We start from the raw sequence: 46,663 nt of genomic DNA on the forward strand, positions 1-46,663 counted from the left end.
GCAGCCGACTGCAGCATGGCGTTGAAGATGCGGCTCTCGATGTAGACCGGGAGCAGCGCGTCGAGCACCGCGTCGGCGTCCGGCTCGAACTCGTAGAGCGGGAGCGGCTCGTCGTTCGACGGTGCCTCGACCCCCTCGACGACCTCGAGCGGGAGCAGCCGGACGACCTGCGGCTCCTGCGTGGCGAGGCTCAGGAAGCGGTTGAAGACGATGTGGATCTCGTCCACGCCGCCCTCGGCCGTGTCCTGCAGGAACTTCGCCACGACGGCGTCGCCGATCGACTTCGCGGTCGAGAACTCCGGCTGGTCGGTGTTGCCGACCCACTGCTGCTCCGACGCGCGCTCACGGAACGCGAAGTACCCGACGGACTTGCGCCCGACCAGGTAGAACACGACGTCCTTGCCCTCGCTGCGGAGCAGGGAGGCGAGCTCCTCGCCCTGCTTGAGGACGTTCGTGCTGAACGCACCGTTCAGGCCGCGGTCCGACGTGAACAGCACGACGGCTGCACGCGTCGACGACTCCGGCTCGGTGGTCAGCACGTGGTCGACGTTCGAGAACGTCGCCACGGCCGACACCGCACGCGTCACGGCCCGCGAGTACGGACCCGACGCGGCCATGCGGGCCTGCGCCTTCTGGATCCGCGACGCCGAGATCAACTCCATCGCGCGAGTGACCTTCTTCGTGGTCTTCGCGGACTTGATTCGCTGTCGGTAGACCCGGACCTGCGCTGCCATCTAGCGACGACCCTTGACGATCTGCTCCTGGTCGACGTCGTCGGCCGAAGCGGCCTCGAACTGCTCGGACCCGAGCGTCTTGCCGTCGCTCGTCTGGAAGCTCTTGGAGAACTCGTCGATCTGCTTGGTCATCTCGGCGACGGTGTCGTCGCTGAGCTGGTTCGTCTCACGGAGCGTCGTCAGGACGTCCGAGTTGCGACGCAGGTGGTCGAGCAGCTCCGACTCGAAGCGCAGGACGTCGGCCACGGGGACCTCGTCGAGCTTGCCGTTCGTGCCGGCCCAGATCGAGACGACCTGCTCCTCGACCGGGTACGGCGAGTACTGCGGCTGCTTGAGGAGCTCGGTCAGACGGGCACCGCGCTCCAGCTGGCGACGCGACGCCTGGTCGAGGTCGGACGCGAACATCGCGAAGGCCTCGAGCGAGCGGTACTGCGCGAGCTCGAGCTTGAGCGTGCCGGAGACCTTCTTGATCGACTTGACCTGCGCGTCACCACCGACGCGGGACACCGAGATGCCCACGTCGACGGCCGGACGCTGGTTCGCGTTGAACAGGTCCGACTGCAGGAAGATCTGGCCGTCGGTGATGGAGATGACGTTGGTCGGGATGTACGCCGAGACGTCGTTCGCCTTCGTCTCGATGATCGGGAGACCCGTCATCGAACCGGCGCCGAGCTCGTCGGACAGCTTCGCGCAACGCTCCAGCAGGCGGGAGTGCAGGTAGAAGACGTCACCCGGGTAGGCCTCGCGGCCCGGCGGACGACGCAGGAGGAGCGACACCGCACGGTAGGCCTCGGCCTGCTTCGACAGGTCGTCGAAGATGATCAGGACGTGCTTGCCCTGGTACATCCAGTGCTGGCCGATGGCCGAGCCGGTGTACGGGGCGAGGTACTTGAAGCCGGCCGGGTCGGAGGCCGGGGCGGCGACGATGGTGGTGTACTCCATCGCGCCGGCGTCCTCGAGCGCACCCTTGACGGAGGCGATCGTGGAGCCCTTCTGACCGATGGCGACGTAGATGCAGCGGACCTGCTTGTCCTCGTCGCCCGACTCCCAGTTGGCCTTCTGGTTGATGATCGTGTCGATCGCGATGGCCGTCTTGCCGGTCTGGCGGTCGCCGATGATCAGCTGACGCTGACCGCGGCCGACGGGGATCATCGCGTCGATGGCCTTGATGCCGGTCTGGAGCGGCTCGTGCACCGACTTGCGGGACATGACGCCGGGCGCCTGCAGCTCGAGGGCACGACGACCCTCGGCCGGGATCTCGCCGAGACCGTCGATCGGGGCGCCGAGCGGGTCGACGACGCGACCGAGGAAGCCGTCGCCGACGGGAGCCGAGAGGACCTCGCCCGTGCGGGTGACTTCCTGGCCCTCTTCGACACCGGCGAACTCGCCGAGCACGATGGCGCCGATCTCGTCCTCGTCGAGGTTCTGCGCGAGGCCGAGCGTGCCGTCCTCGAAGCGGATGAGCTCGTTCGCCATGACGCCGGGGAGGCCCTCGACGTGCGCGATGCCGTCGCCGGCGTCGATGACGTGCCCGACCTCGGCCGTGGAGGCCTTCGTCGGCTCGTAGTTCGAGACGAAGTCCTTCAGGGCATCACGGATCTCATCGGGGCTGATGGTGATGTCTGCCATGGGATTTTCCTTGTTGGTTTCCGGGGCCCTTCGGCTCCGAGAGGGTGACGCTGCCTGACTCGGCAGTTCCCGTTGTGGACTTGGGAGGAGCGGCTTCGACGGTACGCCTAGCCGGCGAGCTGGAGCCGGAGCTCCGAGAGCCGCGTGGACACGGTGCCGTCGATGACGTCGCCGCCGATCTGCACCCGGACCCCGCCGACGACCGAGGGGTCGACCACGTGGTTGATGCTGATGCCCTTGCCGTGCTGCTCCGCGAGGGCACGGGCGACGCGAGCCGCCTGACCGTCCGTGAGCGGCGTCGCGGTGATGACCGTCGCGACGAGCTTGCCGGCCTGCTCGGCCACGATGCGCGAGGCGTCGCGGACGAGTTCACCGATGCGACGACCACGCGGCTGCTGCACCAGGTGCGACAGGATCACGATGGTCTGCTCCGATGCCTTGCCGCCGAGCAGCCGCTCGACGAGGGCGCTCTTCTCCGACGGGCTGCCGAGCTTGGTGCCCAGCGCCAGCTCGAGGTCGGCGTCCGAACGGACGGCGGTCTCGAAGGAGAACAGTTCGGCTTCGATCGGCGTGCCGGACGCTGCCGTGGCGGCGACGGCGCGGATGCCCGCGTCCTCGATGCCGACGAGCAGGTCCTGGTGCGAGGACCAGCGCGAGCCGGCCACCGCGGTCAGGACCGCACGCGTCGCGGCCGACTGGCCGGCGAAGACGCGGTCGAGGACCACCTTCTTGCCGGCCGGGTCGGCCGTCGGGTCGGACAGCAGACCGAGCAGCTGCGGCGCACCGGCGATCGCACGCCCTGCGGCGAGGATCTCGGCACCGGCGGCGAGGTCGGCCGCACCGCCGAGGTCGGCGAGCACCGCCCTCGTCGACGCCAGTGCTTCCCTGGTGGCGCTGCGCATGCTCAGCGCTCCCCGGCCGACGATGCCGACGAACCCTGCGAGGCTTCGAGGTCAGCGAGGAACCGGTCCACGACCGCGGTCGACTTGGCGTCGTCCTTGAGCGACTCCCCGATCACGCCGGAGGCGAGGTCGAGGGCGAGGGTGCCCACCTCGGTCCGGAGCGACTGGAGCGCGCTCTGACGCTCGGCCTCGATCTGTGCCTGCGCGTTGGCGGTGATGCGTGCTGCATCGGCCTGCGCCTGCTCGCGGAGCTCGTTGCCGATCGCGTTCGCGTCGGAACGGGCCTGCTCACGGATGCGCGATGCCTCGGCACGGGCCTCGGCGAGCTGCTTGTTGTACTCGTCGAGCGCGGCAGCGGCCTGCTCCTGAGCAGCCTCCGCCTTCTTGATGCCACCCTCGATGGCCTCGGTGCGCTCGTCGAGCATCTTCGTGATCCGCGGGATGATGACCCGCCAGAAGACCAGCAGGATGACGACGAACGCCACCGCGGACCACACGATGTCGTACAGCGGCGGTACGAGGGGATTGTGCGTCTCCTCGGCCGCGATGATGAGTGCGTTCTGCATCGAGAGGCCTTAGTTGGTGAAGATGAAGTACGTCGCGATACCGATGAAGGCGAGGGCCTCGGTGAAGGCGATACCGATGTACATGAGGGTCGTCAGGCGGCCCTGGAGCTCCGGCTGGCGAGCGACGGACTCGATCGTCTTGCCGACGACGATGCCCACGCCGATGGCCGGGCCGATCGCCGCGAGGCCGTAGCCCACCGTCGCGATGTTGCCGGAGATTTCCGCGAGAACGGTCGTTGCGTCCACGTGTTTTCCTTTCAGGATGCGGCCCGGCGGATGCCGTGCCGTATTGGGGGTCAGTTCAGGTCGTTGGTCAGTGCTCGTCAGCCAGCGCGAGCTGGATGTACACAGCGGTCAGCAGCATGAAGACGTACGCCTGCAGCAGCGCGACCAGGATCTCGAAGAAACTGAACGCGATGCCGAACGCGAGCGTCCCGACTCCGAACGCCTTGAAACCGAGCGAGGCGTCGAAGAAGAAGAACTGCGTGGCAGCGAAGAAGAGGACGAGCAGCAGGTGGCCGACGACCATGTTCATCAGGAGTCGCAGGGTCAGCGTCACCGGACGGAGCACGAAGGTCGAGACGAGCTCGATCGGCGTCACGATGATGTACAGGTACCACGGGACCCCAGGCGGGAACAGCGAGTTCCGGAGGAAGGTGCCCGGGTGCTTGCGCAGACCCGCGTAGATGAACGCCACGTAGGCGACGATCGCGAGGATCATCGGGTACGCGATACGGCTGGTGCCCTGCAGGTTGAGCCCCGGGATCAGACCCGTGAGGTTCAGGAACAGCACGGAGAAGAAGATCGTGGCCAGCAGCGGGAGGAACCGCTTGCCGTCCTTCTCACCCAGGTTGTCGAAGGTGTTCCGGCGGACGACGTCGAACGCGTACTCGATGAGCGCCTGGCCGCGGCCGGGGACGAGCTTGAGCGAACGGGTCCCGATGATGCCGATCAGCAGCAGGACCGCGACGGCGATGAACCGGATGATGACGAGTCGGTCGATCTCGAAGGGCGTCCCGGCGAAGAAGATCGCATCCGGGAAGAACTCGTTGATCGACGGACCATGGAACTCGGCGGCCTTGCTGCTCCCCGCCGCAACGGTGTTACCCGCAGCGGTGAGGGACAGGGGAAGAGCGTGGGATAGCAGCGCTGTCTCCTGTGTCGGCGCGCGCACGCATGGCACGCGATGGTGGACGTTGTGGAGGCTCGTCCGCTCCGAGCAATGCTCCGGACGCGGACTCCGAGAAGCCTATCAGGTGCGAGAGGCTTCCCGGGCTCTCAGTTGCGGGGCGCGTCCTTCTCAGGAGACGCGGAGTCTCCGGGAAGGCTGACCCCGATCGGGATCCGGGCCTTCGCGACCGCGACCACGTCGATCACGAGCGAGCCGACGACCCCGACGATGATCGCGATCGCGAGCACCGGGAAGTCCACCCAGGCGCGGTCGCGCAGCAGGACGAGCACGACGATGAACACGACGAACTTGAGCAGCCACGTGCCCATCACGATCCCGAAGAAGGCGCCGGAGATCATCTGCCCCTTGGAGACGCGCAGCGCAACCAGCACGCTCACAGCGGTCAGTCCGAGGAACACGACGCTGAGGACGGCCCCGAGCAGGCCACCGGCGAGCCCGGGACCGCCGGCGACGAGCAGTCCGACGACTCCCCCGACGACGGCGAGACCGACGGCCAGGAGCGCGCCCCAGGTGATGATGCGGCGGAACACCGGCCGGACGTGGTCGAGCGCGTTCGGTGCGGTCACGAGTTGTCTCCTGGGATCGAGCGGTCGTTGGCGGCCCGGTCGAGCGGGTCGAGGCTGGCGTCCACCACGGCGGTGGACCGGGTGGCGACCTGTGCGGCGAACTCGGCGCGTTTGCGGCCGAGCGGGGCGAAGGTGGCGACGGCGCAGACGATGAAGCCGACGGCGACGAAGACGACCACCCAGTACCAGTCCACGAAGAGGAACAGCAGGCAGCCGATCGCCACGGTGGCCGTCCACGCGTAGAAGATGAGCACGGCGTGGAAGTGCGAGTGCCCCATGTCGAGCAGGCGGTGGTGCAGGTGCTTCCGGTCGGCCGAGAACGGGGACTTGCCCGCGCTGAGCCGACGCGTGACCGCGAGCCCGAAGTCGAGGATCGGCACGATGAGGATCGCGAACGGCAGCAGGATCGGGATGAACGCCGGCAGCAGCGCCTGGCGTGTCTGCACCGCAGCCGGGTCGATGTTGCCCGTGACCGAGACCGCGCTGGTGGCCATCAGGAAGCCCACGAGCAGGGCGCCGGCATCCCCCATGAAGAGCTTCGCGGGGTGCCAGTTGAGGATGAGGAAGCCGAAGCAGGCACCGACGAGCACGGCGGTGAGCAGTGACGGCAGGTTGAAGAAGAACTCCGTCTGCACGACCACGCGGTTGATGAAGAACGTGTAGAGGAAGAACACGCCGCCGGCGATGATCGCCACGCCGGCGACGAGCCCGTCGAGGCCGTCGATGAAGTTCACCGCGTTCATGACGAGCACCACCGCCAGCACGGTGAAGATCAGGCTCATGTAGGACGACCCGACCCCGAGCGTGTTCCCGATCGGCAGCGACACGATCGCCACGCCCTGCCAGGCGAGGATCCCCGCGGCGATGATCTGCCCGGCCAGCTTCGTCATCCAGTCGAGGTCCCAGATGTCGTCGGCGACACCGAGGACCACGATGATCGTCGCTCCCCCGAGCACCGCCAGCACACGACCCGGCTCGGAGAACACCAACCTGAAGTAGTCCGTGCCGGCGATCGACGGGAAGAGGAACCACGCCGCGAGCAGGGACACGATGACGCCGATGTACATCGCGATGCCGCCGAGCCGGGGCGTCGGCGTGCGGTGCACGTCCCGCTCGCGGACCTTCGGGTACCACTTGTACTTCAGCCCCAGCTTCCAGACGATCCAGCTGACGCAGAAGCTCACCACGGCCGCGATGGCCCCGGCGAGCAGGTAGTACTTCATCCGACGAGGTCGGCTCCGACGACCCTGGTGATCTCCTCGTCCGGGATCACACCGTGGCGGACGATCCGGAGCTTGCCGCCGTCGGAGAGTCCCGTGGCGTCGACGATCGTCGAACCGGTCGACTCCGCGAACCCCTCGTGCGGCTCGAGCGAGCCCCCGTCGAGGTACACCGCGACGCTGTCGCCGAGCATCGCCTCGGCCTGGTCGGCGTCCATCGCGGCCGGGTCCCCCGTCGTGTTCGCCGAGGACACCGCGAGCGGACCGACCTCCTGCAGGAGTTCGAGCGCGATCCGCGAGTCCGGCATCCGGAGCGCCACGGTGCCCCGCGTCTCGCCGAGGTCCCAGTCGAGGGACGGCTGAGCGCGGAGGATCACGGTGAGGCCGCCGGGCCAGAACTCGTCGACGAGGTCGCGCACCTGCTGCGGGATGTCGCTCGCGAGCGCGTCCAGGGTCGGCGGTCCGGGGATGAGCACCGGCGGCGGCGACTGCCGGGTGCGTCCCTTCGCGTCGAGCAGTCGCTGGACGGCGGCAGCGCTGAAGGCGTCCGCGGCCACGCCGTAGACGGTGTCGGTGGGGACCACGACGAGCTCTCCGCGCCCGAGTGCGGCACGTGCGAGCCGCATCCCGGTCAGGAGCCCGTCGGAGTCGGTGCAGTCGTATCGGGATGCCATGACTCGACGATGATAGTGCGACACAATGGGTGGCATCGTGAACGAGTCCCCTGCGCCCCGCCTCCTGTTCCTCTTCGACATGGACGAGGTCCTCGTCCGGTACGACTGGCAGGTGCGGATGGCCGCACTCGCCGAGTTCACCGGGCACGAGTTCGCGGAGCTCCGTCGTCGGTGGTGGGACTGCGGCAACGAGCAGCGCGCCGAGGCCGGCGGGTACGCCGACGGCGACGAGTACCTCGCCGCCTTCGCCGAGGCCATGGGCTGCGACGTCCCGGAGACCGAGTGGGCGCGGATCCGCGGCGCCGCGATGACCGAGCTGCCCGATCGGATCGAGGCGGTGCGCGTCGCGAGCGAGCACGGTCGCGTCGGCCTCCTGACGAACAACGGACCGCTGGCCGGCCGGTGGATCCACCGCTGGGCGCCGTCCCTCGCGCCCGTCTTCGGCGAGCACCTCGACACCACGAGCAACTTCGGGGCGCGCAAGCCCGAGCCGGAGGTCTACCGGCGCGCGCTCGAGCACCACGGCGTGCCCGCCGAGCGCACGTTCTTCGCGGACGACATGCCGATCAACGTCGAGGGCGCGCAGAGCGTCGGCATCCACGCGGTGCTCGTCGAGGAGCACACCGACCTGCGCGAAGCCGTCCTCGCCTTCGTCGCGGAGCAGCACGCCGCCGCGCCCGTCGCGGAGCAGCCGGACCGCAGCGCGAACGTCCCATCACCCGTGCGGTAGGAAGCGGAATCGCGCGTACCGGGCAGGAACGAACGACCAAGTACGCGCGGAACGGCCCACCATGCGCGGAACGGCACCGACTCACGGCGGCGGGCTGACCGGCGGAGGTGATCCGCGCCTCCAGGCCCGGACCGCTGCGCGATCTTTCCCATCACGCGTGCGGTAGGAAGCGGAATCGCGCGTACCGGGCAGGAACGAACGACCAGGTACGCGCGGAACGGCCCACCATGCGCGGAACGGCCCACAGGAGCACGCGCCCACACCGGGGCCAGGAGGCGCGGCTCGACCCCGCCTAGCGCGTCGCCGTGGTCGTGCGGTCGCGTCCCGTCAGGTCGACGTGCGTCTCCGGGGAACGGAACCCCCGGCGCGCCAGGACCTCGCGCACGCCGGCGCCCTGCGGCTCGGCGTGCTCGATGACGAGGACTCCCCCGGGGACGAGCAGGCGCCACGCGGTGTCGGCGAGGGCACGCACCGCGTCGAGCCCGTCCGGACCGCCGTAGAGCGCCACGGCCGGGTCGTGGTCGCGGACCTCGGGGTCGATCGGCACCGCGTCGTCGGGCACGTACGGCGGGTTCGACACGACGACGGACACCGTGCCGTCCAGCTCGGGCAGTGCGTCGGCGAGGTCACCCTCGACGAGGCGGACCGTCCCGCCGTGCGCGTCGATGTTGCGCCGCGTCCACGGGAACGCCTCGGGCGAGCGTTCGACCGCGTACACGACGGCGTTCGGCACCTCGGTGTCCATGGCGATGGCGATCGCGCCGCTGCCGGACCCGAGGTCGACGGCGATCGGCGACGGCACGGACACTGCGCGGAGTGCGTCGATGCCGAACTGCACGACGCCCTCGGTCTCGGGCCGCGGGACGAACACGCCGGGTCCGACGGCCAGGGTCAGCGCACGGAAGTACGCCTCGCCCGTGATGTGCTGGAGCGGCTCGCGGGTGGCGCGTCGGGCGACGGCGTGCCGGAAGCGCTCGACGTGCTCGGCGGCGATCGCACCGCCGGTCATCGCCCGGGCCTGCACGGCGCCGCGCGAGGTGTCGGTCGCCCAGGCGAGCAACAGTTCCGCGTCCACCTGCGGCGTCGGGACGCCGGCCGCGTCGAACGCCGCGGCCGCCTCGCGCAGGAGGCGGTCCGCGGCGAACGCGACGGGCGTGTCGGAGGCGGGTCGCGCCTCCAGGCCGTCCGAGGGGACGTCGCTCACGCGTCCTGGTCGCCGATGGCGGCCAGTCGTGCCTCTTCGTCCGCCTGGATGGCGGACTGGATGACGGGCTCGAGCGCACCGTTCATGACGCGGTCCAGGTCGTACGCCTTGTACCCGGTGCGGTGGTCCGCGATGCGGTTCTCCGGGAAGTTGTACGTGCGGATGCGCTCCGATCGGTCCATGCCGCGGATCTGCGACTTGCGCGCGTCCGAGGCGATGGCGTCGAGCTCCTCCTGCTGGCGCGCGAGGATGCGGGCACGCAGGACACGCATGCCGGCCTCGCGGTTCTGCAGCTGCGACTTCTCGTTCTGCATCGCCACCGTGATGCCCGTGGGCAGGTGGGTGATGCGGACCGCGGAGTCGGTCGTGTTGACGGACTGTCCCCCGGGCCCGGAGGACCGGTAGACGTCGATCTTGAGGTCGTTCTGGTTGATCTGGACCTCTTCGGGCTCGTCGACCTCGGGGAAGACGAGCACGCCGGTCGTCGAGGTGTGGATGCGCCCCTGCGACTCGGTCGCCGGCACACGCTGCACACGGTGCACGCCGCCCTCGTACTTGAGGTGCGCCCAGACGCCCTGGGACGGATCGGTCGCGTTCGACTTGATCGCGACCTGGACGTCCTTGTAGCCACCGAGGTCGGACTCGGTGCGCTCGAGCATCTCGATCTTCCAGCCCTTGGACTCGGCGTAGTGCGAGTACATGCGCAGGAGGTCGGCCGCGAAGAGCGCCGATTCCTCGCCGCCCTCGCCGCCCTTGATCTCCATGATCACGTCGCGCCCGTCGTCGGGGTCGCGCGGGATGAGCAGCCGGCGGAGACGCTCCTGGCGCTCCGACAGCTGCTCCTCGAGCGCCGGGACCTCGTCCGCGAACGCCTCGTCCTCACGCGCGAGCTCCTGGGCGGCGGCGAGGTCGTCCCCCGCCGCCTTCCAGGACTCGTACGCGGACTTGATCTGGTTGAGCTCGGCGTACCGCCGGTTCACCTTCTTCGCCCGGGCCGCATCGGCGTGGAGCGCGGGGTCCGACAGCTGCTGCGTCAGGTCCTCGTGTTCCGCCAGCAGCCCTGCCACCGACTCGAACACGCGTTACTCCTGGTGACCGTTGTGGTGCCCACCGGTCGTGGGGACCGACTTCTGCACCTGGACCAGGAACTCGACGTTCGACTGCGTCTCCTTGAGGTTCCGCAGCACGATCTCGAGGGCCTGCTGCGGGTCGAGCCCGGCGAGGGCACGGCGCAGGCGCCACGTGATCTTGACCTCGTCGGCGGAGAGCAGCTGCTCCTCGCGACGGGTGCCGGACGCGTTGACGTCGACGGCCGGGAAGATCCGCTTGTCGGCGAGGTGACGGTTGAGGCGGAGCTCCATGTTGCCGGTGCCCTTGAACTCCTCGAAGATCACCTCGTCCATCTTCGACCCGGTCTCGACGAGCGCCGTCGCGAGGATGGTCAGCGAGCCGCCGTCCTCGATGTTGCGCGCGGCGCCGAAGAAGCGCTTCGGCGGGTAGAGGGCGGACGAGTCGACGCCACCGGAGAGCACGCGACCGGAGGCCGGCGTCGCCAGGTTGTAGGCGCGGCCCAGACGGGTGATCGAGTCGAGGAGCAGGACCACGTCGTGACCCAGCTCGACGAGACGCTTCGCACGCTCGATGGCGAGCTCGGCGACCGTCGTGTGGTCTTCTGCCGGACGGTCGAAGGTCGAGGCGATGACCTCGCCCTTCACCGTGCGCTGCATGTCGGTGACCTCTTCGGGCCGCTCGTCCACGAGGACGACCATGAGGTGCGCCTCGGGGTTGTTCTTCGCGATCGCGTTGGCGATGGCCTGCAGCACGACCGTCTTGCCGGCCTTCGGCGGGGACACGATCAGACCGCGCTGGCCCTTGCCGATCGGCGACACGAGGTCGATGATCCGCGTGCTGAGCTTCGACGGCTCGGTCTCGAGGCGGAGACGCTCGTTCGGGTACAGCGGGGTGAGGTCCTGGAAGTCGACGCGCGCGGCGGCCTCGTCGGCGGTCTGCCCGTTGACCGAGTCGACCTTCACGAGCGCGTTGTACTTCTGGCGGCTCTGCTGTTCGTTGTCGCGCGGCTGCTTGATCGCACCGACGACCGCGTCGCCCTTGCGCAGGTGGTACTTCTTCACCTGGCCGAGGGAGACGTAGACGTCGTTCGGGCCCGGCAGGTAGCCGGTCGTGCGCACGAAGGCGTAGTTGTCGAGGACGTCGAGGATGCCCGCGATCGGGATGAGGACGTCGTCCTCGGTGATCTCCGGCTCGAACTCGTCGTTCTGCCCGCCGCGGCCGCGCTTGCGGTCACGCTGGCGACGGCTGCGGCCGCCCTCGGTCTCGTCGGCGTTCTGCTGGGCCTGCTGCTGCTTCTGCTGACCCTGCTGGCCCTGCTGCTTCTGCTGGCCGTTCTGCTGCTGGCCGTTCTGCTTCTGCTCGTTCTTGTCGTCCTGTTGGGCGTTCTTCTGCTCGCCCTGCTGGCCCTGGCCGTTCTGGCCGTTCTTCTGGGCCGCGTCGGTCTTCGGGGCGTTGTCGCGACCGTTCTGGTCGCCGCCCTGCTCGCCGTTCTCGGCGTTCTGGCCACGGCCACGACCGCGACCACGGCTGCGACGACCGCGGCGCGAGCCGCCCTCGCCCTGCTGGTCGTTCTGGTCGCCCGACTCGGTGCCGTGCGCGGACTGCTCCTGCTGGTCGCCCGCGGCGTCCGGCTGGGCCGGCTGCTCGGCCTGGTCCGGCGTCTGCTCGGTTCGCTCGGCCTGCTGGCCGTTCTGCTGGTCGCGCTGCCCGCGGCCACGACGCTGGCCGCCGGTCTGCGCGGCTTCCTGGGCGTCCTTCTCGGCGCGGACCTGGTCGAGCCCGGCGAGGAGGTCCTCGGTGCCGGTCTGACCGTGGTTGGTGTGCTCGGCGGCCGAGGTCGGCGCCGCGCTCACGGTGCCGCCGGACGAGGCACGGCGCGAACGGCGGGCCCGCGAGGACGCCGGCTGCTCGGCCGGGGCCTCGGTGGCTGCCGGTGCGTCGGCGACGGCCTCAGCGGCGGGTGCTGCGGGTGCCTCGGTCGGCTCCGGCAGCGTCGGCTGCTCGGCCACGGGGGCCTCGACCGCGGGTGCGGCCGGCTCGGCGGAAGCGTCGTCCGTCACGGGACGCTTGTCCTCGATCGAGGCGATGAGGTCACCCTTGCGGAGCTTCGAGAGCCCCGTGATGCCGAGGGAGGAGGCGATGCGCTGGAGTTCCGGGAGCCGGAGGGCGCGCAGATCGCTGGGGATCTCCACCTGGGTGGAGTCGTTGACGTTCGTCAAGGTCGGTGTTTCCTTTCGAACCGCAGAACGCGGAGAGTTTCCACCGTCCCGGATGCACGGGTATGCATCGACCGCCGTTCAGACGACGGACCGGGATTCGGTGATCAGAAAGAGATTGCCCCCGCGCACCGGACCCAGCATGGCGAGGAAGTTCCTGCTGCCTACGCGGGTTCGGCTTGGAGCGCCGAGTGCGGCACCACTGTAGCACCACCGAGGTCGACGGCCAGCATGAGCGCCCGCCAGTCGGATTCCCCGTGTCGCGACACGAGGTCGGCCGCGGTGAGTCGCTGCGCGGGGTCGCTGCCGAGGACCAGGAGGCTCGGGCCGGCTCCGGAGACGACCGCCGCCAGGCCGTGCTGCCGCAGCAGGCCGATGAGGGCGTCGGTCTCCGGCATGGCGCTGGCACGGTAGGCCTGGTGCAACCGGTCCTCGGTCGCCGCCAGGAGCAGCTCGGGGCTCTGGATGAGCGCGGCGACGAGCAGGGCGGAGCGGGACACGTTGAACGCGGCGTCCTCGTGCGGGACGCTCGCCGGCTGCAGGGAGCGCGCGAGCTTCGTCGAGAGCGTCGAGGTCGGCACGAAGACCACCGGCGAGACACCGCGGTGGACGAGCAGGCGCTTGTACGCCGGGCCCTCCGCCGTCATCCACGCGATGGTCAGCCCGCCGAAGAGCGCCGGCGCGACGTTGTCCGGGTGCCCCTCCATCTCGGTCGCGAGCGTGAGCAGGGTCGAGGCGTCGAGGTCGACGACGCCCTCGAGCAACCCGCGCGCGGCCATCAGCCCGGCGACGATCGCGGCCGCCGAGGACCCCATGCCGCGGCCGTGCGGGATGGCGTTCACCGCGTGCAGCTCGAGGCCGGGCTGCAGTGCGACGCCGGCGTGCTCGAGCCCGCGGCGCACGGCGCGGACGACGAGGTTCGTGTCGTCGGTGGCGACCTCACCCGCGCCGACACCGTCGACCGTGACGGTCGCGCCGGGCTCGGGCCGGACCCGGACGACGACCTCGTCGTAGAGCGACAGGGCGAGGCCGAGGGAGTCGAACCCCGGTCCGAGGTTCGCGGAGGTCGCCGGGACCCGTACGCGGACCGCCCGTCCGGCCGGTACAGCGATCTGGGCGGTCATGCCCTCCCCCGGTCCGGACGAGCGGTCGGGGCTCACTCGGCGCCGACCAGTCCGAGCACGTCGGCGACCGACTTGGTGTCGACCGGGACGCTCGTCGGGGTGACCTCGCCGCCGTCCTGCGTGCGGAGGGCCCACTGCGGGTCCTTGAGGCCGTGGCCGGTCACCGTGATGACGACCTTCGCGCCCTTCGGCACGACGCCGGCGTCGGCACGCTCGAGGAGCCCGGCGACGCCGATGGCCGAGGCGGGCTCGACGAAGACGCCGACCTCGGCGGAGAGGATGCGGTGCGCGGCGAGGATCGCCTCGTCGGTGATGGCACCGAAGTAGCCGTCGGTCTCGTCACGGGCCTCGAGCGCGAACTCCCACGAGGCCGGGTTGCCGATGCGGATCGCGGACGCGATGGTGTCCGGGTTGCGGACGACCTCGCCGCGGACGATCGGGGCCGAGCCCGCGGCCTGGAAGCCGAACATGCGCGGGAGCCTGGACGATCGACCGGCGGCCACGTCCTCGCGGTAGCCGCGGGAGTACGCCGTGTAGTTGCCCGCGTTGCCGACCGGCAGGAAGTGGAAGTCGGGCGCGTCACCGAGGACGTCGACGACCTCGAACGCGGCGGTCTTCTGCCCCTCGATGCGGTCGTTGTTGACCGAGTTCACCAGGTGCACCGGGTAGTTCGCGGCGAGGTCGCGCGCGATGTCGAGGCAGTCGTCGAAGTTGCCCTGCACCTGCAGCAGCTGGGCGTCGTGGGCGACGGCCTGGCTGAGCTTGCCCATGGCGATCTTGCCCTCGGGCACGAGCACCGCGGCGGTGATGCCGGCGTGCGTGGCGTACGCGGCGGCGGAGGCGCTGGTGTTGCCGGTCGAGGCGCAGATGACGGCCTTCGCACCACGCTCGACGGCCTTCGAGATCGCCATGGTCATGCCGCGGTCCTTGAACGACCCGGTCGGGTTCATGCCCTCGAACTTGACGTAGACCTCGGCCCCCGTGCGCTCGGACAGGCGGCGCGCCGGGATGAGCGGGGTCCCGCCCTCACCGAGCGTGACGACGGGCGTCGCCTCGGTGACGTCGAGACGGTCGGCGTACTCGCGCAGGACACCCTGCCACTGGTGGGCCATGAGGCTCCCCTTCTTGTCGGTTCTGGAGTTCGGTCGGGCGCGGCTCAGGCGCCGACGACGCGGAGGACGCTCGTGACCTCGGCGACGACGTCCTCGTTGCGGAGGGCGACCACCGTCGCGGCGAGGTCGGACTCGCGCGCCAGGTGCGTGCCGATGACGAGGGTCGCGGTCGCGTCGGACCCGGTGGCCACGGTCTGCTCGACGGTCTCGACGCTGACGCCGTGCTTCGCGAGGACGCCCGCGACGGTCGACAGCACACCCGGGGCGTCCGTGACGTGCAGCGTGATCTGGTAGCGCGTGCGGACGGTGCCGATCGGGAAGACCGGCAGCGCGGACTGGGTCGACTCGGCGATGCCGGGGCCACCGATGACGTGTCGGCGTGCGGCGGACACCAGGTCGCCGAGGACGGCCGAGGCGGTCTCGACCCCGCCGGCACCGGCGCCGTAGAACATCAGGTCACCGGCGGCCTCGGCCTCGACGAACACGGCGTTCTTCGCCCCGTGCACGCTCGCGAGCGGGTGCGACTCCGGCACGAGGGCCGGGTACACGCGGGCGCTGACGCCCTCGGTGCCCTGCTCGTCGGTCAGGCGCTCGGCCGTCGCGAGGATCTTCACGACGTACCCGGCCTTGCGCGCGGCCCGGACCTGCTCGATCGTCACCGAGGTGATGCCCTCGCGGTGGACGGCGGCGAGCGGCACCGAGGTGTGGAACGCGAGCGACGCCAGGATCGCGGCCTTCTGCGCGGCGTCGTAGCCCTCGATGTCGGCGGTCGGGTCGGCCTCGGCGTACCCGAGCTCGGTGGCGGTCGCGAGGGCGTCCTCGAACGTCGAGCCCTCGCGGTCCATCAGGTCGAGGATGAAGTTGGTCGTGCCGTTGACGATGCCCATGATGCGCTCGATGCGGTCACCGGCGAGGGAGTCGTGCAGCGGTCGGATGATCGGGATCGCGCCGGCGACGGCTGCCTCGTAGTAGAGCTGCGCGCCCACCTGCTCGGCGACCGCGAAGAGCTCCGGGCCGTGGGTCGCCAGGAGGGCCTTGTTACCCGTGACGACGTCGGCGCCGGACTGCAGCGCCTGGAGCACGAGCGTCCGTGCCGGCTCGATGCCGCCGATCAGCTCGACGACGATGTCCGCGCCGAGGATGAGCGACGCCGCGTCCGTCGTGAAGAGCTCCTTCGGCAGGTCGACGTCGCGCGGGGCGTCGAGGTCGCGCACCGCGATCCCGACGAGCTCCAAGCCGGCCCCGGCGCGCGAGGCGAGCTCGTCGCTGTGTTCGAGGAGCAGCCGCGCCACCTGGGAACCGACCGAGCCGGCTCCGAGCAGCGCGACGCGGACGTTGCGGTATTCGATCATCTGGTGCGGGTCCTGTTCGTGGGGAGTCGGGTCGTCCGAGGGGCTCAGGCCCCCGGGACCACCCCGGTGTCGCGGGCGAGGAGGTCGTCGATCGACTCGCCACGCACGAGGATACGGGGTACGCCGTCGGCGACCGCCACGACCGGCGGGCGTCCGACGTGGTTGTAGTTGCTCGCCAGGCTCCAGCAGTACGCACCGGTGGCGGCCACGGCGAGGATGTCCCCGCGGTGCACGTCACCGGGCAGGTACTCGTCGTTCACGACGATGTCGCCGGACTCGCAGTGCTTCCCGACCACCCGGGTGAGGACCGCGGGGGCGTCGGACATCCGGGCCAGCCGAGCCGTGTAGTCGGCGCCGTAGAGCGCGGGTCGGGCGTTGTCGCTCATGCCGCCGTCGACCGACACGTACGTCCGGGTGGCGGGCTCCTGCTCGTCGTCCGAGAGCGTCACGGGCTTGATGGTGCCGACGCGGTAGAGCGTGATGCCCGCGGGCCCGACGATGTACCGGCCGGGCTCGACCGCGATCTCGGGGACCGGGATGTCCCGCTCGGCGCAGGCCTCGGCCACGATGGTCGCGAGCGCGTCGGCGACGTCCTCCGGCTCGAACGCCGAGTCTGCCTCGGTGTAGTCGATGCCCCAGCCGCCGCCGAGGTTGAGCTCCGGCACCGGACCGGTCGCCACGAGCGTGGCGTGCACGTCCATCAGGCGCCGCGCAGCCTCGCGGAAGCCGGACTCGTCGAAGATCTGCGAGCCGATGTGCGAGTGCAGGCCGACGAAGGCGAGCGACGGCTCGGCGCGGACGGCCTCGGCAGCGGTGACGGCCTCGGTCAGGGGGATGCCGAACTTCTGGTCCTCGCGCGCGGTCGCCAGGTACTCGTGCGTCGACGCGTGCACCCCGCTGTTGATCCGGATGCGCACGCGCTGCACGACCCCGGCATCGGCCGCGGCACGGGCGACGCGCTGCACTTCCTCGTGGCTGTCGAGGACGATGGTGCCGACGCCGACCTCGACCGCGCGGGCGATCTCGGCGTCCGACTTGTCGTTGCCGTGGAAGCCGAGCAGCGCCGGGTCGACTCCCCCGGCCAGGGCCACCGTGAGCTCGCCGCCGGTGCACACGTCGACGCGGAGGTCGGCCTCGACCATCCACGCCGCGACCTGCGTCGTCAGGAACGCCTTGCCGGCGTAGTAGACGTGCGCCCGGGTGCCGATCCGCTCGAACGCCTCGGTGAAGGCGTTCCGCACCCGTACCGCCCGGGACTGCACGTCGCGTTCGTCGACCACGTACAGCGGCGTGCCGAACTGCGCGACCAGGTCGGACGCGGCGATTCCGCCGACGACGAGCTCGCCGTCGTCGGTCCGGGTCGCGGAGGCGGGCCAGATCCGCGCGGTCAGCGCGGAGGCGTCCGTCGGGAACCGCAGGTGCTGCGGGGCAAGGGGGTTCTCGCTCACGGGACCCGATCCTACCGAGCCGAGCCGCGCCTCCTGACTGTGTGACGCAGCCACGTGCTCAACCGCACGAACCGACCGTCTGCAGCCCCGCCTCGTTGAGCGGCAGCGAGTCGGCCGTGACGCGCACCGTCGCCTCGGAGGCGGTCACGTCGAGCGACCGCACGAGGAGCCCCGACGGCAGGAACTGCGCCGTGCAGACCTCGACGGGGACGTTCGTGACGCCCGGGATCGAGTCCACCTTGAGGCCGAGCGACGAGTTCGTGATCCGCACCGTCTTCGGCGTGATCGTGATGCCCTTGCCGTCGTCCTGCGCGGCGACGTCGCCCTTCGCCGCGTAGGTGATGTCGTAGCCGAGGACCGCGGTCTTGCCGGAGAGCTCCACGCCGCCGTCGACGAGGCTGAGCCGGTCGAACAGCGGGCTGTACTTCGACAGGTCCTTCACGGACGCGGCCGCGAGCCGGACGTGGCCGTCGACGTCGCGCACGTCGCCCTTCCCGTCGACGGGCACGTCACGCGCGGTGACGTCGGCGGCGAGCGGGATGCCGTCGATCGTGAGCTTCTCGGAGGAGATCTCGACCTCGTCGAGCTGCCCGCCGATCAGCTGCGGGATGACGATGCCCTTCGCGTGCGCCTCGACCTCGCCGGTGGCGCCGGACGGCAGCGACTGCTCGACCTGCTGGGCGATGATGCGGTCGACGACCCCGCGGAGGACGAACTCGGCGATCACGACGAGCGCGGCGACGACGACCACGACGACGATCAGCACGACGGGCCAGCGACGGCGCTTCCGGGGGGTCACGGTTGCGGCGGACATGCGTCCCACCTTGCCAGGTGGCCCCGGCAGCGAGCCTGGAGGCGCGGCGTGCGCCCGGCGCGCCGCGCGCACGACGACCGCTACATGCGCTCCGGCGCCGTCACGCCGAGCAGGCCCAGCCCGTTGCGGACGACCTGGCCGGTGGCGTCGTTCAGCCAGAGGCGGGTGCGGTGCAGGTCGGTCACGGGCTCGTCGCCGAGGGGCGTGACCCGGCAGGCGTCGTACCAGCGGTGGTAGAGCCCGGCGAGCTGCTCGATGTACCGCGCGACACGGTGCGGCTCGCGGAGCTCGGCCGCCTGGCGCACCACGCGCGGGTACTCCGCCAGGGCGCCGAGCAGGGCCCCCTCGGTGTCGTGCGTCAGGAGCGAGGCGTCGAAGGCCGACCGGTCCACCCCGGCGTTCGCGGCGTTGCGGGCCACGGACTGCGTGCGGGCGTGGGCGTACTGCACGTAGAACACGGGGTTGTCGTTCGTGCGCTTCGTGAGCAGGTCGAGGTCGATGTCGATCGCGGTGTCGCTGGCGAACCGGACCAGCGCGTACCGGCCCGCGTCCACGCCCACGGCGTCGACGAGGTCCTCCATCGTGACGATCGTGCCGTTGCGCTTCGACATGCGCATCGGTTCGCCGTCCTTGAGCAGGTTGACCATCTGCCCGATGAGGATCTCGAGGTTCTTGCCCGGCTCGTCCCCGAACGCGGCGCACATCGCCATCATCCGGCCGACGTAGCCGTGGTGGTCCGCGCCGAGCATGATGAGGTTCCGCTCGAACCCGCGCTCGCGCTTGTCGAGGTAGTACGCCAGGTCGCCCGCGATGTACGCCGGCTCGCCGTCGGACTTGATGACGACGCGGTCGCGGTCGTCGCCGAAGTCGGTGGTCCGGAGCCACTCGGCACCCTCGGCCTCGTACATCACGCCCGCCGAGCGCAGTCGCTCGATGGCGCGCTCGACGGCCTTCGACTCGTGCAGGGCGTTCTCGTGGAAGTACACGTCGAAGTCGACGCCGAAGTCGTGCAGCGACGACTTGATGTCGGCGAACATGAAGTCGACGCCCTCGCGCCGGAAGAGCTCCTGCGCCTCGTCGCGCGGCAGGTCCTTGACGTCGACCGACGGGTCGAGGGTCGCGATCACACGCGCCGCGATCTCGGCGATGTACGCGCCGCCGTAGCCGTCCTCGGGCGTGGGCTCGCCGAGCGCCGACGCGACGAGGGAGCGGGCGAAGCGGTCGATCTGCGCGCCGTGGTCGTTGAAGTAGTACTCGCGGGTGACGAGGCCGCCCTGCGCCTGGAACACCCGCGCGAGGCTGTCGCCCACCGCGGCCCAGCGCACGCCGCCCATGTGGATCGGCCCGGTCGGGTTCGCGGACACGAACTCGAGGTCGATCCGCACGCCGTCGTACAGGTCGCCGTGCCCGAAGGACTCGCCGCCCTCGACGATCGTGCGCGCGATCTCGCCGGCAGCGGCGGCCTCGAGCGTGATGTTGATGAAGCCGGGGCCCGCGACGTCGACCGAGTCCACGCCGTCGAGCTCGGTCAGCTCGCCGGCGATCTCCGTCGCGAGCTCGCGCGGGTTCGTGCCGAGCCGCTTCGCGAGCTGCATCGCCGCGTTCGAGGCCCAGTCGCCGTGCGCGCGGTTCTTCGGACGTTCGAGTGCCGCGTGGGACTCCTCGATGGTCACGGTGTCGGACGCGCCTCGTCGCTCGACGATCCCGGTCAGGATCGACAGGTACGCGGCGGAGAGTTCGGCAGGAGTCACGAGGGTCGAGTCTACCGGGACGCACAGGTCCTCCCCGGTCGATGCACCATCATGTCGGGATGACCACCCGCAGCCGCGTCCGGGCGATCAGCGTCGCCCTCCTCACCGTGTCCGCGTCCGTCGCCCTGGTGGGGTGCTCCGGCGGCGGCTCGGACGGCGCCACGCCGAGCGCCACGGCGGGTCCGATCGGGAAATGGGTCGCACAGACGTGCACCGAGCTCCTGCCCACCGACGCCCTGTCCGTCTACGGGAAGACGTTCACCCTCGACGACGACTTCACGCCGGAGAAGGGGACCCCGGCGGCGCGCATCGCCGAGCAGCGCGGTCGCGTGTGCCACTGGAGCGCGAACGACGACGCCTCGATCACGATCACGGTCGCCGTCGCCGACCTGCCTGAGAAGTCGCTCACGAACCTCAAGGACGCGCTCTACGAACGGGGCGGATCCGTGCCGACCTACCGGGTCGAGGGGTACTTCTCGCTCACCGACGGCGTCGGGCGCGCGGACGCCTTCGCCGACCCGTACTGGATCACCGCGACCTCCACCCTCTTCACCGAGCCCGGCGGCGCGCAGCCGGTCGTCGACGCGGTGCGGAGCGTCGTGCAGCCGAGCGCGTCCGCGACGCCGGCCGGCTGATCCGTCCGCCGCGTACCTGATGGGATCGGGCGTACCCGGTGAGCTCCTTCGACCAGGTACGCCCGATCTCGCTTGCCATCGCACGCGATCTGGGAAAGACCGGCACCGAGCGCGCCCCGCGCCCGCCGTACCCACCAGACGGACGGGAGGCGCAGTGCGGCCCCGCCCCGCGCCTCCCGTCCGTCAGCTCGTCACCCGCGTACCTGGCGGGAACGGGCGTACTTCGTCGATTCTTTCGAACAGGTACGCCCGATCTCGTTTGCCATCGCGCGCGTCCTGGGAAAGACCGGGCTCGAGCGCGCCCCGCGCCCACCAGGAGGAAGGGAGACGCGGCCCCGCGCCTCCCGTCCGTCAGCTGGTCACCCGCGTACCTGGCGGGAACGGGCGTACCCGGTGAGTTCTTCCGACCAGGTACGCCCGATTCCGCTTCCCATCGCGCACGTTCTGGGAAGGACCGGGCGCGACACGCGTGGTCTCGGACAGCCGTGCGGACCTGCTACGGTTGGTTCCACCCAGGGCCCCCATAGCTCAGGGGATAGAGCACTGCCCTCCGGAGGCAGGGGCGGAGGTTCGAATCCTCCTGGGGGCACAGTGACATCCCCGCGGAAGCAGGCGACTTCGCTTCGCTCAGGCGGCTGCCCGCGATGTCGGCTTCGCCGACCTTCCCTCCGGGGGCGGTCGGGGCGGGGCCCTCGTGGGCGCACATCGCGGTAGCGTCGGGCGCATGACGATGGTGTTCCCGGAACCTGGTGTTGCGCCGCTGCGAGGCGGGCCGAGGCTCGGGTGGGGCGTGATCGGTCCCGGCGAGATCGCGGGCGACTTCACGTCGACGCTCCACGCGAACTCCGACCAGCGCGTCGTCGCCGTCGGCTCCCGCTCCCCCGAACGCGCCGCCGCCTTCGCCCGGCGACACGGGATCCCCGGCGTGCACGGCTCGTACGAGGCCCTCGTCGCCGACCCCGCCGTCGACGTCGTCTACGTCGCCTCACCGCACCCGCAGCACCTCGGCCACGCGCTCCTCGCGATCGCCGCGGGCAAGCACGTCCTCGTCGAGAAGCCGATGACCACATCGGAGGCGGACACCCGCACCCTCGCCGAGGCCGCCCGCAGCGCCGGGGTGTTCGCGATGGAGGCGATGTGGACCCGGTACCTCCCGGGGACCACCGTCGTCGCACGGCTCCTCGCCGACGGCGCCCTCGGCGACGTCCGACTCGTGTCCGTCGACGTCGGCTGGCCGCACGACCCCGACCCCGCCGACCGCATGTTCGACCCCGCCGCCGGCGGCGGCGCCCTCCTCGATGCCGGTGTCTACGGGCACTGGTTCGCACGGTTCGCCACCGGCGCCCCGGTGACCAGCAGCACGACGGGAGCGGTCTCCGGACGCGGGGTGGACCTCCAGTCCGTCACCGTGTCGACGTCGGCCGGCGGCGCGCAGGCCGTGGTGACCACGACGATGACGGCGTGGACGCCCGGACTCGCGGTCATCGCGGCGAGCACGGCCACCGTGCGGTACACCGACCACTTCGTGTTCCCGGCGTCCTTCGCGCTGCACCACGGCGCGGAGGCGGCGCACTGGGAGGACGAGAGCGGCCTCCGTGGCAGACAGGGCCTCGTCTGGCAGACCGCGGCGCTCGCGCAGTACGTCGCCGAGGGGCGCACGGAGTCGCCGCTGCACTCGCTCGACGACTCGATCGGGCTCGCCGCGACGCTCGACGCTGCGCGGTCCGCGCTCGGTCCCCGGGTGGACGCCCCCGGTGTTTCCGAACGCGACACGTCCACCCCCTAGGATCACGGGCCGGTCGACCCCGCACGCGACCGGGAAGAGGACTCGATGACCGCAGCCACCGGGAACCCGCAGCACGAACTCGCCCGGGGCGCCGACGCCCCGGCACCACGGACCCTGCTCGACGTCCTCACCGCGACCGCCGCCGAGCACCCCGACGCCACCGCGCTCGAGGACCCGGCCGGCACGATCGACTACGCGACGCTCGTGCGACTGGTGCACGAGCAGGCCGACGACCTCGCGCGCCGCGGGGTCCGACGGGGCGACCGGGTGGGCGTCCGGATCCCGTCCGGCGGGCGCGACCTGTACGTGTCGATCCTCGCGGTCCTCGCGGCCGGCGCGGCGTACGTCCCGGTGGACGCCGACGACCCCGAGGAACGCGCCACGCTGGTGTTCGGCGAGGCCGGCGTCGTCGGCGTGATCGGAGTGGGCGGCGTCCTGCGTGACCGCGACGGCGCGGAACTCCCGGTGACCGACCCCGCGGCGAGCGCCGAGCTCCCCCGGCAGGACGACGACGCGTGGATCATCTTCACGTCCGGGTCGACCGGTGTGCCCAAGGGCGTCGCCGTGACGCACCGGTCCGCTGCGGCGTTCGTGGACGCCGAGGCGCGGATGTTCCTGCCGGCCGCGCCGATCGGTCCGGGCGACCGGGTGCTGGCGGGTCTGAGCGTGGCGTTCGACGCGTCGTGCGAGGAGATGTGGTTGGCGTGGGGCCACGGTGCGTGTCTGGTGCCGGCGCCGCGGTCGCTCGTGCGCACCGGGGTGGACCTGGGGCCGTGGCTCATCGCGCACGGGATCACGGTGGTGTCGACGGTGCCGACGCTCGCGGCGCTGTGGCCGGACGACGCGCTGGAGCAGGTGCGGTTGGTCATCTTCGGTGGTGAGGCCTGCCCGCCGGAGCTCGCTGCGCGGATCGCGAGCCGCGAGCGGGAGGTGTGGAACACGTACGGTCCGACCGAGGCGACGGTGGTGGCGTGCGGTGCCCTGCTCGACGGGAGCACGCCGATCCGGATCGGGTTGCCGTTGGACGGCTGGGACCTCGCGGTCGTGGACGCGGCGGGTGCCCGGGTGGAGCCGGGGGGCGTCGGGGAGCTCGTCATCGGCGGCGTCGGGCTCGGGCGGTACCTGGACCCGGCGAAGGACGCCGAGAAGTACGCGCCGTTCCCGGAGCTCGGGTGGGAGCGGGCGTACCGGAGCGGGGACCTGGTGCGGTACGACCCCGAGGGACTCGTGTTCCAGGGTCGTGCGGACGACCAGGTGAAGCTCGGCGGTCGTCGCATCGAGCTCGGGGAGATCGACGCGGCGCTGCAGGGCCTGCCGGACGTGGCCGGGGGTGCAGCCGTGGTGCAGCGGACGCCGGCGGGCAACCAGGTGCTGGTCGGGTACGTCGCGCCGGTCGCGGGTGCGACGGTGGACGCGGCGGCGGCGAACGCTCGGCTGCGCGAGGAGCTCCCGGCGGCGCTCGTGCCCCTGCTCGCGGTGGTGGACTCGCTGCCGACGCGGACCTCGGGCAAGGTCGACCGTGCCGCGCTCCCGTGGCCGTTGCCGGGGTCGTCGGACACGGCGATGCTCCCGGACACGGTGGCGTGGATCGCCGAGCGGTGGTCCGCGATCCTCGGGGTGCCGGTGGCGAGCGTCGACGACGACTTCTTCGCGCACGGCGGCGGGTCGCTGACGGCGGCGCAGCTCGTGTCGGCGATCCGTGAGCGCTTCCCGACGACGACGGTGGCCGACGTGTACGACCACCCGCGGATCGGGGCGCTGGCGGACGCGCTCGACGACTCCGGCCCGGTGACGTCGGTGCCACGCGACGTCCGGCCGGTCCCGCTGGCGACGGGTGTGGTGATGACAGTGCTCGGGCTGCCCCTGCAGGTGCTCCGTGGTCTGCGGGTGCTGACGTGGACGGCGCTCGTGGCGGCGGTGCTGCACGCGACGACGCTGCCGTCCGTCCCGGTGCTGCCCTTGCCGGCGCTCGTCGTGGCGCTCGTCCTGTTCGTCACCCCGGCGGGGAAGATGGCCGTGACGGTCGTCCTCGTCCGGGCCCTCCTCGTCGGGGTGCGTCCGGGTGACCACCCCCGTGGCGGGTCGGTGCACGTGCGGGTCTGGCTCGCGGAGCGGATCGCCGAGGCGGTGGACGGCCCCTCGACGGCCGGTGCGCCGTGGATCAGCTACTACGCCAGGGCCTTGGGCGCGACGATCGGCAAGGACGTGGACCTGCACGCGCTGCCGCCGGTGACCGGGATGCTGACGGTCGGCAAGCGGGCGTCGATCGAGCCCGAGGTCGACCTCGCCGGACACTGGGTCGACGGCGACGTGTTCCGGCTCGGCCGGGTCCGGATCGACGCGGACGCCGTGGTGCACAGCCGGACGACGCTGCTGCCGGGTGCGCACGTGGGCGTCGGTGCCGAGGTGGAGGCCGGTTCCGCGGTTGCCGACCGGGTCCCCGACGGGGAGCGGTGGGCGGGGTCGCCGGCGGAACGCGTCGGGTCGGCTCGGCACGACCGGGAGGCGCGGCCCCCGTCCCGACGCCGGTGGCTGCTGGCGTACGGGGCCGGGTCCCTGGCCGTGGCCGGGTTGCCGGTGATCGGTGTCGCCGCGGGGGTGGGGCTGGTGTGGCTCCTCGTCGGACCGGTCGCGTCCCTCCAGAGGGCCGTGCTGCTCGCGCTGGCGTGGGTACCGGTGGGGACGGTCGTCGCGGGGCTCGTGTACGCGGCACTCGTCGTGGCCGCGGTGCGGTTGCTCGGGATCGGTCTGCACGAGGGTCGGCACCCGGTGCGCTCCCGGATCGGCTGGCAGGTGTGGACGACCGAGCGGATCCTCGACGGCGCCCGGACGCTGCTGTTCCCGGTGTACGCGTCGCTCGTGACCCCGCTCTGGCTCCGACTGCTCGGGGCGCGGGTGGGACGGAACACCGAGATCTCGACGGTCCTGCTCATCCCGGCGCTCACGCAGATCGCCTCGGGGGCGTTCCTCGCCGACGACACGATGGTGGCCACGTACGAGCTCGGCGGCGGTCGGGTGCGGATCGGTCGGTCGAAGGTGGGGCGACGGGCGTTCCTCGGCAACAGCGGGATGACGGGCGCCGGACGTTCGGTGCCGCGCGAGGCCCTGGTCGCGGTGCTGTCCGCCGTCCCGAAGAAGGCGAAGCGCGGATCGTCGTGGCTCGGCTCTCCCCCGGTGCGGCTCCGGCGCGCCACGGCGGAGTTCGACGAGGAGCGCACGTTCCGGCCGCCGCGGTCCCTCAAGGTCGCTCGAGGCTGCTGGGAACTCCTGCGCCTGGTCGCCCCGATGGTGTCCGCGGGGATCGCGCTCGGGGTCGTCGGCACGCTGCTCGCGCTCTGGACGGCCGTCGGCATCGGGTGGACGGTGCTGCTCGCCGGGCCGGTGCTCATCGTCGCCGGTGCCGTCGCGGCCGTGGTGTCGACGATCGCGAAGTGGTCCTTCGTCGGCCGGATCGCCGCCCGCGAGCACCCGCTCTGGTCGTCGTTCGTGTGGCGGAACGAGGTGCAGGACACGTTCGTCGAGACCGTCGCCCGGCCGTGGTTCGCCGAGCAGGCGACGGGGACGCCGGCCCTCGCGGCGTGGCTCCGCAGTCTCGGGGCGACGATCGGCCGCGGTACCTGGCTCGAGACGTACTGGCTCCCGGAGGCCGACCTCGTGACGATCGGGTCCGGGGCCTCCGTGGCCCGCGGCACGGTCGTGCAGACGCACCTGTTCCACGACCGGGTGATGCAGCTCGACGAGGTCCGCCTCGACCCGGGTGCGACGCTCGGGCCGCACAGCGTGGTGCTGCCGGCTGCGGGCATCGGACCGGGCGCCACCGTCGGGCCGGCGTCCCTCGTGATGCGCGGCGAGCAGGTGCCCGGCGGGACGCACTGGTCCGGCAACCCGATCGCTCCGTGGACATCGGCGCCGCCGGTGCCGGCGCGGTCGTCCGTCGAGCACGTCGCCGTGGCAGACTCGACGGCACCGTGAAGCCCGCCTCGACGAACCCAGACGCCGACCCGTACACCCCGCACAGCGGCGACCGACGGTGGAGCGCCCACCACTACGAGCTCCGTCTGGAGTACCGCGTCGCGACGAACCGCCTCGACGGCACCGCGACGATCACCGGCCGAGCGCACGAGGACCTCGACCGTGTCGTCCTCGACCTGCACGGCATGACGGTCGACCGGGTGGACGTCGACGGCAAGCGGGCGAAGAAGCACACGGCCGCGACGCACAAGCTCACCGTGACCCCGGCCGAGCCGGTCGCCGCCGGCACGGACTTCACCGTCCACGTGCGGTACCGCGGCACACCGCACCCGCTCCGCAGTCCGTGGGGCCAGATCGGCTGGGAGGAGCTGACCGACGGTGTCATCGTCGCGGCACAGCCCACCGGCGCCCCGTCGTGGTTCCCGTGCAACGACCGACCGGACGACAAGGCCACCTACCGGTTCGAGATCACCGCCGAGGCCGCGTACGACGTCGTCGCGAACGGCGAGCTGCTCGGCAAGGAGCGCGCCCGCGCCGGCACGACGTGGACGTACGCCACGACCGAGCCGATGGCGACGTACCTCGCGACGGTGCAGATCGGGCGCTACCGCACGACGAAGCTCCGCGGCTCGGACACCCCCGTCACGCTGCACCACCCCGCCGACCTCGGCACGGCCGCGAAGACGGACTTCGGACGGGTACCGGACATGCTCGCCCTGTACGCGGACCGGTTCGGGCCGTACCCGTTCGCGTCGTACGGCGTCGTGGTGACCGACGACGAGCTCGAGATCCCGCTCGAGGCGCACGGCCTGGCGGTCTTCGGCCGGAACCACGTCGACGGCGAGCACGGCACCGACCGGCTCATCGCACACGAGCTCGCGCACCAGTGGTTCGGCAACTCCGTGACGGTCACCAGGTGGAAGGACATCTGGTTGCACGAGGGCTTCGCCTGCTACGCCGAGTGGCTCTGGTCGGAGCACCGCGGCGGCGAGTCGGCGGACACCCTCGCGGCGACGTACCGCGACGGGCTCCTGGAGCAGCCCGAGGACCTCGTCGTGGCCGACCCGGGCCCGAAGGACATGTTCGACGACCGGGTCTACAAGCGCGGCGCCCTGGCCCTGCACGCCGTCCGTCGGTCGGTCGGCGACGACGCGTTCTTCGCCGGGCTCCGGACGATCACCGAGCGACACCGGTACGGGTCGGTCGCACCGGAGGACGTGCACGCCGCGTTCGCCGACGCAGCAGGGACCGACGTCGACGCGGTCCGGGCCGTGACGGCACCCTGGCTCGACGAGCCCACCGTCCCCGCGCTCTAGGGAACCGTCGGCGGCGTCGCGCGCGTCAGCTCGCGGTCTCGACCAGGTCCGGGGCGCCGCCGACGTCGGCCGTCTCCGAGGCGCCGTTCACCTCGGCCCACACCGCGTCGAGGGACAGCCCGACGACCCCGGCGACGGACGCGATGGTCGAGAACGCCGGCGTCGCGATGCGGCCGGTCTCGATCTTCCGCAGCGTCTCCGGCGAGATCCCGGCCCGCAGCGCCGTGTCGAGCATCGAGCGCTCCCCGCGGGCACGGCGGAGCAGCGCTCCGAGCCGCCGACCACGGGCGACCTCGTCGGGGCTGAGCGGGAGACGGACCATGCGCCCACACTAATACCGGTCTTCCAGTACCGGTATGATCATCCCATGATCGAGATCCTCACCCCGGCCGAGGTCGACCGGGCCCGCGCCACCGGAGCCCTCGTCGGCACGATCCTGCAGACCCTGCGCGAGCGCACCCGCGTCGGCACGAACCTGCTCGAGATCGACCGGTGGACGAAGGCGATGATCGAGGACGCCGGCGCCGAGTCCTGCTACGTCGACTACGCCCCGTCGTTCGGACGCGGGCCGTTCGGCCACCACGTGTGCACCGCCGTCAACGACGCCGTCCTGCACGGACTCCCCCACGACCGGACCCTGCAGGACGGCGACCTGCTGACGCTCGACCTGGCCGTCTCGCTCGACGGCATCGCCGCCGACGCCGCCGTCAGCTTCGTGGTCGGCACACCGGACCCGGCCGACCTGGCCCTCATCGACGCCACCGAGCGCGCTCTCGCCGCAGCGATCGAGACCGCCGGCCCCGGGGTCCGCACGGGCGACCTGTCGCACGCCATCGGCACGGTGCTCGAGGGCGCCGGCTACCCCGTCAACGTCGAGTTCGGCGGCCACGGCATCGGCTCGACGATGCACCAGGACCCGCACGTGTCGAACACCGGGCGACCCGGACGCGGCTACACCCTCCGCCCCGGGCTGCTCCTCGCGCTCGAGCCGTGGGTGATGGCGGACACCGACGTGCTCGTCACCGACCCGGACGGCTGGACGCTCCGCAGTGCCACGGGAGCACGCACCGCGCACACCGAGCACACGGTGGCGATCACCGAGGACGGCGTCGAGGTCCTCACGCTCCCACGCTGAGCGGAGCCCCGCCCGCCGCGACCGCGAGCACCACGTCGACCGCGGGGAACAGCACCGTGACCGGCTGCGACACCCCGTCCAGGACCGCCGTGCCCCTGCCCAGGTCGACGTCGACGCGGGTGGGGTCCACCCGGAGTCCTCGGCCGTCACGCTTCAGGACGGCCTCCTTCACGGCCCAGCACGCCGCCCGGGCAGTGTCGTCGCCGGACCGGGCGAGCTCCCCGGGCGTGAACGCGTCGAGCGGGGCCGCTGCGACCCGCGACACGCGCTCGAGGTCGACGCCGATCCCGGGCGGTCCGACGGCCAGTGCGACGAGGTCGGCGGTCCGTGCGAGGCTCACCCCGACGGCGGAGCCGTCGACCTCGGCCCAGGGGCGGCCGTGGTCCGTCGCAGCGCAGTGCGGGCAGACGCGCCCCGCGCGCACGGCCGACACGTCGACATCCGCCGCCGACGCGACGGCGGTGAGCAGCGCCTCCCGGTCCGCGTCGGGACTGCCGCCGGACCGCCGGACCGTCACCACGACGGTCTGGAGGCGCGGGAGACTCACGCAGGCGAGCCTACGTCGGGTGGTTCAGGCGTGGGTGAGCGCGATGAGCGCGACGTTCATCGTGCTGTAGAGCCCTTCGGACCGGGTCGCCTGGCGCACCCGTCCGCGGAGGACCTCGTAGCGGCCGTCGTGCTCGCGCACGAAGCCGATGACACCGCTCGCCGGCGTCGACACACGGTGGTAGCCGTCCTCGAGTGGGACGACCTCGGTGCTGGTTGTTCGCTCCATTGCAGTTCCCCTGTCTCGTTCGTCGTCGAACGCTCCCCGAGCATACCCCGGTCCGGGGTACAACGCCTGCACAGGCCCGGGGTTCCACGAGGGTTCGCCCGGAGTCTGTCCGAGCGCTGCGCGGCGTGGATAGACTCCGGGCAACAGCGCTCCGGGGCGCGGTTCCGGGGGTACTCGGACCGTGATCACGGCGACGGACGGAGGACGGATGCGAGCGGTCCAGGGCGGATCGGCCACGGGCAGGACGAGGACCGACAGGGGGACGCCGGGGCTGGTGGGACGCATCGCTGCGGCACTCCTGGCCGTGTTCCTCGTGCTGGCGCCGGCGGCGACGGCGCGAGCGACCGCGCCGGTCGACCTCGGTGGCGCGTACGTCCTCGACGAGGCCGACGTGCTCAGCTCCTCGCAGCAGTCCCGGATCGAGAACGCCGTGCAACAGCTCTACACGGACACGAAGACCCAGCTCTACGTCGTCTTCGTCCCGACGTTCACGAACCCGTCGGACCACACCGAGTGGGGCGCCGCGACGATGTCGGCGAACCAGATCGACTCCGACGGCATCCTGCTGTCGGTCGCCGTCGACGACCGGAACTACGACGTCCAGCAGACGAACGAGACGAGCATCTCGTCGTCCGACGTCCAGTCCGCGGTGGACGACGACCTGCTGCCGGCCCTCAAGCAGAGCGACTGGTCCGGTGCCGCGCTGGCCTTCGCGAACGGCCTCGCCGACACCCAGGCGCCGCCGGACCTCACCTGGCTGTGGATCCTCCTCGCCGTCGTGGTCGTCGCGGTCGTCGTCGTGGTGCTCGTCATCCGGACGCGGAACAAGCGCCGGACGGCCGCCGCGACGAAGGCGCAGGAGGCGTCCCTCGCCGACCTCGAGCGGACCGCCGGTGGCGCCCTCGTGACGATCGACGACGAGCTGCGCACCGCCGAGCAAGAGGTCGGGTTCGCCACCGCGCAGTTCGGGGCCGACGCCGCGAAGCCCTTCGCCGAGGCGGTCGCCGCGGCGCAGCAAGCCGTGCGCAAGGCCTTCACGTTCCAGCAGCAGCTCGACGACGAGATCCCGGACTCCCCGCAGCAGCGCGCCGACTGGGCGAACCAGATCATCGCCATCTGCGAGCAGGCGCACGCCTCGATCGAGGAGCAGACGGAGTCGTTCGACAAGCTCCGCTCGCTCGAGGACGGCGTCGAGGAAGCCGCTGCCGCGCTCGCGCAGGCCGTCGCCGCCGCCCCGGCATCGGTCCAGCAGGCGAGCGCCGCGCTGGACCGGGTCCGCTCGGCGTACACCGGCCGGACCCTCGCGACCGTGTCGGACAGCGTCGACCAGGCCGAGCAGGTCCTCGCCTACGCGACCGAACGGTCCCAGGCGGCCACCGCCGCGATCGCCGCGGGCGACAAGGGCGAGGCGGTCGTCGCCGTGCGCGACGCCCAGCACGCCCTCGCGCAGGTGCAGCAGCTCACGTCGAGCGCGAGCGCTGCCGAGGCGAGCTTCGCCGAGGCCACCGCACGCGCCGAGGCGATGCGCGTCGACATCGAGGGCGACGTCGCCGCGGCGCGCACCCTCACCGTCGGCGGACCGGAACTCGCCGCCGCGGTCACCCGTGCCGAGACCGTGCTGCGGCAGGGCTTCGACCCGAAGGACCCGATCACCGCGGTCGACGCCCTCACCAAGGCGAACACCGAGATCGACCAGGCCATCGCCGCGGCCCGTGGCGCCGAGGAACAGCAGCGTCGGGCGTCCCGCGCGCTCGACGACGCGCTCCGCGACGCCCGGAACCGGATCAGCCAGGCGCGCGAGTTCATCTCCCTGCACCGCGGCGGGGTCGGACCGACGGCGCGGACGCGGCTGTCCGAGGCGCAACGAGCACTCGACGACGCCGTCCAGCTCGCCACGACGGACCCGGGGCAGGCGCTCCAGGCAGCGCGTGCGGCCGAGCAGTACGCGGCGGCCGCGATGGACGCCGCGAACGACGACATGGGCGGCTGGGGCGGTGGCGGCGGCTTCGGCGGCGGTGGCGGCAACGGCGCGCAGCTCGGCGGCCTCGTCACCGGCATCGTGCTCGGTGGCCTGCTCGGCGGTCGCGGCGGCAGCTACGGCGGCGGCTCCTTCGGGGGTGGCGGCTTCGGCGGTGGCGGCGGCTTCGGGCGCGGAGGCGGCTTCGGCGGCGGAGGCGGCGGGGGCGGGGGCGGCGGGGGCGGTTTCTCCGGCGGCGGCCGCTTCTAGACCGGGCACCACAGACCAACAGCACCACACCAGTCCTTCCACGAAAGGGAACAGCAATGGCAAAGCAGACGATCTTCGGGCGGATCTCGACCCTCGTCCGGGCGAACATCAACCAGCTCATCGACGACGCCGAGGATCCCCAGAAGATGCTCGACCAGCTCGTGCGGGACTACACGAACAACATCGCGGACGCCAAGACGGCGATCGCGCAGACGATCGGCAACGTCCGACTGCTCGAGCAGGACCACGAAGAGGACAAGCGGGCAGCGGTGGAGTGGGGCCAGAAGGCCGCCAACGCCTCCTCCGCTGCGGACAAGTACCGCACCGAGGGCAAGACGGTCGAGGCGGACAAGTTCGACAACCTCGCCAAGATCGCGATCGGCAAGCAGATCGCGGCCGAGCAGGAGGTCAAGGACGCCGAGCCGAACCTCGCCTCGCAGAACGAGGCGGTGGAGAAGCTCAAGTCGGGCCTCGCCGGCATGGAGCAGAAGCTCGAGGAACTCCGCTCGAAGCGCGACAACCTCGTCGCCCGGTCGAAGACGGCCGAGGCGCAGTCCAAGGTCAACGACGCGCTCGGCAACATCGACGTGCTCGACCCGACGAGCGACCTCGGCCGCTTCGAGGAGAAGGTGCGCCGCGAAGAGGCGAAGGTCCTCGGCCAGCAGGAGCTGCAGTCGTCGAGCCTCGACTCGCAGTTCGAGAGCCTCGAGGACGTCGGCAAGGACGCCGAGGTCGAGGCACGGCTCGCCGCCCTCAAGTCCGGCGGTTCGTCGAGCGTCTGACGCGCTCCTCGGACGACGCCGGACCCCGCCTGACAGACTGGCACGATGCAGTTCCTCGTGGTCGGTCAGTGGCAGGGTTCGGCGTCGTCCCGTGCGATGCGCCTCGGGGACGGAGCCGCGGCGATCGCGGCCGACCTCCCGCGCGCGTCGACCACCGTGGTCGACGTCCCGGCGGGCGCCGGCGATCGTCTCGAGACGGCCGTCGCCCGGTACACCTCGGTGCTCTCGGTGGCCGAACGCGTCGCCGAGGAGACCACGGTGTCGAGCGAGCCGGTCCTCGTCGTCGGCGGTGACGGTGCGAGCGTGCTCGGCGCCACGGTCGGGCTCGGACCGGACACCGCCTTCGTGCGGATCGCGGGGTCGAGCGGCTTCCGGGCACTCAACCGCGCCCAGCCCGTCGCCGCCGAGACCGCCGTGCTCCGCATCCTCGTGGACCGCCCCGACGACCTGTTCCCGGCGCTTCCGACCCTGGCGGCCTCGTCCGTCGTCGTCGCCGGCGTGCGTGGGGTCGAGGACGCCGAGCGAGGTGCCCTCGACCGTGCCGGGATCGTGCACCTCGACGTCGACGCCGCCACCCCGGACGCGATCGCGGCAGCGGTGGACGCCACCGGTGCCCAGGCGGTGTTCGTGCACGTCGACCTGGACGTCCTCGACCCGTCCGAGGTCGACGGGCTGCTCGAGCCCGTCCCGTTCGGGTTGGACGGCGCCGGACTCGTCGAGCGCATCCAGGCCGCCACGCGCGGACGACGACTGGCGGGCGCGGCCCTCACCGGGTTCGCGCCGGTCGACCCGGACCGCGCGGTCGACGACCTCGGCGTCATCCTGCGTGCGGTCGGCGCGCTGACGAGCGCGTCCCGCACCGTCTGACGGTCCCCGCGCTCCCCCGCGGACCCGTTCTCCACGGGTACGCACCGCGCCCGGCATGATCCATGCCGATCCGCGTACGCTCGGCGACATGACGGACTACGACCTCATCGTGATCGGCGCCGGCGCAGTCGGCGAGAACGTGGCGGACTACGCCAAGAAGCGCGGCCTGTCGGTCGCCATCGTGGAGGCCGAGCTCGTCGGCGGCGAGTGCTCCTACTGGGCGTGCATGCCGTCCAAGGCCCTGCTGCGCAGCGGGCACGCGCTCGCAGCGGCGAAGCGACTCGACGGTGCGAAGCAGGCGGTCACGGGCGACCTCGACGCGGCGCACGTGCTCGCCCGACGGAACTCCTTCACCTCGGACTGGAAGGACGACGGCCAGGTCTCGTGGCTCGAGTCCGCCGACATCGACCTCATCCGCGGCCACGCCCGGATCACCGGCGAGAAGACGATCGAGGTCGACGGCACGACGTACACGGCAGCCGCGGCGATCGCGGTCGTCACGGGCTCGCTGCACACCCTCCCCGACGTCCCGGGGCTGGCCGACGCGACGCCGTGGGGCACGCGTGAGGCCACCAGCGCGCAGACCGTGCCCGAGAGCCTGCTCGTCATCGGCGGCGGTGTCTCCGGCTCGGAGCTCGCGACCGCGTGGGCGTCCCTCGGGGCGAAGGTCACGCTCGTCGCACGGCACGGCCTGCTCGGCGGCATGGAGCCGTTCGCGGGAGAGCTCGTCGCCGACTCCCTCCGCGAGCTGGGCGTCGACGTCCGCACCGGCGTGAACCCCACCCGCGTCGACCGCGACGAGCACGGCCTCGTCACGACGACGCTCGACGACGGCTCGACGGTCATCACGAGCGAGGTCCTCGCCGCGACCGGACGTGCCGCGACCACGAAGGACCTCGGCCTCGAGTCCGTCGGGCTGACCGCGGGCGACTGGCTGCAGGTCGACGACACGATGCTCGTGCAGGGCACCGACTGGCTCTACGCCGTGGGCGACGTCAACCACCGCGTGCTCCTCACCCACCAGGGCAAGTACCAGGCGCGTGCCGCGGGCGAGGCGATCGCCGCCCGGCACCAGGGCACGCCGCTGCACACCGAACCGTGGGGTGCGCACGTCGCCACCGCCGACCACGCTGCGGTCCCGCAGGTCACGTTCACCGATCCCGAGGTCGCGAGCGTCGGCCTGACCGAGGCCAAGGCCCGCGAGCAGGGGCTGAACGTCCGGGCGGTCGAGTACGAGCTCGGCAACGTCGCCGGCGCCTCGCTGCAGGCGGACGGCTACACCGGGCGGGCGAAGATGGTCGTCGACGAGGACCGCGGGGTCGTCGTCGGCGTGACCTTCGTCGGGCAGGACGTCGCCGAGATGCTGCACGCCGCGACGATCGCCGTCGTGGGCGAGGTGCACGTCGACCGCCTCTGGCACGCCGTCCCCGCCTACCCGACGATGAACGAGATCTGGCTGCGACTGCTCGAGACCTACGGCCGCCCGGAGTAGCGGTGCGGAACCCCATGCTCGACTCCCCCGTGTCCCGGGCGGGGTGGGCGTTCGCGACCGCGATCGGCCTCGCCGTCGGCGTCCCGCTCTCCACCGGGAAGGTGCGGGTGGTCGACGGGCTGATCGTGTGCACCGGGCTGCCGCGGTGGGTGTTCCGCCGCGGTGGCACCTGCGTGGGGTCGGTCTACCTCACGCGGGACAACGACGGCGACCGGGTGCTCCGGCACGAGCGGGTGCACGTCGACCAGTGGCGGCGGTACGGGATGCTCATGCCGATCGTGTACGCGTTGGCCGGGCAGGATCCGCTGCGGAACCGGTTCGAGATCGAGGCCGGCCTCGAGGACGGCAACTACCGCTGACGCCGAGGCGCGCGCGCCCGCCCCGAGGTCGCACGACACGCCGCGCGCGTGGTGACGAGGTCGCACGAAGTGCCGCGCGCCGGGCGCGCGAGCGGCAGTTCTCGCGATCTCGCGGGGGTGGAGCTCGCCGACACCCCGACGGGAGGCGCGGGACGGTCTCGCACCGTGCCTCCCGTCCGGAACGGTGTGCGCCCACCGCGACGGGTCACGTCCGTCTCGAGGTCGCACGACACGCCGTGGGCGTGACGCCCGGGTCGCACGAAGTGCCGCCCGCGGCGCGCGCGAGCGGCACTTCGTGCGACCTGACCGGGCGCCAGCGCCCGCGCGCCCGCGCCGCGGCGCGCCGCGCGTCAGGCCGCGGGGCGCCGCGGCACCACGAGGGGCGTGCCCGTCTCGGGGTCGGCGACGACCACGCACGGCAGCCCGAACACGTCCTCGACGAGGTCGGCCGTCACCACCGACGCCGGCGGCCCCGACGCCACGATCGACCCGTCACGCATCGCGATCACGTGCGTGGCGTACCGCGCCGCCTGGTTGAGGTCGTGCAGCACCGCGACGACCGTCCGACCGGCCGCGTGCAACGCCGAGGCCAGCTCGAGTACGTCGTACTGGTGCGCGATGTCCAGGAACGTGGTGGGCTCGTCGAGCAGGACGATGTCGGTCTCCTGCGCGAGCACCATCGCGATCCACACCCGCTGTCGCTGGCCGCCGGACAGCTCGTCCACGCTGCGGTCGGCGAGCGACACGGTCGACGTCTGCTCGAGCGCGGCCTGCACGGCCCGCCGGTCCGACCCCGACGAGGGGTGCAGCAGGTCCTGGTGCGGGAACCGCCCCCGGGACACCAGGTCGCGCACGGTGATGCCGTCCGGCGCGATCGGGGTCTGCGGGAGCATCCCGACGCGGCGTGCGACGGCCTTCGGCCGGAGGGACGAGATCGGCGACCCGTCGAGGTACACGGTGCCGGCGGTCGGCTTGAGCGTCCGCGCGAACGACTTCAGCAGCGTCGACTTGCCGCACGCGTTCGGCCCGACGATGACGGTGAGTTCACCGTCCGGGATGTCGACGTCGAGCGCGGACACCACGACCCGGTCGTCGTACGCGAGCGTCAGCCCACGGGCCCCGAGCGCGGTCGCCGGCACAGACGACGCAGCCCCGGCACCGTCGGTGGAACCGGTCAATTCTCGGCCTTGCCGTGCCGCCAGTACCCCATGAACGCGACCTGCTTCCGGTCGAGCCCGACACCGCGCACGAGGTGCCGGCGGAGCTCCTTGACGCACCCGGCCTCGCCCGCGATCCAGGCGTAGACGGGCCGCGGCTCGTCGCCGGCCGGGATGTCCCAGAGCACCTGCTCGTCGACGTCGACGTCCGTGAACTCCCCCGCGTCGCCGCACGCCGGCCCCGCCGCGACGGTCGACGCCCAGGCGTGCACCTGGTCGGTCATCCGGACGCCGTGCGAGGCGCCGTTCCGGGCGATCCAGCGGACCTCGACGCCGGCGGGTGCGGACACCGGCAGTCGGTCGGCGTCGGTCGGGACCTCGATGAAGACGTGGCCGACGGTGGCGACGTCGAGCGCCTCGAGGATGGCGCAGATGGCGGGGGCGGCGGTCTCGTCGCCGGCGAGCAGGATCCGGTTCGCGGCGCCGGGGTCGAACTCGGCCGCACCGGTCGGGAGCTCCGCGGGCGACGACGGCACCGCCGGCCCGACGATGCGCAGTTCGTCGCCGACCCGGCACTCCGAGACCCAGCGCGAGGCGGGTCCGGTGTCGCCGTGCGCGACGAAGTCGATGTCGAGCTCGCGGGCGTCCGGTCGGAAGGAGCGGACCGTGTAGGTGCGGAGCGGGTTCCGGACCGCGTCGGGCAGGGCACGCCAGGCGGCGTACCAGTCCTCGCCGTCGGGCAGGTCCGTGAAGCCGTGCCCGGGGATCGGCAGCACGATCTTGATGCGCTGGTCGAGGCCGACGGACGAGAACTCGGCGAGGGCGTCGCCCGTCAGGGTCACCCGGACGAAGTGCGGGGTGAGGGACGTGACGGCTGCCACGCGGACGGGGAAGACACGGTACCGGGCTGCCACGACGGCAAGTATGGCATGCCTTACCTAAGAGACCCAAGGGTCCGCACGGTGCGAGGATCGTCCCCGTGCCCGATGCCGACGACGAATTCGCAGACCTGGCCGACCTCGCCCACGCGAGCGGCGTGACGGAGCCGATGCGCGCCTCCAGGCAGGTGGTCCGCACCACCGACGGACGGGAGATCGCCGCGATCCGCTGGGACACGGCGGACGACCAGGAGGCGCGGATCACCTACCTGCACGGGCTCGGCATCGACGCCCACAGCTTCGACCAGACCGCGCTCGCCGTCGGCGAGCCGGCGGTCGCCGTGGACCTGCCCGGCCACGGCCGGTCCGGGTGGCGCGACGACGCGGACTACGGGGCCGGCGCGACGGCACCGAGCGTGCTCGCGGCCCTCGACGCGCTCGGGGTCCGGCCCGGGATCGTCGTGGGGCACTCCCTCGGCGCGATCCTCGCCGCCCGACTGGCGGCGACCGCACCGGAGCGCGTCACCGGACTCGTGCTCGTCGACATGTCGCCGGACTTCGCCCAGCGAGCCGTCGACCGGATCGCCCGCGCGCTCGAGGCCGAGGAGCCGTTCACGTCGCTCGAGCAGGTCGTCGACCGCGCCGTGGAGGCCCGCGTCGGCGACGACCGCACGGTGCTCCTGCGTGAGGCCCGGCACACCACACGGCTCGGGGCCGACGGGCGGCTCGTGCGGCGCCACCACTTCCCGCACCTCCCCGCCGGCCACACCTCGTCGGTGGGGCGGTTCGCGGACGCGTGGCCGGACCTCGAGGCCCTCGACGTCCCGATCCTGCTCGTCCGCGGCGACCGCGGCTACGTGTCACCGAAGCTGCACGCGCAGTTCGCCGAGCGCCTGCCGGACGCCGAGATCGTCACGGTCGAGGCCCGGCACGCCGTGCAGAACCAGGCCCCCCTCGAACTGGCCACGGCGATCCGGGCATGGGCGGAACGTAACGGTTTGTTGCACCGGATCGAAGAACCGTCGCCGGAGCACCCCGGCCGCCGCTAACCTCGTGCAAGCGCGCGCGACGACCGTCGCCACCGCGCCGGAAGGAACCCACCACCCATGAGTCCGCTCCCCGCCCGCAGCACCTCCCGCCTCGGCCGCGCGGCCCTCGCCGCGACCGCGGTGGCCGTCGCATCGGCCCTCGTGCTGACCGGCTGCTCCGGATCCTCGAACGAGGACGGCGGCACCGACGCCACCGTCCGCGTCGGCCTCGTCCTCGAACCGACGAGCCTCGACATCCGCACGCAGTCCGGTGCCGCACTCGACCAGGTGCTCATCGACAACGTCTACCAGGGGCTCGTCGGCCGCACGGCGGACGGTGACGTCCGCGACGTGCTGGCGTCGAAGCACCAGGTGTCGGACGACGGCCTGACGTACACGTTCACGCTGCGCGACGGCACCACGTTCCAGGACGGCAAGGACGTCACCGCGGCCGACGTCGTCTGGTCGCTGCAGCAGGTCAAGTCGAACGATTCGTACGTCGACTCCGCGCAGCTCGCCAACGTGACGTCGATCACGTCACCCTCCGCCGACACGGTCGTCCTCAAGCTCGCGAAGCCCGACTCCGACCTGCTCTGGAACCTCACGGGGCGCGCCGGCCTCGTGCTCGAGAAGGCGGCGAAGAACGACCTGTCGGACACCGCCAACGGCACCGGTCCGTACGAGGTGTCGAGCTGGAAGCAGGGCGACTCGCTCACGTTCGAGCGGAACGCCGACTACTGGGGCACGAAGGCGAAGGTCGCCAAGGTCGTCTTCCGCTACATCACGCAGCCGTCCACCGCGGTGAACGCCATGGCGAACGGCGACCTCGACGTGCAGACCGCCGTCGACGGCACGCTCAAGAGCCAGCTGCAGAACAGCTCGGACATCACGCTGCACACCGGCAAGACGACCGACAAGTACACGCTCGCGTTCAACGACCAGAAGGCGCCCTTCACCGACAAGCGGGTACGCCAGGCGATCCGTCAGGCGATCGACGCCAAGGCGATCATCAAGGCGATCGGCGGCACCGGCGTCGAGCAGGGCGGCCCGATCCCCGAGCTCGACCCCGGCTACCAGGACCTCACCGACATCGACGCGTACGACCCCGCGAACGCGAAGAAGCTCCTCGCCGAGGCCGGCCACCCGAAGCTCGACCTCACGCTGACGTACGCGAACATCTACTCGGCGACGATCGGCGACGTGCTGAAGTCGCAGCTCGCCGACGTCGGCATCACCCTGACGGTCAAGCGCGTCGACTTCGCCACCTGGCTCTCGCAGGTGTTCGAAGCACCGAAGAGCGGCACGCGCGACTTCGACCTGTCGATGGTGAACCACGTCGAGGCGCGCGACTTCGGCAACTGGGCGAACCCGGAGTACTACTTCGGCTACGACAACGCCGAGGTGCAGTCGCTCTACGCCGACTCGGTCGCCGCGACGGACGAGGCCGCCAAGGTCGCCGACCTGCAGAAGGCGGCGCGGATCGTCAGCGAGGACGCCGCCGGCGAGTGGCTCTACACGGCGACGTCGATCACCGCGGTACGGAAGGGCGTCACGGGCTTCCCGTACGACGGCACGAACTCGCGCCTCGACCTGTCGAAGCTCGCCGTCAAGTGAGGCGGGCACGGACCACGGCTCCCGTAGCATCGGTGTCGTGACCCGGTTCCTCATCGGGCGGGTGCTCCTGCTCGTCGTCGGCCTGCTCGTGGCCAGCGTGATCATCTTCGCGACGCTCCGGGTGCTGCCCGGCGACGTGGCGCAGATCGTCGCGGGCACGCAGGCGTCGCCGGCGCAGGTGGCCGAACTGCGCCAGCAGCTCGGGCTCGACCGACCGGTCGTCGTGCAGTACCTCGACTGGATCGGCGGGCTGTTCCGCGGCGACCTCGGGCGGTCCCTCGTCACCGACGGACGGGTCGCACCCGAGATCGCCCAGAAGCTCAGCGTCACGCTGCCGCTCGCGGCCATGTCGCTCGTCACCGCGCTCGTCATCGGGGTGCCGCTCGGCGTGCTCGCGGCGGTGCTGCGGCGTCGCCCGGGCGGTGCCGTCATCGCCTTCGTGGCGCAGGCGGTCGCGGCGATCCCGATCGTCTGGGCCGGCATGCTCCTCGTGGCACTGTTCGCCGTCACGCTGCACTGGCTCCCGACGCAGGGCTTCCCGCTCGACGGGTGGGACGAACCCGGTCGGGCGTTCGCCGCGCTCGTGCTGCCCGCGCTGACGATCGGTGCCGTCGAGGGTGCGGTGATCCTGCGCTTCACCCGGTCGGCGACGCTCGGGGTGCTCGACGCCGACCACCTCCGCACGGCGGCGGCGATCGGGCTCACCCGGGCGCAGGCGCTCGTCAAGCACGGGCTCCCGTCGGTGGCGCTGACCGTGCTGGCCGTGCTCGGCGTGCAGATCGCCGGGCTCCTGGTCGGGGCCGTCGTCGTCGAACAGCTCTTCTCGCTCCCCGGCGTCGGACGCATGCTCGTCACCGACGTCGGGCGCCGCGACATCACGAAGGTGCAGTCCGAGCTGCTCGTGCTGACCGGACTCGTGCTGCTCGTGGGCTTCGCCGTCGACGTCGTGCACCGCACGCTGGACCCCCGACAGCGCGAGGTGTCCGAGTGATCCGCCGCCTCCTCGCCCGGCCGACCGGGGTCTTCGCCGTGGTCGTCCTCGGCCTGCTCGTCGTCCTCGCCGTGGTGTCGCTCGTGTGGACGCCGCAGGACCCCTTCCGCGCCGACCCCTTCCACCAGTGGGAGCCGCCGAGCCCCGCGCACTGGTTCGGCACCGACGCCTCCGGCCGGGACATCGCGAGCTACCTGCTCGCCGGCACCCGCACGACCGTCCTCGTCGCCGTGGGCTCGGGTGTGATCGCGAGCGTCGTCGGCATGGTCCTCACCGCGATCGGCTCGCTCACCGCGCGCTGGGTCCGCGAGGGCACGGCCGTCCTGCTCGACATCCTCGTGGCGTTCCCGACCCTCCTCACCGCGATGCTGCTCACCGCGATCGCCGGCGGGTCGCTCGGCGTCGTGATCGTCAGCGTCGGCCTGTCCTTCGGCGTCACGATCGCCCGGGTGGCCCGCGGGGAGATCCGCCGCATCGCCCGCAGCGACTACGTCACCGCCGCGCGGGCATCGGGCGTGGGCGGTGCCGGGGTGCTGTTCCGCCACCTCGTGCCGAACGCGGCGCCGCTGTTCACCGTGCAGCTCTCGCTCGCGATGGCCACCGCGGTCCTCGCCGAGGCCGGGCTCTCGTACCTCGGGTACGGCGCCGGCTCGAACACGGCCTCGTGGGGCAGCATGCTCGCCGACCTGCAGACGTACATCGGCGTGCACCCCTGGAGCGCCACCTGGCCCGGTGCGGCCATCGCCCTGGTCGTCGCGGCGCTGTCGCTGCTCGGCGACGCCGTCCGCGACGCGACGGACCCGCGCCTGACGACGAACGACCGCGCGGCCGGCGGCGCACCCGCGCCCCGCACGCCGGACGACCCGGCCACGACGAGCACGGGGGTGACCGCATGAGCGACGCGACCACTCCGGGCACCGCAGCCTCCGGGCTCGAGGTGCGTGGGCTGACGGTCCGCATCGACCGTCGGACGATCCTCGACGACGTGACGTTCACCGTGCCTCCTGGCCGCCGCGTCGGCGTGATCGGCGCGTCCGGGTCCGGCAAGTCGATGACCTCGCTCGCCCTGATGGGACTCGAGCCGACCGGCGCGACCGTCACCGGCAGCGTCCGGTTGGACGGCACCGAGCTCGTCGGCCTGCCCGATCGTGAGCGGGCCCGCCACCGCGGCGCCGGCATCGGGATGGTCTTCCAGGAACCCGGCACCGCGCTCGACCCGCTCCGCCGCGTCGGGGCGCAGATCGCCGAGCCGCTCCGGCTGCACCGCGGACTCGACCGGCGCGCCGCAGCGGCCGCCGCGCTCGACCTCGCGGTCAGCGTGGGGCTGCCCGACCCCGAGTCGCTGCTGCGGCAGTACCCGCACCAGCTCTCGGGTGGGCAGCGGCAGCGGATCTGCATCGCGATGGCGATGGCCGGTCAGCCGTCCTACCTCGTGGCCGACGAACCGACCACGGCGCTCGACGTCACGACCGAGGCCCGGATCCTCGAGCTGTTCGAGGGCCTCACCGCGGGCATGGTCTTCGTCACGCACGACCTCGCGGTGCTCGCCCGGATCGCGGACACGGCCGTCGTGCTCGACGCTGGCCGGGTCGTCGAACACGGGTCGGTCGCAGGACTCCTCGCGGCACCGCAGCACCCCGCGACGGCCGCCCTCGTCGATGCAGCCCGCGCCACGGCCCGTCGTGCCCCGCGGACCGGAGGCTCCACATGACCGACGTCCTGCACGCCCGCGACCTGCACCGCACCTACCGGCTCCCCCGCCGCGGCCCGTTCGAACCCGGGCCCGTCCGGACCGCGGTGGACGGCGTCGACCTGACGGTCGCGCCCGGCGCACGCCTGGGGATCGTCGGCGAGTCCGGATCGGGCAAGTCGACGCTGGTGCGGCTGCTCGCCGGCCTGGAGGCGCCTTCCGCAGGCACCGTGACCGCCTCCGGTCGTCCAGTGGTGGCGTCCGGGTCCGCGGCCGCGATGCGCTGGTTCCGTCGCGAGACCGGGGTGGTCTTCCAGGACCCGTACGCCTCGCTCGACCCGCGGATGCGCGTGGGCGCGATCGTGGCCGAGCCGCTGCGGGCGCTCCGGATCGACGGGGACCACCGGAGGCTCGTGCAGGACGTCCTCGCGCGCGTCGACCTCCCCGCCGACGTCGTCGACCGGTACCCGCACGAGTTCTCCGGCGGCCAGCGGCAGCGCATCGCGATCGCCCGGGCCGTCGTGCACGCGCCGCGGATCCTGTTCGGGGACGAGCCGATGAGCGCCCTCGACGTGGTGGTGCGGGCCCGCGTGATCGAGCTGTTCCGGTCGCTCGCGGACGACCTCGGGCTGACGCTGGTGCTGGTGTCGCACGACATCGGCGTGGTGCAGCGGCTGTGCGACACGGTGGCGGTGATGTCCGCGGGGCGGATCGTCGAGCACGGGCCGGTGTCCCTGCTCGATGCGCCGGAGCACCCGGTGACCCGGGCCCTGGTGGAGGCGGCGCCGACGCTGCCGTAGCGCCGGCGTTGCGGTCGTCGTCGGGTGCGGACTCGGAACGACATCTTCGACGTCGTACGACAGCGACGGTGTCACTCCCCCGCGCGCGCAACCGTTGCGGACGCGCACGAGCGACATCTCCGACGTCGTACGACCACGACGATGTCGTGCCGGCTCGCCGTCCCCGACCGCGGTCGCCGAACGCCCACCGACGCCGAGCGCCCGGTCAGGCGGTCCAGGCCGCCGGGTGCCGCCGCTGCCACCGGAGCCGTCGCTCGAGCTGCGCGCCGATCGCCAGGAGCACCCGTTCACCACCGGGACGCCCGATGAGCTGCACGCCCATCGGCAGTCCCGCGCCGTCCGGGTGCTCCTCGTCCGTCACACCGACGGGCAGTGTGATCGCCGGCAGCCCGGCCACGTTCGCCATCGACGTCCACGGCGAGTAGGCGCACTGGCGGCGGAAGTCCTCCTCCGGGTCGGACCCGTACCAGCCGAGCGGCCGCGGCGTGAGCGCGAGGGTCGGCGTGAGGACGGCGTCGAACCGCTCGAACGCGCCGATGAGCGCCGCCGAGAAGGTGTCGAGCGCCGTCATCGCGTCGAGCACCTGCGTGCCGGTCAGCGCGCGGCCGCGGTCGACGAGCCACGACACCAGGGGCGTCAACCCGGACAGGTCGATCCCGGGGACCATCGGCAGCCGGGCGGCGCTCGACTCCCACGCCACCCGGAAGGCGTCGGCGTACGGCGCCCGGGGCATCCGGACGTCCTCGACGCCGTGCCCGACCTCGCCGAGCACCCGGACGGCGGTCTCGACGGCGGCGCGTGCCGCGGGGTCGACCACCACGTCGACGGTGTCGTCCCACGGGGAGCCCTCGAGCAGTCCGACGACGAAGCGCCCCTCGCCGCGGACGGCCGCGGCGGTGAACGGCCCCTCGCCGACGTCGGGCGTGACCAGCGCGTACGGGTGCGGCTCCGGGAGCCCGGTCGGCGCCACGAGCGCGTCGAGCAGCATGCCCGCGTCCGCGACGTTCCGCGTGATCGGCCCCGCGACCGACAGTCCGCCGACGCCCGAGCGCCCGGGCATCGACGGCACACGACCACGGCTCGGCTTCAGCCCCACCAACCCGGTCGCCGCCGCCGGGATCCGCACGGAGCCCCCACCGTCCGACCCCACCGCGGCCGGGAGGAGTCCGGCCGCGACCGCGACCGCCGCACCGCTCGACGATCCCCCGGGCGCCCGGCTCGTGTCGTACGGGTTCCGGGTCACGCCGAACCGGGTCTCCGACGACGAGGACATCCCGAACTCGGGCGACGCCGTCTTCCCGAGGCTCACCGCACCGGCGGCGTCGAGCGCCGCGACGAGCGGGTGGTCGGCTGCCGCGGGGCGGTCGGGCAGACTCGTGGTTCCGTTCCGCGTGGCGACGCCGGCGCGGTCGTACAGGTCCTTGTCGGCGGACGGGAGGCCCCACAGCGGCCGCGACGTCGGCACCCGGTGGCCGAGGTGCTCGGCTCGGTCGCGTGCGGCGTCCGCCGTCACCGTCACGAAGGCGCCGAGACCGGGATCGAGCCGGGAGATCCTCGCCAGGTAGTGGTCGGTCACCTCGAGCGCGGTCGCCTCACCGCGTCGGATCCAGTCCCAGAGTTCCTGCGCGGCGAGGTGGTGGAGTTCGAACACCGCCTCAGCCTAGGTGCGACCAGAATCCTGAACATCCACTCAGTGACGCGTCCCCCGTTCGGGGGGCCGATCCGCGGCTGTCCCAGAGCATTGCTCATCCGATTTCCCTGGGGACTCCTCGGCGGGCGGGCAGCGAGCACGGGGTACGGTTCCGCGTCGCTCACGACCCGCAGGAGGACGCGAGCAGACGGTGATCAGGGACACCCGGAAGAAGGACATGGACAACAGGGAAACGAACCACACGACCAGGACCCGCACCAGGAGGCGAGTCGCCGCAGGGATGGCACTCGTCGCGGCCGGTGCCGTCGTCATCGGACTCGCGCAGCAACCGAGCGCGTCCGAAGCGGCGACCACCTCGCTGACCAAGATGCCCACGGGCACGGTGGTGTCGAACGGTCGGACGTGGAAGCAGACGTACGCCGAGGACTTCTCCACCGCTGCACCACGCGGCAGCGTCCTCAGCAAGTACCCGGGCCTCGGGGCCTACGACGGCTACCGCGACACGAGTGGTCGCGGGCTCTACGCACCGGACAAGGTGCTGAGCGTCAAGGACGGCAAGCTCGACTTCTGGGTGCACTCGGAGAACGGGCAGCCACTCGTCGCCACGGTGCTGCCGGACGACTACCGCGCACACACCACGGGTCGGGTGTCCATCCGCTACAAGACGACGGACACCCCGGGCTACAAGTTCGTCGGGATGCTGTGGCCGACGGACGACGACTGGAACAAGGGCGAGATCGACTGGCCCGAGGGTGACCTCGGCAGCACGGCTCGACCCGCGTCGGCGATCCCGGGATCGATGCGGAACGGGATGATGTCGTTCGACGGCAGCGTGCAGAAGCCGACCAAGTCGGCCCAGAGCAGCGGCTACCACGTGGCGACCACCGAGTGGGACCACGGCGTGGTCCGGTTCTACTGGAACAACTCGCTCGTGTCGGTCACCCGCAAGGCGGTCCCGACGGACCCGATGCGGGTCACGCTGCAGGCGGAGACCGCCATCGGCGGCTCCGTGCCGGCGTCCGCGAGCGGACACGTCGACATCGACTGGGTCTCGATCTGGGACTGACCGAGTGAAGGACTGGAGGCGCGGGGGCCGCGGGGCCCCCGCCCCCCCGCCGGCCGGGGGGGGGGCGGCCCCGGTGGGGGCGCCCCCCGGGGGTATAGCGCGTATAGTGTAGCAACTGCGCCCCCGGCGGCTAGCAA

General features: G+C 72.0%; 42 protein-coding genes and 1 tRNA gene (1 of these 43 only partly in view). 19 read left to right on the forward strand and 24 right to left on the reverse strand.

What is annotated here, in order from left to right; all coding sequences use genetic code 11:
• From J2X60_RS07885 to J2X60_RS07925, 9 genes are all read right to left on the reverse strand, one after another.
• On the reverse strand, nucleotides 1–734 hold the 5' portion of the coding sequence (locus J2X60_RS07885; protein ID WP_071296243.1) for a F0F1 ATP synthase subunit gamma. 169 nt of this gene lie to the left of the window's left edge; 734 of the gene's 903 nt are visible here — the first part of the coding sequence; its start codon is at nucleotides 732–734; the stop codon falls past the left edge of the window.
• Nucleotides 735–2,363: a F0F1 ATP synthase subunit alpha gene (gene atpA, locus J2X60_RS07890; protein WP_070416289.1), complete on the reverse strand. Its 1,629-nt coding sequence runs from the start codon at nucleotides 2,361–2,363 to the stop codon at nucleotides 735–737.
• A gap of 107 nt (nucleotides 2,364–2,470) precedes the next feature.
• On the reverse strand, nucleotides 2,471–3,265 hold the full coding sequence (locus J2X60_RS07895; RefSeq protein WP_070416290.1) for a F0F1 ATP synthase subunit delta: 795 nt from the start codon (nucleotides 3,263–3,265) through the stop codon (nucleotides 2,471–2,473).
• Between the two features lie 2 nt (nucleotides 3,266–3,267).
• A complete protein-coding gene (locus J2X60_RS07900) occupies nucleotides 3,268–3,831 on the reverse strand; it encodes a F0F1 ATP synthase subunit B (RefSeq protein ID WP_070416291.1) in 564 nt (187 codons plus the stop codon).
• Nucleotides 3,832–3,840: 9 nt separating this feature from the next.
• Nucleotides 3,841–4,077, reverse strand: a complete 237-nt coding sequence (atpE, locus tag J2X60_RS07905; RefSeq protein ID WP_070416292.1) for an ATP synthase F0 subunit C — start codon at nucleotides 4,075–4,077, stop codon at nucleotides 3,841–3,843.
• A gap of 67 nt (nucleotides 4,078–4,144) precedes the next feature.
• The gene (atpB, locus tag J2X60_RS07910; RefSeq protein WP_374115161.1) at nucleotides 4,145–5,005 is read right to left on the reverse strand and encodes a F0F1 ATP synthase subunit A; all 861 of its coding nucleotides are present in this window, start codon (nucleotides 5,003–5,005) and stop codon (nucleotides 4,145–4,147) included.
• A gap of 104 nt (nucleotides 5,006–5,109) precedes the next feature.
• Nucleotides 5,110–5,589 carry a hypothetical protein gene (locus tag J2X60_RS07915; RefSeq protein ID WP_229085036.1) on the reverse strand — a complete coding sequence of 160 codons (480 nt, stop codon included), beginning with the start codon at nucleotides 5,587–5,589 and terminating at the stop codon, nucleotides 5,110–5,112.
• On the reverse strand, nucleotides 5,586–6,812 hold the full coding sequence (locus tag J2X60_RS07920; protein WP_070416293.1) for an MraY family glycosyltransferase: 1,227 nt from the start codon (nucleotides 6,810–6,812) through the stop codon (nucleotides 5,586–5,588). The genes J2X60_RS07915 and J2X60_RS07920 overlap by 4 nt, the downstream gene beginning before the upstream one ends.
• The gene (locus tag J2X60_RS07925) at nucleotides 6,809–7,483 is read right to left on the reverse strand and encodes an L-threonylcarbamoyladenylate synthase (protein ID WP_070416294.1); all 675 of its coding nucleotides are present in this window, start codon (nucleotides 7,481–7,483) and stop codon (nucleotides 6,809–6,811) included. The genes J2X60_RS07920 and J2X60_RS07925 overlap by 4 nt, the downstream gene beginning before the upstream one ends.
• A 37-nt stretch (nucleotides 7,484–7,520) precedes the next feature.
• Here J2X60_RS07925 and J2X60_RS07930 point away from each other — a divergent pair, with 37 nt between their 5' ends.
• The gene (locus tag J2X60_RS07930; RefSeq protein ID WP_309887015.1) at nucleotides 7,521–8,213 is read left to right on the forward strand and encodes an HAD family phosphatase; all 693 of its coding nucleotides are present in this window, start codon (nucleotides 7,521–7,523) and stop codon (nucleotides 8,211–8,213) included.
• 292 nt (nucleotides 8,214–8,505) lie between these two features.
• Here the strand turns inward: J2X60_RS07930 and prmC are convergent, their stop codons facing one another.
• The 9 genes from prmC to argS form a co-directional block, all read right to left on the reverse strand.
• The gene (gene prmC / locus J2X60_RS07935) at nucleotides 8,506–9,393 is read right to left on the reverse strand and encodes a peptide chain release factor N(5)-glutamine methyltransferase (RefSeq protein ID WP_396127783.1); all 888 of its coding nucleotides are present in this window, start codon (nucleotides 9,391–9,393) and stop codon (nucleotides 8,506–8,508) included.
• Nucleotides 9,394–9,413: 20 nt separating this feature from the next.
• Entirely contained in the window at nucleotides 9,414–10,496 is a 1,083-nt protein-coding gene (prfA, locus tag J2X60_RS07940; protein WP_070416296.1) for a peptide chain release factor 1, read from the reverse strand.
• A gap of 3 nt (nucleotides 10,497–10,499) precedes the next feature.
• Nucleotides 10,500–12,707, reverse strand: a complete 2,208-nt coding sequence (rho, locus tag J2X60_RS07945) for a transcription termination factor Rho (protein ID WP_309887016.1) — start codon at nucleotides 12,705–12,707, stop codon at nucleotides 10,500–10,502.
• A 161-nt stretch (nucleotides 12,708–12,868) separates the two neighbouring features.
• Complete coding sequence (gene thrB, locus J2X60_RS07950) at nucleotides 12,869–13,828, reverse strand: homoserine kinase (protein WP_309779708.1); 960 nt, start codon at nucleotides 13,826–13,828, stop codon at nucleotides 12,869–12,871.
• A 32-nt stretch (nucleotides 13,829–13,860) separates the two neighbouring features.
• Complete coding sequence (thrC, locus tag J2X60_RS07955) at nucleotides 13,861–14,940, reverse strand: threonine synthase (protein ID WP_309887017.1); 1,080 nt, start codon at nucleotides 14,938–14,940, stop codon at nucleotides 13,861–13,863.
• A gap of 44 nt (nucleotides 14,941–14,984) precedes the next feature.
• Nucleotides 14,985–16,292, reverse strand: a complete 1,308-nt coding sequence (locus J2X60_RS07960) for a homoserine dehydrogenase (protein ID WP_309887018.1) — start codon at nucleotides 16,290–16,292, stop codon at nucleotides 14,985–14,987.
• Between the two features lie 44 nt (nucleotides 16,293–16,336).
• Nucleotides 16,337–17,740, reverse strand: a complete 1,404-nt coding sequence (gene lysA, locus J2X60_RS07965; protein WP_309887019.1) for a diaminopimelate decarboxylase — start codon at nucleotides 17,738–17,740, stop codon at nucleotides 16,337–16,339.
• Between the two features lie 58 nt (nucleotides 17,741–17,798).
• The gene (locus J2X60_RS07970) at nucleotides 17,799–18,554 is read right to left on the reverse strand and encodes an LmeA family phospholipid-binding protein (protein WP_309887020.1); all 756 of its coding nucleotides are present in this window, start codon (nucleotides 18,552–18,554) and stop codon (nucleotides 17,799–17,801) included.
• A gap of 80 nt (nucleotides 18,555–18,634) precedes the next feature.
• Nucleotides 18,635–20,305: an arginine--tRNA ligase gene (gene argS, locus J2X60_RS07975; RefSeq protein WP_309887021.1), complete on the reverse strand. Its 1,671-nt coding sequence runs from the start codon at nucleotides 20,303–20,305 to the stop codon at nucleotides 18,635–18,637.
• Nucleotides 20,306–20,364: 59 nt separating this feature from the next.
• Between argS and J2X60_RS07980 the strand changes: the two genes are divergently transcribed.
• The 5 genes from J2X60_RS07980 (at nucleotide 20,365) to J2X60_RS08000 (ending at nucleotide 28,014) form a co-directional block, all read left to right on the forward strand.
• Complete coding sequence (locus tag J2X60_RS07980) at nucleotides 20,365–20,940, forward strand: hypothetical protein (RefSeq protein WP_309887022.1); 576 nt, start codon at nucleotides 20,365–20,367, stop codon at nucleotides 20,938–20,940.
• A 517-nt stretch (nucleotides 20,941–21,457) separates the two neighbouring features.
• Nucleotides 21,458–21,529, forward strand: a tRNA-Arg gene (locus J2X60_RS07985).
• A 135-nt stretch (nucleotides 21,530–21,664) separates the two neighbouring features.
• Nucleotides 21,665–22,726 carry a Gfo/Idh/MocA family oxidoreductase gene (locus J2X60_RS07990; protein ID WP_309887023.1) on the forward strand — a complete coding sequence of 354 codons (1,062 nt, stop codon included), beginning with the start codon at nucleotides 21,665–21,667 and terminating at the stop codon, nucleotides 22,724–22,726.
• A 45-nt stretch (nucleotides 22,727–22,771) separates the two neighbouring features.
• Nucleotides 22,772–26,698, forward strand: a complete 3,927-nt coding sequence (locus tag J2X60_RS07995) for a Pls/PosA family non-ribosomal peptide synthetase (protein ID WP_309887024.1) — start codon at nucleotides 22,772–22,774, stop codon at nucleotides 26,696–26,698.
• On the forward strand, nucleotides 26,623–28,014 hold the full coding sequence (locus J2X60_RS08000; protein ID WP_309887025.1) for a M1 family metallopeptidase: 1,392 nt from the start codon (nucleotides 26,623–26,625) through the stop codon (nucleotides 28,012–28,014). Before J2X60_RS07995 ends, J2X60_RS08000 begins: the two co-directional genes overlap by 76 nt.
• A 25-nt stretch (nucleotides 28,015–28,039) precedes the next feature.
• On the opposite strand, the gene J2X60_RS08005 is transcribed toward J2X60_RS08000, so the two are convergent.
• Complete coding sequence (locus J2X60_RS08005; RefSeq protein ID WP_309887026.1) at nucleotides 28,040–28,336, reverse strand: helix-turn-helix transcriptional regulator; 297 nt, start codon at nucleotides 28,334–28,336, stop codon at nucleotides 28,040–28,042.
• A gap of 45 nt (nucleotides 28,337–28,381) precedes the next feature.
• Here J2X60_RS08005 and map point away from each other — a divergent pair, with 45 nt between their 5' ends.
• Nucleotides 28,382–29,149: a type I methionyl aminopeptidase gene (gene map, locus J2X60_RS08010; RefSeq protein WP_071302524.1), complete on the forward strand. Its 768-nt coding sequence runs from the start codon at nucleotides 28,382–28,384 to the stop codon at nucleotides 29,147–29,149.
• Here the strand turns inward: map and J2X60_RS08015 are convergent.
• Nucleotides 29,133–29,696, reverse strand: coding sequence for a 4'-phosphopantetheinyl transferase superfamily protein (locus J2X60_RS08015; protein WP_309887027.1), 564 nt, complete (start codon nucleotides 29,694–29,696; stop codon nucleotides 29,133–29,135). The two genes, map and J2X60_RS08015, sit on opposite strands and share 17 nt — an antisense overlap.
• A gap of 24 nt (nucleotides 29,697–29,720) precedes the next feature.
• Nucleotides 29,721–29,924: a hypothetical protein gene (locus tag J2X60_RS08020; protein WP_022905704.1), complete on the reverse strand. Its 204-nt coding sequence runs from the start codon at nucleotides 29,922–29,924 to the stop codon at nucleotides 29,721–29,723.
• Between the two features lie 274 nt (nucleotides 29,925–30,198).
• Between J2X60_RS08020 and J2X60_RS08025 the strand changes: the two genes are divergently transcribed.
• From J2X60_RS08025 to J2X60_RS08045, 5 genes are all read left to right on the forward strand, one after another.
• On the forward strand, nucleotides 30,199–32,151 hold the full coding sequence (locus tag J2X60_RS08025; RefSeq protein ID WP_309887028.1) for a TPM domain-containing protein: 1,953 nt from the start codon (nucleotides 30,199–30,201) through the stop codon (nucleotides 32,149–32,151).
• Nucleotides 32,152–32,207: 56 nt separating this feature from the next.
• On the forward strand, nucleotides 32,208–32,933 hold the full coding sequence (locus J2X60_RS08030) for a PspA/IM30 family protein (protein ID WP_309887029.1): 726 nt from the start codon (nucleotides 32,208–32,210) through the stop codon (nucleotides 32,931–32,933).
• A gap of 45 nt (nucleotides 32,934–32,978) precedes the next feature.
• Nucleotides 32,979–33,800, forward strand: coding sequence for an arginase family protein (locus J2X60_RS08035; RefSeq protein ID WP_309887030.1), 822 nt, complete (start codon nucleotides 32,979–32,981; stop codon nucleotides 33,798–33,800).
• A gap of 88 nt (nucleotides 33,801–33,888) precedes the next feature.
• On the forward strand, nucleotides 33,889–35,292 hold the full coding sequence (locus J2X60_RS08040) for an NAD(P)/FAD-dependent oxidoreductase (protein ID WP_309887031.1): 1,404 nt from the start codon (nucleotides 33,889–33,891) through the stop codon (nucleotides 35,290–35,292).
• Nucleotides 35,293–35,306: 14 nt separating this feature from the next.
• Nucleotides 35,307–35,651: a Fe-S oxidoreductase gene (locus J2X60_RS08045; protein ID WP_309887032.1), complete on the forward strand. Its 345-nt coding sequence runs from the start codon at nucleotides 35,307–35,309 to the stop codon at nucleotides 35,649–35,651.
• Nucleotides 35,652–36,001: 350 nt separating this feature from the next.
• On the opposite strand, the gene J2X60_RS08050 is transcribed toward J2X60_RS08045, so the two are convergent.
• Nucleotides 36,002–36,829: an ABC transporter ATP-binding protein gene (locus J2X60_RS08050; RefSeq protein ID WP_309887033.1), complete on the reverse strand. Its 828-nt coding sequence runs from the start codon at nucleotides 36,827–36,829 to the stop codon at nucleotides 36,002–36,004.
• A complete protein-coding gene (locus J2X60_RS08055; protein ID WP_309887034.1) occupies nucleotides 36,826–37,722 on the reverse strand; it encodes a siderophore-interacting protein in 897 nt (298 codons plus the stop codon). The genes J2X60_RS08050 and J2X60_RS08055 overlap by 4 nt, the downstream gene beginning before the upstream one ends.
• A gap of 65 nt (nucleotides 37,723–37,787) precedes the next feature.
• Between J2X60_RS08055 and J2X60_RS08060 the strand changes: the two genes are divergently transcribed.
• From J2X60_RS08060 to J2X60_RS08085, 6 genes are read left to right on the forward strand one after another with little or no spacing between them, the layout of a single operon-like run.
• Complete coding sequence (locus tag J2X60_RS08060) at nucleotides 37,788–38,735, forward strand: alpha/beta fold hydrolase (RefSeq protein WP_309887035.1); 948 nt, start codon at nucleotides 37,788–37,790, stop codon at nucleotides 38,733–38,735.
• A 57-nt stretch (nucleotides 38,736–38,792) separates the two neighbouring features.
• Nucleotides 38,793–40,328, forward strand: coding sequence for an ABC transporter substrate-binding protein (locus J2X60_RS08065; protein ID WP_309887036.1), 1,536 nt, complete (start codon nucleotides 38,793–38,795; stop codon nucleotides 40,326–40,328).
• A gap of 37 nt (nucleotides 40,329–40,365) precedes the next feature.
• Nucleotides 40,366–41,319 carry an ABC transporter permease gene (locus tag J2X60_RS08070; protein ID WP_309887037.1) on the forward strand — a complete coding sequence of 318 codons (954 nt, stop codon included), beginning with the start codon at nucleotides 40,366–40,368 and terminating at the stop codon, nucleotides 41,317–41,319.
• Nucleotides 41,316–42,215 (forward strand): ABC transporter permease, encoded by a 900-nt coding sequence (locus tag J2X60_RS08075; RefSeq protein ID WP_309887038.1) that lies wholly within the window; start codon nucleotides 41,316–41,318, stop codon nucleotides 42,213–42,215. Before J2X60_RS08070 ends, J2X60_RS08075 begins: the two co-directional genes overlap by 4 nt.
• Entirely contained in the window at nucleotides 42,212–43,030 is an 819-nt protein-coding gene (locus J2X60_RS08080; protein ID WP_309887039.1) for an ABC transporter ATP-binding protein, read from the forward strand. Before J2X60_RS08075 ends, J2X60_RS08080 begins: the two co-directional genes overlap by 4 nt.
• Nucleotides 43,027–43,809 (forward strand): dipeptide/oligopeptide/nickel ABC transporter ATP-binding protein, encoded by a 783-nt coding sequence (locus tag J2X60_RS08085; RefSeq protein WP_309887040.1) that lies wholly within the window; start codon nucleotides 43,027–43,029, stop codon nucleotides 43,807–43,809. Before J2X60_RS08080 ends, J2X60_RS08085 begins: the two co-directional genes overlap by 4 nt.
• Nucleotides 43,810–44,014: 205 nt before the next feature.
• On the opposite strand, the gene J2X60_RS08090 is transcribed toward J2X60_RS08085, so the two are convergent.
• Entirely contained in the window at nucleotides 44,015–45,460 is a 1,446-nt protein-coding gene (locus J2X60_RS08090; RefSeq protein WP_309887041.1) for an amidase, read from the reverse strand.
• A gap of 280 nt (nucleotides 45,461–45,740) precedes the next feature.
• Between J2X60_RS08090 and J2X60_RS08095 the strand changes: the two genes are divergently transcribed.
• On the forward strand, nucleotides 45,741–46,526 hold the full coding sequence (locus tag J2X60_RS08095) for a glycoside hydrolase family 16 protein (RefSeq protein WP_309779750.1): 786 nt from the start codon (nucleotides 45,741–45,743) through the stop codon (nucleotides 46,524–46,526).
• Nucleotides 46,527–46,663 lie beyond the last annotated feature (137 nt).

The sequence above is a fragment of the Curtobacterium sp. 320 genome, from assembly GCF_031455235.1.
GTDB lineage: Bacteria > Actinomycetota > Actinomycetes > Actinomycetales > Microbacteriaceae > Curtobacterium.

Excerpts from the sequence above, each read along its gene's own strand:
- atpA (WP_070416289.1), bottom strand. The coding sequence starts at position 2,363 with ATGGCAGACATCACCATCAGCCCCGATGAGATCCGTGATGCCCTGAAG.
- J2X60_RS07895 (WP_070416290.1), bottom strand. The coding sequence starts at position 3,265 with ATGCGCAGCGCCACCAGGGAAGCACTGGCGTCGACGAGGGCGGTGCTC.
- J2X60_RS07900 (WP_070416291.1), bottom strand. The coding sequence starts at position 3,831 with ATGCAGAACGCACTCATCATCGCGGCCGAGGAGACGCACAATCCCCTC.
- J2X60_RS07920 (WP_070416293.1), bottom strand. The coding sequence starts at position 6,812 with ATGAAGTACTACCTGCTCGCCGGGGCCATCGCGGCCGTGGTGAGCTTC.
- J2X60_RS07925 (WP_070416294.1), bottom strand. The coding sequence starts at position 7,483 with ATGGCATCCCGATACGACTGCACCGACTCCGACGGGCTCCTGACCGGG.
- thrB (WP_309779708.1), bottom strand. The coding sequence starts at position 13,828 with ATGACCGCCCAGATCGCTGTACCGGCCGGACGGGCGGTCCGCGTACGG.
- thrC (WP_309887017.1), bottom strand. The coding sequence starts at position 14,940 with ATGGCCCACCAGTGGCAGGGTGTCCTGCGCGAGTACGCCGACCGTCTC.
- J2X60_RS07960 (WP_309887018.1), bottom strand. The coding sequence starts at position 16,292 with ATGATCGAATACCGCAACGTCCGCGTCGCGCTGCTCGGAGCCGGCTCG.
- J2X60_RS07970 (WP_309887020.1), bottom strand. The coding sequence starts at position 18,554 with ATGTCCGCCGCAACCGTGACCCCCCGGAAGCGCCGTCGCTGGCCCGTC.
- J2X60_RS07980 (WP_309887022.1), top strand. The coding sequence starts at position 20,365 with ATGACCACCCGCAGCCGCGTCCGGGCGATCAGCGTCGCCCTCCTCACC.
- J2X60_RS07990 (WP_309887023.1), top strand. The coding sequence starts at position 21,665 with ATGACGATGGTGTTCCCGGAACCTGGTGTTGCGCCGCTGCGAGGCGGG.
- J2X60_RS07995 (WP_309887024.1), top strand. The coding sequence starts at position 22,772 with ATGACCGCAGCCACCGGGAACCCGCAGCACGAACTCGCCCGGGGCGCC.
- J2X60_RS08005 (WP_309887026.1), bottom strand. The coding sequence starts at position 28,336 with ATGGTCCGTCTCCCGCTCAGCCCCGACGAGGTCGCCCGTGGTCGGCGG.
- map (WP_071302524.1), top strand. The coding sequence starts at position 28,382 with ATGATCGAGATCCTCACCCCGGCCGAGGTCGACCGGGCCCGCGCCACC.
- J2X60_RS08020 (WP_022905704.1), bottom strand. The coding sequence starts at position 29,924 with ATGGAGCGAACAACCAGCACCGAGGTCGTCCCACTCGAGGACGGCTAC.
- J2X60_RS08030 (WP_309887029.1), top strand. The coding sequence starts at position 32,208 with ATGGCAAAGCAGACGATCTTCGGGCGGATCTCGACCCTCGTCCGGGCG.
- J2X60_RS08035 (WP_309887030.1), top strand. The coding sequence starts at position 32,979 with ATGCAGTTCCTCGTGGTCGGTCAGTGGCAGGGTTCGGCGTCGTCCCGT.
- J2X60_RS08040 (WP_309887031.1), top strand. The coding sequence starts at position 33,889 with ATGACGGACTACGACCTCATCGTGATCGGCGCCGGCGCAGTCGGCGAG.
- J2X60_RS08045 (WP_309887032.1), top strand. The coding sequence starts at position 35,307 with ATGCTCGACTCCCCCGTGTCCCGGGCGGGGTGGGCGTTCGCGACCGCG.
- J2X60_RS08065 (WP_309887036.1), top strand. The coding sequence starts at position 38,793 with ATGAGTCCGCTCCCCGCCCGCAGCACCTCCCGCCTCGGCCGCGCGGCC.
- J2X60_RS08080 (WP_309887039.1), top strand. The coding sequence starts at position 42,212 with ATGAGCGACGCGACCACTCCGGGCACCGCAGCCTCCGGGCTCGAGGTG.
- J2X60_RS08085 (WP_309887040.1), top strand. The coding sequence starts at position 43,027 with ATGACCGACGTCCTGCACGCCCGCGACCTGCACCGCACCTACCGGCTC.
- J2X60_RS08095 (WP_309779750.1), top strand. The coding sequence starts at position 45,741 with ATGGCACTCGTCGCGGCCGGTGCCGTCGTCATCGGACTCGCGCAGCAA.